The organism is Kineobactrum sediminis (assembly GCF_002868715.1).
In the GTDB taxonomy this organism is placed as follows: Bacteria; Pseudomonadota; Gammaproteobacteria; order Pseudomonadales; family Halieaceae; genus Kineobactrum; species Kineobactrum sediminis.
In genome coordinates this window covers 1-49730 of sequence record NZ_PKLZ01000018.1, presented here as the reverse complement: position 1 = coordinate 49730, position 49730 = coordinate 1, and the positions used below count along the sequence as shown (strand labels likewise).

48 protein-coding genes, 5 tRNA genes and 1 pseudogene are annotated in these 49730 nt (G+C 59.6%); 30 read left to right on the top strand and 24 right to left on the bottom strand.

Features of this window, described 5'->3' with window-relative positions:
* Positions 1 to 150: 150 nt before the first annotated feature.
* The 5 genes from CWI75_RS17880 to CWI75_RS17860 all read right to left on the bottom strand — a co-directional run bounded on the left by CWI75_RS17880 (position 151) and on the right by CWI75_RS17860 (position 1585).
* Positions 151 to 226, bottom strand: a tRNA-Thr gene (locus CWI75_RS17880).
* Positions 227 to 242: 16 nt separating this feature from the next.
* Positions 243 to 316: transfer RNA gene (locus tag CWI75_RS17875), tRNA-Gly, on the bottom strand.
* Between the two features lie 62 nt (positions 317 to 378).
* A tRNA-Tyr gene (locus tag CWI75_RS17870) sits at positions 379 to 462 on the bottom strand.
* A 164-nt stretch (positions 463 to 626) separates the two neighbouring features.
* Complete coding sequence (locus CWI75_RS17865) at positions 627 to 1040, bottom strand: hotdog family protein (protein WP_101522896.1); 414 nt, start codon at positions 1038 to 1040, stop codon at positions 627 to 629.
* On the bottom strand, positions 1037 to 1585 hold the full coding sequence (locus tag CWI75_RS17860; protein ID WP_162300126.1) for an FAS1-like dehydratase domain-containing protein: 549 nt from the start codon (positions 1583 to 1585) through the stop codon (positions 1037 to 1039). Before CWI75_RS17860 ends, CWI75_RS17865 begins: the two co-directional genes overlap by 4 nt.
* Before the next feature lie 192 nt (positions 1586 to 1777).
* On the opposite strand from CWI75_RS17860, the gene CWI75_RS17855 reads away from it, so the two are divergent.
* Together CWI75_RS17855 and CWI75_RS17850 are read left to right on the top strand one after the other, a co-directional pair.
* Complete coding sequence (locus CWI75_RS17855) at positions 1778 to 2194, top strand: Zn-ribbon domain-containing OB-fold protein (RefSeq protein ID WP_101522894.1); 417 nt, start codon at positions 1778 to 1780, stop codon at positions 2192 to 2194.
* Positions 2191 to 3360 (top strand): lipid-transfer protein, encoded by a 1170-nt coding sequence (locus tag CWI75_RS17850; RefSeq protein WP_101522893.1) that lies wholly within the window; start codon positions 2191 to 2193, stop codon positions 3358 to 3360. Before CWI75_RS17855 ends, CWI75_RS17850 begins: the two co-directional genes overlap by 4 nt.
* A gap of 4 nt (positions 3361 to 3364) precedes the next feature.
* Here CWI75_RS17850 and CWI75_RS17845 read toward each other — a convergent pair whose 3' ends face one another.
* The 4 genes from CWI75_RS17845 to CWI75_RS17830 form a co-directional block, all read right to left on the bottom strand.
* Complete coding sequence (locus CWI75_RS17845; RefSeq protein WP_101522892.1) at positions 3365 to 4018, bottom strand: HvfX family Cu-binding RiPP maturation protein; 654 nt, start codon at positions 4016 to 4018, stop codon at positions 3365 to 3367.
* A gap of 29 nt (positions 4019 to 4047) precedes the next feature.
* Positions 4048 to 4383, bottom strand: coding sequence for an HvfA family oxazolone/thioamide-modified RiPP metallophore (locus tag CWI75_RS17840; protein ID WP_101522891.1), 336 nt, complete (start codon positions 4381 to 4383; stop codon positions 4048 to 4050).
* A 234-nt stretch (positions 4384 to 4617) separates the two neighbouring features.
* Positions 4618 to 4863: an anti-sigma factor family protein gene (locus CWI75_RS17835; RefSeq protein ID WP_101522890.1), complete on the bottom strand. Its 246-nt coding sequence runs from the start codon at positions 4861 to 4863 to the stop codon at positions 4618 to 4620.
* On the bottom strand, positions 4857 to 5459 hold the full coding sequence (locus CWI75_RS17830; RefSeq protein ID WP_206604787.1) for an RNA polymerase sigma factor: 603 nt from the start codon (positions 5457 to 5459) through the stop codon (positions 4857 to 4859). Before CWI75_RS17830 ends, CWI75_RS17835 begins: the two co-directional genes overlap by 7 nt.
* Positions 5460 to 5765: 306 nt before the next feature.
* Between CWI75_RS17830 and CWI75_RS17825 the strand changes: the two genes are divergently transcribed.
* A complete protein-coding gene (locus tag CWI75_RS17825; protein ID WP_101522888.1) occupies positions 5766 to 6632 on the top strand; it encodes a MipA/OmpV family protein in 867 nt (288 codons plus the stop codon).
* 36 nt (positions 6633 to 6668) lie between these two features.
* Here the strand turns inward: CWI75_RS17825 and mgtE are convergent, their stop codons facing one another.
* Positions 6669 to 8024 (bottom strand): magnesium transporter, encoded by a 1356-nt coding sequence (gene mgtE, locus CWI75_RS17820; protein WP_101522887.1) that lies wholly within the window; start codon positions 8022 to 8024, stop codon positions 6669 to 6671.
* Positions 8025 to 8176: 152 nt separating this feature from the next.
* Here mgtE and CWI75_RS17815 point away from each other — a divergent pair, with 152 nt between their 5' ends.
* The gene (locus tag CWI75_RS17815) at positions 8177 to 8962 is read left to right on the top strand and encodes a glycerophosphodiester phosphodiesterase (RefSeq protein WP_101522886.1); all 786 of its coding nucleotides are present in this window, start codon (positions 8177 to 8179) and stop codon (positions 8960 to 8962) included.
* 59 nt (positions 8963 to 9021) lie between these two features.
* On the opposite strand, the gene CWI75_RS17810 is transcribed toward CWI75_RS17815, so the two are convergent.
* From CWI75_RS17810 to gcvT, 3 genes are all read right to left on the bottom strand, one after another.
* A tRNA-Gly gene (locus tag CWI75_RS17810) sits at positions 9022 to 9095 on the bottom strand.
* Positions 9096 to 9246: 151 nt separating this feature from the next.
* Positions 9247 to 10185: a 23S rRNA pseudouridine(2604) synthase RluF gene (gene rluF, locus CWI75_RS17805; protein ID WP_101522885.1), complete on the bottom strand. Its 939-nt coding sequence runs from the start codon at positions 10183 to 10185 to the stop codon at positions 9247 to 9249.
* A gap of 41 nt (positions 10186 to 10226) precedes the next feature.
* Positions 10227 to 11357, bottom strand: coding sequence for a glycine cleavage system aminomethyltransferase GcvT (gene gcvT / locus CWI75_RS17800; protein ID WP_101522884.1), 1131 nt, complete (start codon positions 11355 to 11357; stop codon positions 10227 to 10229).
* Positions 11358 to 11591: 234 nt separating this feature from the next.
* On the opposite strand from gcvT, the gene CWI75_RS17795 reads away from it, so the two are divergent.
* Positions 11592 to 12059, top strand: coding sequence for a hypothetical protein (locus CWI75_RS17795; protein ID WP_101522883.1), 468 nt, complete (start codon positions 11592 to 11594; stop codon positions 12057 to 12059).
* On the opposite strand, the gene CWI75_RS17790 is transcribed toward CWI75_RS17795, so the two are convergent.
* A complete protein-coding gene (locus CWI75_RS17790) occupies positions 12056 to 12553 on the bottom strand; it encodes a response regulator (protein ID WP_101522882.1) in 498 nt (165 codons plus the stop codon). The two genes, CWI75_RS17795 and CWI75_RS17790, sit on opposite strands and share 4 nt — an antisense overlap.
* A 196-nt stretch (positions 12554 to 12749) precedes the next feature.
* Here CWI75_RS17790 and CWI75_RS17785 point away from each other — a divergent pair, with 196 nt between their 5' ends.
* The 4 genes from CWI75_RS17785 (at position 12750) to CWI75_RS17770 (ending at position 20002) form a co-directional block, all read left to right on the top strand.
* Entirely contained in the window at positions 12750 to 16130 is a 3381-nt protein-coding gene (locus CWI75_RS17785) for a hybrid sensor histidine kinase/response regulator (protein WP_101522881.1), read from the top strand.
* 182 nt (positions 16131 to 16312) lie between these two features.
* Complete coding sequence (locus tag CWI75_RS17780) at positions 16313 to 16828, top strand: (2Fe-2S)-binding protein (protein ID WP_101522880.1); 516 nt, start codon at positions 16313 to 16315, stop codon at positions 16826 to 16828.
* On the top strand, positions 16821 to 19043 hold the full coding sequence (locus CWI75_RS17775) for a xanthine dehydrogenase family protein molybdopterin-binding subunit (RefSeq protein WP_101522879.1): 2223 nt from the start codon (positions 16821 to 16823) through the stop codon (positions 19041 to 19043). The genes CWI75_RS17780 and CWI75_RS17775 overlap by 8 nt, the downstream gene beginning before the upstream one ends.
* A complete protein-coding gene (locus tag CWI75_RS17770) occupies positions 19040 to 20002 on the top strand; it encodes an FAD binding domain-containing protein (protein WP_101522878.1) in 963 nt (320 codons plus the stop codon). Before CWI75_RS17775 ends, CWI75_RS17770 begins: the two co-directional genes overlap by 4 nt.
* A gap of 44 nt (positions 20003 to 20046) precedes the next feature.
* Here CWI75_RS17770 and CWI75_RS17765 read toward each other — a convergent pair whose 3' ends face one another.
* Together CWI75_RS17765 and katG are read right to left on the bottom strand one after the other, a co-directional pair.
* Entirely contained in the window at positions 20047 to 21222 is a 1176-nt protein-coding gene (locus CWI75_RS17765; protein ID WP_101522877.1) for an NnrS family protein, read from the bottom strand.
* 142 nt (positions 21223 to 21364) lie between these two features.
* On the bottom strand, positions 21365 to 23563 hold the full coding sequence (gene katG / locus CWI75_RS17760; RefSeq protein WP_101522876.1) for a catalase/peroxidase HPI: 2199 nt from the start codon (positions 23561 to 23563) through the stop codon (positions 21365 to 21367).
* Between the two features lie 144 nt (positions 23564 to 23707).
* Here katG and CWI75_RS17755 point away from each other — a divergent pair, with 144 nt between their 5' ends.
* The 3 genes from CWI75_RS17755 to CWI75_RS17745 all read left to right on the top strand — a co-directional run bounded on the left by CWI75_RS17755 (position 23708) and on the right by CWI75_RS17745 (position 24925).
* Positions 23708 to 23908: a hypothetical protein gene (locus CWI75_RS17755; protein ID WP_101522875.1), complete on the top strand. Its 201-nt coding sequence runs from the start codon at positions 23708 to 23710 to the stop codon at positions 23906 to 23908.
* A 145-nt stretch (positions 23909 to 24053) separates the two neighbouring features.
* Complete coding sequence (locus tag CWI75_RS17750) at positions 24054 to 24383, top strand: winged helix-turn-helix domain-containing protein (RefSeq protein ID WP_241521294.1); 330 nt, start codon at positions 24054 to 24056, stop codon at positions 24381 to 24383.
* Positions 24380 to 24925, top strand: a complete 546-nt coding sequence (locus CWI75_RS17745; protein WP_101522874.1) for a hypothetical protein — start codon at positions 24380 to 24382, stop codon at positions 24923 to 24925. The genes CWI75_RS17750 and CWI75_RS17745 overlap by 4 nt, the downstream gene beginning before the upstream one ends.
* Before the next feature lie 233 nt (positions 24926 to 25158).
* On the opposite strand, the gene CWI75_RS17740 is transcribed toward CWI75_RS17745, so the two are convergent.
* Positions 25159 to 25234, bottom strand: a tRNA-Thr gene (locus tag CWI75_RS17740).
* Positions 25235 to 25464: 230 nt separating this feature from the next.
* On the opposite strand from CWI75_RS17740, the gene CWI75_RS17735 reads away from it, so the two are divergent.
* On the top strand, positions 25465 to 25986 hold the full coding sequence (locus tag CWI75_RS17735; RefSeq protein WP_146003629.1) for a hypothetical protein: 522 nt from the start codon (positions 25465 to 25467) through the stop codon (positions 25984 to 25986).
* Positions 25987 to 26002: 16 nt separating this feature from the next.
* Here the strand turns inward: CWI75_RS17735 and CWI75_RS17730 are convergent, their stop codons facing one another.
* The gene (locus tag CWI75_RS17730; protein ID WP_101522872.1) at positions 26003 to 26737 is read right to left on the bottom strand and encodes a type III pantothenate kinase; all 735 of its coding nucleotides are present in this window, start codon (positions 26735 to 26737) and stop codon (positions 26003 to 26005) included.
* Positions 26734 to 27711, bottom strand: a complete 978-nt coding sequence (gene birA, locus CWI75_RS17725) for a bifunctional biotin--[acetyl-CoA-carboxylase] ligase/biotin operon repressor BirA (RefSeq protein ID WP_101522871.1) — start codon at positions 27709 to 27711, stop codon at positions 26734 to 26736. Before birA ends, CWI75_RS17730 begins: the two co-directional genes overlap by 4 nt.
* A gap of 180 nt (positions 27712 to 27891) precedes the next feature.
* Here birA and CWI75_RS17720 point away from each other — a divergent pair, with 180 nt between their 5' ends.
* The 8 genes from CWI75_RS17720 (at position 27892) to CWI75_RS17685 (ending at position 36328) form a co-directional block, all read left to right on the top strand.
* Positions 27892 to 28344 (top strand): MerR family transcriptional regulator, encoded by a 453-nt coding sequence (locus CWI75_RS17720; RefSeq protein ID WP_101522870.1) that lies wholly within the window; start codon positions 27892 to 27894, stop codon positions 28342 to 28344.
* A 25-nt stretch (positions 28345 to 28369) separates the two neighbouring features.
* Complete coding sequence (locus tag CWI75_RS17715; protein WP_101522869.1) at positions 28370 to 29539, top strand: isovaleryl-CoA dehydrogenase; 1170 nt, start codon at positions 28370 to 28372, stop codon at positions 29537 to 29539.
* A 13-nt stretch (positions 29540 to 29552) separates the two neighbouring features.
* A complete protein-coding gene (locus CWI75_RS17710; protein ID WP_101522868.1) occupies positions 29553 to 31160 on the top strand; it encodes a carboxyl transferase domain-containing protein in 1608 nt (535 codons plus the stop codon).
* Between the two features lie 491 nt (positions 31161 to 31651).
* Complete coding sequence (locus CWI75_RS17705; RefSeq protein WP_101522867.1) at positions 31652 to 32443, top strand: enoyl-CoA hydratase/isomerase family protein; 792 nt, start codon at positions 31652 to 31654, stop codon at positions 32441 to 32443.
* Between the two features lie 2 nt (positions 32444 to 32445).
* On the top strand, positions 32446 to 34449 hold the full coding sequence (locus CWI75_RS17700; protein WP_101522866.1) for an acetyl/propionyl/methylcrotonyl-CoA carboxylase subunit alpha: 2004 nt from the start codon (positions 32446 to 32448) through the stop codon (positions 34447 to 34449).
* On the top strand, positions 34450 to 35364 hold the full coding sequence (locus CWI75_RS17695) for a hydroxymethylglutaryl-CoA lyase (RefSeq protein WP_101522865.1): 915 nt from the start codon (positions 34450 to 34452) through the stop codon (positions 35362 to 35364).
* Between the two features lie 4 nt (positions 35365 to 35368).
* The gene (locus CWI75_RS17690; RefSeq protein ID WP_101522864.1) at positions 35369 to 35719 is read left to right on the top strand and encodes a hypothetical protein; all 351 of its coding nucleotides are present in this window, start codon (positions 35369 to 35371) and stop codon (positions 35717 to 35719) included.
* A gap of 120 nt (positions 35720 to 35839) precedes the next feature.
* Positions 35840 to 36328, top strand: a complete 489-nt coding sequence (locus CWI75_RS17685; protein WP_146003628.1) for a hypothetical protein — start codon at positions 35840 to 35842, stop codon at positions 36326 to 36328.
* A 38-nt stretch (positions 36329 to 36366) separates the two neighbouring features.
* On the opposite strand, the gene CWI75_RS17680 is transcribed toward CWI75_RS17685, so the two are convergent.
* Positions 36367 to 37605, bottom strand: a complete 1239-nt coding sequence (locus CWI75_RS17680) for a sterol desaturase family protein (RefSeq protein WP_101522862.1) — start codon at positions 37603 to 37605, stop codon at positions 36367 to 36369.
* A 137-nt stretch (positions 37606 to 37742) separates the two neighbouring features.
* Between CWI75_RS17680 and CWI75_RS17675 the strand changes: the two genes are divergently transcribed.
* Positions 37743 to 38207, top strand: coding sequence for a methylated-DNA--[protein]-cysteine S-methyltransferase (locus CWI75_RS17675; RefSeq protein ID WP_101522861.1), 465 nt, complete (start codon positions 37743 to 37745; stop codon positions 38205 to 38207).
* 62 nt (positions 38208 to 38269) lie between these two features.
* Here the strand turns inward: CWI75_RS17675 and CWI75_RS17670 are convergent, their stop codons facing one another.
* The 3 genes from CWI75_RS17670 to cysQ form a co-directional block, all read right to left on the bottom strand.
* The gene (locus CWI75_RS17670; RefSeq protein WP_101522860.1) at positions 38270 to 39163 is read right to left on the bottom strand and encodes an MBL fold metallo-hydrolase; all 894 of its coding nucleotides are present in this window, start codon (positions 39161 to 39163) and stop codon (positions 38270 to 38272) included.
* A 75-nt stretch (positions 39164 to 39238) separates the two neighbouring features.
* Positions 39239 to 39487, bottom strand: a complete 249-nt coding sequence (locus CWI75_RS17665; RefSeq protein WP_241521293.1) for a YdcH family protein — start codon at positions 39485 to 39487, stop codon at positions 39239 to 39241.
* 80 nt (positions 39488 to 39567) lie between these two features.
* Positions 39568 to 40437, bottom strand: coding sequence for a 3'(2'),5'-bisphosphate nucleotidase CysQ (gene cysQ / locus CWI75_RS17660; RefSeq protein ID WP_241521292.1), 870 nt, complete (start codon positions 40435 to 40437; stop codon positions 39568 to 39570).
* A gap of 105 nt (positions 40438 to 40542) precedes the next feature.
* On the opposite strand from cysQ, the gene yrfG reads away from it, so the two are divergent.
* From yrfG to CWI75_RS17620, 8 genes are all read left to right on the top strand, one after another.
* Positions 40543 to 41232: a GMP/IMP nucleotidase gene (yrfG, locus tag CWI75_RS17655; RefSeq protein WP_101522858.1), complete on the top strand. Its 690-nt coding sequence runs from the start codon at positions 40543 to 40545 to the stop codon at positions 41230 to 41232.
* A gap of 5 nt (positions 41233 to 41237) precedes the next feature.
* Positions 41238 to 41624, top strand: coding sequence for an RNA-binding S4 domain-containing protein (locus CWI75_RS17650; RefSeq protein WP_206604788.1), 387 nt, complete (start codon positions 41238 to 41240; stop codon positions 41622 to 41624).
* 53 nt (positions 41625 to 41677) lie between these two features.
* A complete protein-coding gene (gene dxs, locus CWI75_RS17645) occupies positions 41678 to 43618 on the top strand; it encodes a 1-deoxy-D-xylulose-5-phosphate synthase (RefSeq protein WP_101522856.1) in 1941 nt (646 codons plus the stop codon).
* A gap of 38 nt (positions 43619 to 43656) precedes the next feature.
* Entirely contained in the window at positions 43657 to 44772 is a 1116-nt protein-coding gene (locus tag CWI75_RS17640) for a glycosyltransferase family 4 protein (RefSeq protein ID WP_101522855.1), read from the top strand.
* Positions 44765 to 45691, top strand: a complete 927-nt coding sequence (locus CWI75_RS17635) for an NAD-dependent epimerase/dehydratase family protein (RefSeq protein ID WP_101522854.1) — start codon at positions 44765 to 44767, stop codon at positions 45689 to 45691. The genes CWI75_RS17640 and CWI75_RS17635 overlap by 8 nt, the downstream gene beginning before the upstream one ends.
* A complete protein-coding gene (locus tag CWI75_RS17630; RefSeq protein WP_101522853.1) occupies positions 45661 to 46725 on the top strand; it encodes a glycosyltransferase family 2 protein in 1065 nt (354 codons plus the stop codon). Before CWI75_RS17635 ends, CWI75_RS17630 begins: the two co-directional genes overlap by 31 nt.
* Positions 46725 to 47669 (top strand): glycosyltransferase family 2 protein, encoded by a 945-nt coding sequence (locus tag CWI75_RS17625; RefSeq protein WP_101522852.1) that lies wholly within the window; start codon positions 46725 to 46727, stop codon positions 47667 to 47669. The genes CWI75_RS17630 and CWI75_RS17625 overlap by 1 nt, the downstream gene beginning before the upstream one ends.
* Before the next feature lie 142 nt (positions 47670 to 47811).
* Complete coding sequence (locus CWI75_RS17620) at positions 47812 to 48840, top strand: hypothetical protein (RefSeq protein WP_101522851.1); 1029 nt, start codon at positions 47812 to 47814, stop codon at positions 48838 to 48840.
* A 135-nt stretch (positions 48841 to 48975) separates the two neighbouring features.
* Here the strand turns inward: CWI75_RS17620 and CWI75_RS17615 are convergent.
* A pseudogene (locus CWI75_RS17615) lies at positions 48976 to 49730 on the bottom strand (IS3 family transposase); the annotation flags it as partial.

Sequence of the window (49730 nt, the reverse complement as noted above, 5' to 3'; positions counted from 1 at the left end):
CCACATTGACGTGGGGCTTATTACGTTCAAACTTTTCCTTTGCCATTACCACGGTCTCCTGTACACCGGCACACCGGCTTTATCTAGCAGCAACACTGCGTCTGTCTGACTGTTTCCGACCGATGCCTAAACGCACCTGCCGGGCTTGGGTGGAGCTCATAATCGGATTTGAACCGATGACCTCTTCCTTACCAAGGAAGTGCTCTACCGACTGAGCTATATGAGCCTTGTACTTACCCAACTGGAGCGGGTAGCGGGAATCGAACCCGCATCATCAGCTTGGAAGGCTGAGGTTCTACCTTTGAACTATACCCGCCGAACCCGCTACTCTTGGGCCAGAACGCCGCAGGTATGCGGTTTTTCCGGCCTTCCTACATTTGGTGGAGGGGGGTGGATTCGAACCACCGAAGCTTTCGCGTCAGATTTACAGTCTGATCCCTTTGGCCACTCGGGAACCCCTCCGAAAGGCGGCACATTGTCCAGATGAGGCGAGCTCTTGTCAACCGAATACTCAAACAATATTATTGACTTAAGGCCGCTCAGTTAAAGGCCCGCCCGAGCACTGGTGACTTTGCCACCAGCACCGGGACCAGCGGCTGTTTTCCTCGCCGGGACGAAGTTGGCGGTCAAACCACCAGTGCGATCGTTGCGAGGGCGGTGACGTGGGTTCCCCACTGGCTATTTTCACCCCGAACCTCAACCTCGACAGTGCCGTCCGCGCAGGATTTGACGGTGCCGCTGAAGGTCATGGTGGTGCCGGGGATATTGGGGGCACCGAGACGAATAGACAGCTTTCGAAATACCGCATCGGGACCACACCAGTCGCGCAGGTATGCCTCGGTGAGCCCCTGGGTCGTCAGAATATTCATGTAGACATCCGGCATGCCGCTGGCCTGTGCAAACACCTTGTCGTGATGGACCTTTTCAAAATCCCGGGTGGCAAGGGCACCGCAGGTGACGAGGGAAGTGGTAACCGGGATTTCCGAAACGGGCAGAAGCGCACCCACGCGCAACTCTGCAGTGGCCAGATTCGTGGTCATTGGGTGCCCTCCCCGGCGCCGGCTTTGGGTTTGAATTTCAGTACTTTAAAGGTTTGGCGGCCAACAAGATTGCCGTCCTGGTCGCTAAAATCCGTTATTGTCTCGTAAAAGTAGCCTTCTCCGAGACCAGTCGATTTCCGCGGAGAGATATTATCAATCACCGTACGGGCGGTTATCGTGTCCCCCAAACGGAGCTCGCGGTAGTACTCCTGGGTGGTATCCGTTGCCACCACGCCCAGGTAACCATGCGCGTTGAACAGGTCAATAAGCTCCACCTGGGGATCCTTGGGCCGGCCCTTGCTGGCCACGGAATAACCCGCCTGGTTCCATACGAACAACATGGTCGCCGGCGCCACCAGCTCCCCCCGATTACCGGAGGCCGCGCGGTCTTCATCAAGATGGTCGGGGTTGGTGTTACCCATTACCTCGCACCACTGCCTGATCATCGGCTTGTTGACTGCGTCGGCAGCGGTCGAACAGCCACATTCGCGCCCTTTATAGGCATACACCCGGGCCTCAAGGGCGGCGATGTCTTCGGTACTCATTACAGATTCTCCTGCTTGGGCCAGCGGATTACTGGTTGACCACCAGCGGCCACCGCTGCCAGAAATTGTGACCAGGGTTAAAGTTTTCAGTAACATAATTGAATTTATATTCAAATTCAATTATGTTCTGCGACAAATCACCAATATCCGGGCAGCCACAATACCGGCAAGGCCCGGCCAGACGAGGATTCCATGGCACCGTCTTTCCGTATGAAACCTCCCATGGGAGAGGATAATGGCTGGTGGTGGCAGGCTGCCGCCGAAGGCAAGCTCGCCATCCAGCGCTGCACAGGTTGCAACACGCTACGTCACCCACCGCGCCCCATGTGCGGTGAGTGCCACTCAATGGAGTGGGACTCGGTGGTATCTTCCGGACGGGGAACCCTGTCGAGCTTCACGGTACTGCATCACCCACAGTTTCCCGGCTTTGACTACCCGCTGATCATCATCCTGGTGGAACTTGAGGAGGGTACCCGCTTTACCTCACAGCTGGTGAACTGCGCACCGGAACAGGTGGCTTTTGACATGCCGGTGGAAATGCTCATCCAGGAGGACCCCGATGGCTTCCGCCTGCCCGTATTCCAGCCTGCGGAGGGCTCCCACCAATGACTTCACCACTGCATAACAAGGCCGCTATTGCCGGTATCGGCCTGACCGGATTTTCCAAGAAATCCGGGGTGTCTGAACTGGCCCTGGCCGCACAATGCGTCAAGGCTGCCTGTGATGACGCGGGACTCGATCCCGGCAAAATCGACGGCCTGGTCAGCTACACGCTGGATTCGAGTGATGAAATAGAAGTCGCGCGCGCCGTGGGCGCCGGTGACCTCAAACTGTTCAGCAAGATCAATTATGGCGGAGGCGCCGCAGTCGGCACCATTCTCCAGGCAGTCATGGCCGTCGCCACCGGCGTGGCCGAAAACGTGGTCTGCTACCGCGCAATGAACGGTCGCTCTGGCCAGCGCATGGGCCAGGGCGTATCCGGCAATATCATCAGCTCCGACCTGATCCACTGGTCCTGGTACATGCCCTACGGCATGCTGACGCCGGGCTCGTGGATTGCCATGATCGCCAACAAGTACATGCATCGCTATGGTGTTACCGCGGAGGACCTGGGCCGGGTGGCCATCTCCCAGCGCCACTATGCCCAGAGCAACCCGCGCTCGTTTTTCCATGGCAAACCTCTCACCATGGAGGACTACCTGGCCTCGAAGATGATCGCCGAGCCTCTGCGTTTGTATGATTTTTGCCAGGAAACCGACGGCGGTTGCGCCATCCTGATCACCAGCACCGAGCACGCCCGCGACCTGAAACAGAAACCTGCGGTCATTCGCGGCGTCGTGCAGGCCTCGACCCGCGGCCAGGAACAGATGACCAGTTATTACCGCGACGAGCTGGACTCGCTACCGGAAATGGAACTGGCGGCCAGGCTGGTGTACGAACAAAGCGGACTCGGTCCCGACGATATCCAGGCAGCGTGCCTTTACGACGCGTTTACTTCCGAGGTAATCATGCAGCTTGAGAGCTTTGGCTTTTGCGGCCCTGGCGAGGGCAAGGACCTGGTCCGTGAGGGTGCCCTGGACATTAACGGCCGACTGCCCAATAACACCCACGGCGGGCTGCTGTCAGAGGCCTACATTCATGGCATGAACAACATCGCCGAAGGTGCGCGACTGGTACGCGGCACCTCCACCAGCCAACCGTCGAATGTCGAACATGTGCTGGTCAGTAGCGGTGTCGGTGTGCCTACCGGGGCACTGATCCTCGGACCGGACTAACGGCTCAGGGCTGCGGCATCAGCCGGCGCCGCAGCCAGTAATCTATGCTCAAAAACCTGCCCGGGCCGGTAAAAAACAGTGACAGCAACATCAGCAGATAGGTGGCAGCAAATTCGATGCCGTTGTTCAGCACGACGAACGTACCGGTTTGGGTCAGCCAGCTGTAATTACCGTGCTCCCTCAGGATTTCACGCGCAGCCGTCAAGCGCTTGCCAACTTCCTCGCTATTGGCCAGGCTTTCCTCGGCCGCCGGGATACCCAGTGCCGCCAGCGGTTGCGCCATGCTGGTTGCGGGATCAGAGGGTGCGATGGCAAACCAGCCATGCTCCCAATGTACGGTCATGATTGCCACAATCATGGTAAACATCAGCGGCATCGCAATTAAACGTGTCGCAAAGCCAAAGAAGAGCAGAAAACCGCCGATCAGTTCCGTATAGGTTGCCAGCGCTGCCAGCAACCAGGGAAAAGGCAGGCCCAGGCCCCAGTCGGGATTTCCAAACCACGCTACCGTACTCTCGAAGGCCAGTAACTTGGTAAGGCCGGCACTGATAAATACCGGGGCCAGGAACAAGCGGAAGAACAGCGGCGCAAGAAAATCTGCGCCGCGGGTTTTGTCCAGGGCCAGTACCGCGCGCCGGGCAAGGGGAAGAGCATTCATTACGATCTCCTTATCAGAACCTGCGTGAATTACTGGCCACCGCACTTGCCTTCAGCCGCCTTGGCTTCTTCGGCACCACCGCATTTGCCTTCCCCACACTTGCCTTCGGCTGCCTTGGTTTCTTCGGCACCGCCGCACTTGCCTTCACCACATTTGCCTTCGGCTGTCTTGGTCTCTTCGGCACCGCCACACTTGCCTTCACCGCACTTGCCCTCAGCATCCTTGCTGGCTACCTGGTAGCCGTTACCCAGGTCAATTGCGCTGAAAGGGTTTTCCGCGGCGGCGCTGAGCGGAAAGGCCAGTGAGCCTGCCAGAAAGCTGATGCCGGCGATGGTCTGGGTAATTTTTGAGGTCTTCCGGTTCATGATGTCTCTCCTGTCATATTGACGTTGGGTTTTAAAAGTTTCGCGAAGCGCAGCCGGTATGGCTGTTTATCGCTGCGCACCCCCCTCTGATGCGACGGTCGGGCGAGTTGTTACAGGAGTTACTGATTTTTTATTGCTGCCTTGCACGAGCGACGTAAAGCCACGCCAACAAGTGGGGACTATTAACGGGAAAGCGGTTCGGAGAGGGGGATGGCTTTTCAGGAACGGTAACCGCTAAGCGGGTTCGTCCTGCTTATCGGCGTGCTGCTGCAGGTGCTCCATAACAGCGCACACTTCCTCATCACTGGCGCTGTCATGCCGGTGCGGAAAAGCCCGCAGCAAAGCGCCCATCTGACGCAGATAGCGACGGCAGTGATGGCACATCAGAATATGCACGCGAATGGCAAGACGTTCCCGCAGCAACAGCTCGCCATCAAGATACTGGTCGGCCTTGCCCACAAGCTCGCGACACTTCAACACTCACCCGTCTCCTGATAATGGTTCACCAACTTGAACACCTGGGCCCTGGCCCGGTGCAGAAGTACTCTCGCGTTGGATGCCGACAAGGTCAGGGTGTTACAGATTTCATCAAAAGGGAGTTCGCTGGTATCGCGCATCTCCAGCATACTGCGTTGGTTGGCCGGCATCCGGGCCAACAAATCGTCAAGGCACCCGGAAAGATCAACGCCCATCAACAGGGCTTCAGGGGAGTCGTAAGACCAGCTCACGGGTGGGCTGCGCCAGCGTCCATCCTCATTGAACCAGTCCCCCAGTGGGTCCTGGCCTTCGGAGCTTACCTGGTCTTCCAGGAACACCTCGCGCTTGCGGGAGCGCAACTGCATACGCGCTTCATTGATGACGATACGGCTCAGCCAGGTACGAATTGCGGAGCGCCCTTCAAACCCGGCGATTGCACCGTGTGCCTTCAACCAGGCATTTTGCACCACTTCCTCTGCTTCGCTGACGCCAACCACTGTGGCGGCAAGCGCTGTCAATGCCCGGTGATGCTCCCTGACCAGTTCGGAAAAAACGCCATCTTCACCTGAACGCAAGCGCGATAATGTCTCTGCTTCCACATTAATATCCCTGTTACACACTGGTAAAGTACCACAGGCCATCCTGTAGCATCTACCCGATGACACCCGGTGCACGGAGCTTGACCCGGTGAGTCGCTACCCGGCGGCACAGGTTATGGCGGTCGGGAAATCGCACGCTTGCGCAGTGGTGCTATCACCCTGGAATTCCTCGACTATAATTGGCGTCTGAATGACTACAATTGACAGCGCCGGCGACGAAGGCAGCCTGAAGCCAACCGGATAAGCGCCTTTCGTCTGCGCCCCGCGAACTCACTGTTCACGGGAAACAGCGATTACGGAGACGTTATGCGCAGTGCGGTATCTGTTGCCGGCCTTTTCCTGTTACTGCCGTTGGCTGCGCAATGCGCGGATGAAAGCCCGGCCGGCCAGGAACTGCCACTCTGGGAGCTGGGAGTCGGCGCCGGCGCCTTGCATACGCCGGACTACCCCTCATCATCCGAAAGCCGGGTACGCGCTATTGCCCTGCCCACCGTTGTCTATCGAGGCGATATATGGCGCCTGGGAGATGGCCAGATTGCCAAGGCAGTTGCAGCCGAGAATCCCCGTTTCGAATTGTCGCTGTCATTTGATGCAGCCTTTGATGCCAGCAGTGACCGCAACGAACTGCGCCGCGGCATGCCGGATCTTGATTTCCTGTTCGAGGCTGGCCCGCAGTTGATATGGAAGGCCGGCGATTACGAGTTCGAGGCCGGCGGCCGCGGCGAGCTTGAGCTGGCGCTACAGGGCCGCGCGGTATTTTCGACCGACTTCAAGGGTGTGGACCACCAGGGTTATGTGATCGAGCCCATGCTGCACTACCGGCAACGGGGACTGTTCTCGCCACAGCTTGAAAACCGGTTCACCCTGCGCCCGGTATGGGCCGACACGGACCTGCACAGCTATTTTTACGCGGTTGAACCGGTGTTTGTTACCGCGCAACGGCCATTATACGAAGCGTCGGCAGGCTATTTTGGCACCCATTTCAACTGGACCGCCAGTTGGCACGCCAATGACAACCTTGTTATCTTTGGTGGTATTCACATTCTGAGCCAGCACGGCAGCGCCAACCGTAACAGCCCCCTGTTTGAGGACAACATATCGGTCAACTACGGTATTGGTTTTAACTGGTCCATAGTGCAAAGCCGCAAAACAGTCGTACGAAACAACCGATAACGCCGGCAATCCGGTTTATCCTTCTATTATTGCCACTCAAAGCCCCAACACCGCCGTTGCAATGGAAAAATACACCACGACACCGCCGACATCGGCCACGGTAGTAATGAGCGGGACACTGGATGTGGCCGGGTCTATATCCAGTTTGTCGAGTATGAATGGCAGGGTCAGGCCCACCAGGCTACCCATCAGCACCACGATTACCATGGTCATTGCGACCACCATCGCGATATCAAAGCCCGTTCGGGCCACGCCTATCACCATGACGGCGACCGCCATGGTGATACCCAGGGCGCCCGCCACAAGGATTTCCTTGCCCAGCAAGCGCAGCCAGTCCCGTCCCACCACCTCCCCCGTGGCCATACCCCTGACCATCAGAGTGGATGCCTGGGCCCCGGCGTTGCCTGCGCTTGCGATCAGTAGTGGCATGAAAAACAGCAACGACAAATGCGCGGCAATCGTCTCTTCAAAATGGGTAATACCGGCGCCGGTGAGAATATTGGCAAAGACCAGCATGACCAGCCAGGAGATTCGCGAGCGGTACAACACCCCTAGTCCGGCCTGGCCTATCGGCCGCCGCAGCTTGCCCACCGTTGCACTCTTGTGGATATCCTCGGTGGCCTCCGCTTCCGCGACGTCCATCGCATCGTCATAAGTGACAATGCCCACCAGCCGACCCCCATCATCGGTAATGGGTAATGCCAGGAGATCGTAGCGGGCAATTTTCCGGGTGACCGCCTCCTGGGAGGTGTCGACAGTGGCAGTCACCATATCCCGCACCATGAGATCGTCGATGCTTGAACTCGCGGGCGCCAGGATAAGATCCCTGAGCGACAGGGTCCCGAGCAGATAATGATTACCATTAACCACATAACACTGGTAGATGGTCTCCTTGTCCGGCGCAGTATTACGTAGCACCCCGATGGCCTCTGCCACGGTAATACTGGCAGGCAATGACGCGTAGTCAGAGGTCATGATGGCACCGGCAGTACCTTCTTTATAGCTCGCCAGGTGCCGCAGGTCTTCCCGCTCGGTATGCGCCAGCCGCTTGAGCACATCGTGGCGCGCGCTTTCGTCCAGTACGTTGAAAAGATCCGCCCGCTCATCGTGGGGCATGGCTGCGACCAGCTCGGCGAGGGTTTCCGGTGGCAGCTGCGAGGCCAGGCTACGCTGGGCAGGCTCGGACAGACGCCCAAATATTTCAGCACGCCGTGTCACCGACATTGACAGTATCAGCCGAACAGCAAGATCGCCCTGCCCGATCGCCTCCTGTTCACAGAGAAAATCGGCGATATCCACCGGGTTCAACCTGGCGCAGGCTTCCTGGATAGCGTCCTCATCGCGCCTGGCCAGTGCTGTTTGCAGATCATCCAGCAATCCTTCATGACTCATTGGCTTACCTCCCGGCATGCATTTTTGTCGCGCGGAAACACTATAAAGAACCCAGTGGCCGGCAGACTCCTAATCATAGAAGCTTTTCCCGCTGGAGAATCAACGTTGTACACTGTAAAAGTCGGGAGGACTGCTACCCAAGGCAAGATGTTATGGCGCAATTTGCAGGGATTCTCAACAGCCTGGCCAACAGGGCGTGGGCGCTGGCACCTGGCGCCCACACCTCTTTACAGGGTCGAGCCGTAAAACTGGTCGCTCATCGCGGCGCCCACAGTGCCGGTGGTGCGGTGGAAAATACCCTGGCCGCGTTCGAACTGTGCCAGGAACTGGGCGTATGGGGAATTGAACTGGACATCCGCCTGACCAGCGATGGCGAGCCGGTCATCCACCACGACCCACACTGCGGACGCCTGTTCGGGGCCGCCGACCGGGTAATCGCCGAGCACTCCTTTGCCAGCCTGCGCACGGCAATCCCCGAAATACCGCACCTGGACGAAGTGCTGAACCGCTTCGGCGGACAGTTACACCTGATGCTCGAAATCAAGGAGTCGTGGCGGCAGCGACCGGAGTTTCCCGCTTGCGTCATGCGCTACCTCGCGGAGCTGGAACCGGAACGGGATTACCACCTGCTATCCCTGGTGCCCGATGACCTCGAGGGCTTCCGTGACGTGCCTCGCCCAGCCTTTGTGGATGTCGCCTGGATGAATGCCGGGGCGATCATCCGGCGCAACCTGGAGCTGGGGCACGGCGCTGTTGCCGGCTCCTTTGCCCTGCTGAATACAAGCCGAATCCGGCAGCTACAGGAGGCCGGCAAGCGGGTGGGTACCGGCTTTGTCGAAACAGGCGGTGCCTTGCGCAGGGAGGTATACCGCGGCGCAGACTGGATATTCACTGATTATGCTGCCCGGCTGCAGCCTTTGCTGGCAGTGCAGGGCTAGTATCCGGAAACGGGCCTGCTAAAGACGCCGTCCCGCGCATTGCTCGCGACCGGAAAATATGGAGCGGGTAAGGGGAATCGAACCCCTCTCTCAAGCTTGGGAAGCTTGGGTAATGCCACTATACGATACCCGCGAGGTGACCAGGGTTCACTGTGAGCGCGCGCCCCTCGTGTTAATCCCTCTGCGCCTTATGATACGCCTGATTCGCAAAAATAGTGACGCTAGCGGCAAATTAATTGGGGCGTATACTCAAAAAAACACAGGCCCGGGCGATCTCACCGGCACTATTTGCGGGGGCCACCCGGCTTGCGCGATTTGCCCGTGCCGGCAGGCTTGTTCGAGCGCACTGATTTCTTGCGGGGCGGTTTCCCCAATGCCTGTTTCCCGGGCACCTGTTTTCTGCCGTTCTGTTTCCCTGCCTTATGTTTCCCCGCCTTCTGTTTGACGGGCACCTGTTTGACGGGCACCTGTTTGACGGACAAAGCACTGGCCTCCTCGGTTTTACTGGATTCGCCCAGCATACCGTCGATCACCTGCATTTCTTCGGCGGTAAGCTCACGCCATTGCCCGGACTGCAAACCGTCCAGGCGAATATTCATCACCCGCACCCGCTTCAGCCGCACCACGGTGTAGCCCAGGTACTCTGTCATCCGCCGGATCTGCCGGTTCATGCCCTGGGTCAGGATGATATTGAATGATTTCGCCGACAATTGCCGGATCTTGCAGGGCTGGGTTACGGTATCCAGAATCGGTACCCCACCGGCCATCCTGGCCAGGAATTCAGGATTGATGGGTTTATCGACGCTGACTACATATTCCTTTTCGTGGGCGTTACCGGCGCGCAGGATCTTGTTGACGATATTGCCGTCATTGGTGAGCAGGATCAGCCCCTCCGATGGCTTGTCCAGCCGGCCGATGGGAAAGATCCGGCCCTTGCGATAGTTCACCGCATCGACAATATTGCCCGCCACAGCCTGGTCAGTAGTGGAAGTGATGCCGGCCGGTTTGTTGTAGGCCAGGTACACGGCCTTCGGGTTCGCCTTCAGCAACTTGCCGCGCACAGTCACGCTGTCGCCCGCGACCACCCTCACGCCGATTTCCGCTATGCGCCCGTTTATCCGCACCAGGCCTTCATCAATCAAGCGGTCCGCCTCGCGTCGGGAACAGGCGCCGGTATCGCTGATGAACTTGTTTAAACGGATGCCTTCAGGTGCTGCAGTCATAGGAGACTATTTCGTTCTGGTGAACTCATCTGGTTACGCGATCAACCGCGGTAATACCCCGGCTCCACAAAAGGCATCCGGCTCACCGTCATCGGCAGGCGCTTGCCCCGCACCTCGGCGTACACCGGGGTATCCAGCGCGCTGAATGGCGTTGCCACATAACCCATGGCGACCGATGCCGCCACGCTGGGGCCGTAGGTGCCACTGGTGACTGTGCCGATGTGCTCCCCGGACTCACTGAACAGCAGCGTGCCCTCGCGCACCGGTGCACGCCCCTCGCCTTTCAGCCCTACCCGCTTGCGCTGCCAGTTCTTGTTGGCCAGTTGCTCGAGTATCACCGGCGCACCGATGAACCCTCCGGCACGCTCACCCTCCGGGCGGCGTGGTTTGGAAATGGCCCATATCAGGCTGGCTTCCAGTGGCGTCGTGGTGGTGTCGATATCGTGCCCGTACAGGCACAGGCCGGCTTCCAGGCGCAGGGAGTCGCGAGCGCCGAGGCCGATGGGTTCCACTTCCGGCTCGGCCAGCAGTGTGCGTACCAGCGCCTCGGCCTTGTCACCGGGAATTGAAATCTCATAGCCGTCCTCGCCGGTGTAACCGCTGCGCGACACAAAGCACTCCACGCCGGCCACAGTGAGCATACGGCTGTCCATGAAGACCATATTGAGGACTTCCGGCTGCAGCCTGCCCAGTACCTCGGCCGCCTTCGGCCCCTGCAGCGCCACCAGGGCCCGGTCGTCCAGTGTTTCAATAGCCACATCGGCCGGGAGGTGTGCCTGCAGGTGCGCCAGGTCACCGGCCTTGCAGGCCGCATTGACTACCAGGTACAGCACATCGCCACCCTGGTTCGACACCATCAGGTCATCAATAATGCCGCCCAGCTCATTGGTGAACAGCGCGTAACGCTGCTTGCCCGCGGGCAGGTCGATAATATCCACCGGTACCAGTGTCTCCAGTGCGGTCGCCGCGTTCGCGCCGCGCAACAGCAACTGGCCCATGTGCGACACATCAAACAGGCCTGCCTGCGCCCGGGTATGCAGGTGTTCCTGTTTAACACCCGGCGGAAACTGCACCGGCATGGAGTAGCCGGCAAACGGCACCATGCGTGCGCCACATTCGATATGCAGGTTAGTCAGGGGAGTGGTTTTCAGGGACTGCGGCTGGTCTGGCATCGGGCGGCTCTTTGGGTTGGGTGCGTGGTGGCAAGAGTGGGTTGGACCCCATGATACGCCACCCGCTCTCCCGCAACCAACTCCACGGGGAAGAGCGAAGCTCGCAACCCCGCCGTGGACACAGTTAAACCCGGCAATACTTCCGTGAATGTTTTCGCCTATACTCCCACCCCAAAGAGTTTTGCACCAACAGCATTTTTACAATAACAGGCAACTCTGCAAAGGACGCTAAACGTGACGAATATCAACTGGGATGCGCTGGGGGCCATTGGCGAAATCCTCGGTTCCGTCGGCGTGCTTGTCTCGCTGATCTACCTCGCTTCCCAAATGCGCCACAGCGCCGCCGAGACCCGGGATGCCAGCATACACTCGGTAATGCAGCTGGCGATCCAGTTCCGTACCGAGTCCTACAAGGGGGAGTTGGCCGATATACGACTGAAAGTTGCACTGAACGAACCCCTGTCGCAGCTGGAGTCAATGAAGTTTGAGGGCTACCTGTCGGCGCTGTTCGAGCTCAATGAACTGGTCTTTGTGCAGTTCCAGAAGGAAAAACTGGATCCGGAGTATTTCGAAGCCTGGGAGCGGCGCACCCGCGCGGCGATGGCCGTGCCACGGGTCAATCAGTTCTGGTCGAAGACCAAAACAGGGTATCGCGGGAGTTTTGTGGAGTATATTGAGAGGCTGATGAACGCTGGCGGCTAAACGAAAACCAGCAGTGATTCTGCCTCTTTCTTGCAATCGTCCAGGGTGGCGTCCTTATCGGACAGCAGCTTCTCCAGAAAGCGCCTGCTGAGATAGTTCTGCAGGTGAATTCTCACCCGGGCCTTGACGATGGGAGGGCTGATGGGTTTGCTGATGTAATCCACGGCTCCGGCGTCCAGGCCGCGCTCCTCGTTGGAGATATCGCCCATGCTGGTAACGAAGATGACCGGAATTGCCCTGGTTTGCTCGTCAGCCTTCAAAGCTTCGCACACTTCGATGCCGTCCATTCCCGGCATCACCATGTCCAGCAGCACGATATCGGGCAATTGCACCTGGGCGATCTGCAGCGCCTGCGCGCCACTGGTGGCAACACTCAGTGCATAGTCCCCGGCCAGCAGGCTGGACAGTATCTTGATGTTGCCGGGTTCATCGTCCACGATCAGGATGCGGCTTTTGACGTTTGCAGTGGGGATAATCACAGCACGGGCGCTCATAATAATATGTCGGCATAGTGCGACATTTCTGCAACAATGTCACAAGTTTAATCGCAAACGTCGGGTAGTGCGCGGCTGCACATCAGGATCCGGGTGAATGCGCGTCGGTGCTGTCGGTACTATTCGTGATGTTCAGGGTTGATTTGCGAAGCGGCCTCCAGCTTATAACAAGAAAAAAGTAGCGAGGCATTTCAACGTGAGCACCCAGCCAGATTCCGAGTCGCAGCAATTCTCAACGATCACCATGGTAACATGCCTTCTTTTCTTCGCCGTGGCGATGACCGCGATAGGACTTACGCTCTTTTTCTCGAGCCCTGTTGCCGGGGGGCTCGCTGTCATCATTTTGGCCTTGCTTCTTCCCCTGTCTTTCATGGCTCACCAGCAGACGCGCAAAGGCAATATCGATCGGGCTGTCGCCCTTATCGCCACAGTCTGGTACCTGATTTCAGTTGCGGTGATTGTTATCGGTGAACGCCTTTATGGCACTCTGATCGTGACTGCCATCCTGCCGGTATTGATGGTCTTGCCCTTTGTTTCGCAGTCGATGTTTCGCTGGGTTATCGTCGGCTCTGTTGCGCTCATCGTTATTGGCAGTATCACCAAGCTCCTTCCCGCCCTTTATACATCTGCCGTCCCCGACCACATCATGGCCGATGTCGAGTCCTTCGTTGTTGTATTGCTTACATGCGTGGTAATGCTGTCGCTTTGGCAATCCGGCGGCAAACTTAAAGCCGCAGCCAGCGGCATGCGCCAGGCCATCGCATCCCTGCAGGAATCGGAGCGCTCACTTGAACACAAGGTAGAGGAGCGCACCGAGGAGCTGGAAAAGGCCCTCAGTGAAATGTCCGACCTCAACCAGATTGCGACCATCGTCAATTCCACACTCGACGTCGACATGGTGAAGAATACGATCTATACCGGCCTGCAGCGCTTGTTCGCCTTTGACCAGATGGGCGTATTCCTGCTGGACGCCCATGACGAGCGCCTACACCTGGCACTGCAGGCCGGGGTTCCGTTTGCCGAGGATCTCGGTGAAATGCTTACCGAGCGCGGCTTGCCCCTGGACGCTACCGACAGCTTTATCGCCCGGTCAGTCGTCGAGCAGAACAACATCTATATCCACCATGTCACCGATGAAGGAGTAGCCAGCTCCGGTGCGAGTGACAAAATCCTGTACAACAGCAGCCCCATGAAATCGTTTTTGTTGTGTCCCCTGCTAATCCAGAACAAGGCGGTGGGCACCATCTTCTTTGTGGGCACCCGGGAACCGTTCGAGCTGCATGATGACGATATTGAATCCATTGGCCGCTACGTAACGCAGCTGGGTACCGCCATACGCAATGCCCAGTTACTGCAGTCCGCCACTGAGGCGCGCTCCGAAGCGGAGGCCGCGAACGCGACCAAGGGTACATTCCTGGCCAATATGAGCCATGAGATCCGCACTCCGATGAATGCCATTATCGGCCTTACCGGCTTGTGCCTGGAGACCGAGCTCAACCCGAAGCAGGAAGACTACCTGACCAAGGTCGACGGTGCCGCCAACGCACTGCGTACCATCATTGACGACATTCTCGATTTCTCCAAGCTGGAGGCCGGCAAATTCGAGTTCGAGAATATTCCCTTCTCGCTCAACGAGGTCCTGGATAACCTGGCCACCATCTGCATGGTGCGTTGCCAGGACAAGCACCTGGAGCTGGTATTCCAGCGCGACCCCGGCGTACCGGATACGCTGGTCGGTGACCCCACCCGGCTCGGCCAGATCCTCATCAACCTCGCGGGTAATGCCATCAAGTTTACCCAGGAGGGACAGATTGTCGTTGAGGTGCGGGAACTGGTGCGCTCGAACGATCGCGTGACGATCAATTTTGACGTGCGCGACAGCGGCATTGGCATGAACGAGGAGCAGTTGGGGCGCCTGTTCCAGTCGTTTTCCCAGGCCGACAGCACGATTAGCCGCCAGTACGGTGGCACCGGCCTCGGCCTGGCCATTTCCCAGCAACTGACCGAGATGATGGGTGGCCTGATTGAAGTCAGCAGCGAACCCGGAGCGGGCAGCAGCTTTCATTTTGCACTGGAGTTCGACATAGCCGATGTTGTTGCCCAGGCGACGGCGCTGGAAGATGCGCCCCAGGGCCTCAGCGTGCTGGTGGTAGATGATAACGAGGCATCACGGGACATATTGCAGGAGTACCTGGTGTCATTCGGGTATACCGCATCGCTTGCCGAAAGCGGCGAACAGGCCCTGGAGATAATGCGCTCCGACAAGCAGTTTGACCTGGTGCTGCTGGATTGGATGATGCCCGGGATGACTGGCCTGGATGTTGCGCTGGCCCTGCGAGACCTGAAGGCACCGCCGAAAACCATACTGATGTCCTCGTGGAACATGCCGAGTAGCGAGCATCAGTCCATGGTCGATGCATTCCTGGCCAAGCCAATCAAGCCCTCGGCGCTACTCGATACCATTATGATCGCCTACGGCAAGCAGGTGGTGAAACGCAAGCGCACCCTGGGACGCTCCACCGCGCCCCAGGATCTGGCGGCGATTCGTGGCGCGCGTGTGCTGATTGTCGACGACTCCGATATCAACCTGCAGATTGCCTGCGAATTGCTGGACAAGGTCCCACTGGTGCACGACACCGCGAGCGATGGCCAGGAAGCGGTGGCAAAAATCATGGCGAATCAGTACGACTGCGTGCTGATGGATATACAGATGCCGGTGATGGACGGCTATACCGCCACCGGCCTGGTTCGGCAGAACCCCGCTTATGATGGCCTGCCGATACTGGCGATGACGGCCAACGTGATGGCTGAAGACCGCACGCGGACCAGCGAGGCGGGCATGAACGGCCATATCGGAAAACCGGTGGACCCTGCGGACCTTTACCTGGCACTGCTCGGTGCCATACCGGAGCAGGATTACAGCGACAACCTGCCGGCATCAGCTGCAGTGGACACAACAGAAGAAGAGGTCACGAGAGCGCCATTGCCCGCCGAGCTTCCCGGCCTGGCGATCCAGCAGGGCCTCACTCGCCTGGGCAATAACGAGAAACTGTTCCTGCAGTTGCTGGGCGACCTGCTTAAAGAGTATGCAGGGGCTGCAACCATTCTGGAGCAGCTTGTTGCTGAAGATAAACAGGACGAGTTACGCGCTGCCGCCCACAAGATCCGCGGTATCGCCAACAATCTCGGCGCCGTGGATATCGGCAATTGTGCAGAGGCCATTGAGCGGACAGTGATCGCGGGCGATACCGTGACACCACAACACATCGAAAGCCTGGCAGCAGCGCTAACGGTCGCGGCAGAGTCCCACGCACAATTGCTCAGGGATCGCGCGCCTGAGGCCAAGGGTGCGGCAGCGATTGCTATCGACGCGCAACAGGTGTTCTCGGACCTGAAAGCCGCCATGGCGTCTTTCGACCCCGGTGCCATTGACCTTGTCGACCTGCTATTGGGCGCGGCACCAGAAGGTGGAAACCTGTCCCAGTCCCTTACCCAGGCACGCGAACACCTCGATAACTTCAGTTTTGGAGAGGCGGAAGCGCTGCTGGATGAGATTGCAGGCGTTCATTATTCGTAGGGTCTTGTAGTGGCTGGTAGGGGTGATCGGTCGATGACAGGATGATATTTGTTAAGCCCGGACGTAACTCTTTCACCTTTTATAACACCGAATATATCGGGCCTGCTGATGGTGGCGCTGTAGCGGGTGCGCAGCCAGGGCAGACGCCTTGACTTGACGGCAATAAGGTCTAGCCTCTGTTTATGGCGACCACCGATGCCCAGCCCCGACATACGCCTCTCTCCCTGTGGGTCAATGGCGAGTACCGTCCACTCAGTGTGCAACCGCGGCGCACCCTGCTGGATGCGTTGCGCAACGACTGTGGGCTTACCGGCGCCAAGAAAGTGTGTGAGATGGGCAACTGTGGCGCCTGCACCGTCCTGCTGGATGGTGCAGCCGTTTATTCGTGCCTGGTATTGGCAGTGGAGTGCGAACAACGGTCCGTGACCACGATAGAGGGCGGCGCCGCCGGCAATACGGTCGGCGCATTGCAGCAGGCTTTCATTGAACACGATGCGCTGCAGTGCGGCTATTGTACGCCCGGACAGATCATGAGTCTCGCGGCCCTGTTTGAACGCGAGCCAGCGCCGACTGAGGCATCGATCACCGAGGCCGTGGCGGGGAACCTTTGTCGCTGTGGAGCGTACCGGCATATCCTGGAGGCCGCACGCTCGCTCGCGGCTAGCGGTACAGAGCGTCGCGGAGCCGGGGATGGCTGACCCGGCAGCGCCACACAGCCAGGCGCCTGTCTTGCGGCGGGAGGCCCGGCAGAAAGTGACAGGCCGTGCGCATTTCACCAGCGACATCGAACTGCCGGGCCAACTGTATGCCGGCATATTGCGCAGTCCCCATGCGCGGGCGCGGGTGCGCCGAATTGATGCCTCCATGGTGCGCGAGGTGGCGGGTGTCAGGGACGTGATCACGCACGGTGATGACCCGGGGATTCGCTGGTATGGGGAGGAAGTACCCACTTTCGGCGAGGAATTGCGCTTCGTCGGGGATGAGGTTGCCGCTGTCACCGCCGACAGCGAGGAATCGGTATGGGATGGCCTGCGCGCATTCACCATCGCCTACGAGGTGCTGGAGCCGGTCATTGGCCTTGCCCAAGCCGCGTGTGCCAACGCGCCGCTGGTCTACCGGGACAAGCCAGGCAACCTCGCCGCGGAGCCACAGGTCTACTGCCGCGGCGACGTCGAAGCCGGTTTCGCTGCCGCTGACGTCGTCGTGACAGGGGCCTGGACCACCCAGACCGCGCTGCACAATGCGTTGGAGCCCCATGGCTGCAATGCCTGGTGGGACGGCGAGCTGCTCAACCTGTGGGTGTCAACCCAGTCCATATTCACGGTGCGGAACAACGTGGCGCGCAAGCTGGGCTTGCCGCTAAACAGGGTGCGGGTCCACTCCCAGCACATCGGCGGCGGTTTTGGCGCCAAGCAGGTGGACTGGAAGCCGACGGTGATCGCTGCCATCCTGGCCAGGCGCAGCAATCGGCCAGTGAAACTGATGCTTGACCGCGAGGCGGAAAGTCTGGCCGCCGGAAATCGCAATGCCACCCGCCAACAGCTCAAGTTGGGCGCGACCCGGGACGGTCGTCTGTGCGCGATTTCGGCGACCATAGCCATCGACGGCGGCGCCCATACCCTGGGCGGCGAGAACAGCATGGTCGCGGGCTGCTATCAGCAGCTGTACGCCTGCGACAACGTCTATACGGAGCAGCGCCAGTACTACAGCAATACCGGTCCGGCCGTCGCTTTCCGCGCCCCCGGCTACGTTGAGGGCACTGCCGCGCTGGAACAGGCGATGGATGAACTGGCCACTGAACTGCAGCTTGACCCATTCGTTCTGCGCGAGCGCAATTACACCGCCCGCGACCAGCTGCGCGACAAGGCTTACTCCTCCCCCGATGCGTTGCGGCGCTGCTATAGTGCGGCGCGCGAGGCATTCAACTGGCCGCTGCGGCCCACACCACAGGTAGCGCGCAAGTGCCGCGGAATCGGGATGGCGGCCAGCGTCTGGCCCGGGGGGAACAGCCACCCGCCGGCATACACCACGCTGGTGGTCCAGGGCGATGGCTCCGTGAGCCTGCTTACCGGTGCCCAGGATATCGGGACCGGTACCCGCACCGTGCTGGCGCAGGTCGCCGCCCAGGTCCTGGAACTTGCACCCGGGCGGGTGGAGGTGGTTATCGGGGACACTGCGACCGAACTGCACGCGCCACCCAGCGCCGGCAGCGCGACCCTGGCGACCCTGGGACCGGCGGTACATACAGCGGCCACCGAGCTTCGGGGGCAGGTACTGGCACTCGCCGCGCGGGAACTGCATGCCGATGTGGAGACACTGCGCATGGACAACGGGTACGTGCGCGAAGCGGCCGGCAGCCGCGCTGTCTCGCTCGCCGATCTGGCCGCGGCGGCGGCACCGGGCTCGCTGCGAAGCAGCGGTGCCGTCCTGGCCAAACCCGGCGCAAGTTCTCCCTGCACCTTTGCCGTGCAATGCGCGGAAGTGGAGGTGGATCTCGATACTGCGGAGATCACGCTGCTGCGGCTGGTGTGTGCGCCGGACTGTGGCGCGATCGTCAATCGCCTGCTGGCCGACAGCCAGGTTATCGGCGGTGTCACCCAGGGACTGGGATTTGCACTGACCGAGGAGCGGCTGGTCGACGAGGCCTCCGGCCTGGTGCTCAATGCCAACCTGGAGGATTATCTCGTTCCCACAGTGGCCGATGTACCCCCGATTACTCACGCGATCGTTGATCTGCCGGATTATTCGGAGAACCCGCTGGGAGTCAAGGGACTCGGAGAGCCACCAATCATTGCAACCGCGCCGGCGATAGTCAATGCGGTCTGTGACGCGCTGGGCGTGCGCTTGCGGGACCTGCCATTGAACCGCCAGCGGATGCTGGCAGCGCTGACACAAACGGCCAGGCCCTCATGAGACCCCTGCGCTACGTCAGCAGCAGCACGCTTGATGCCGTCGTCGCTGGATTGACCGCGGGAGATCGGCTGCTGGCCGGGGGAACAGACCTGCTCCCGCTGCTCAAGGCCGACCTTGTACATACAACCCAGCTGGTCGACATCAAGCGGGCACCGCTGTCCGGCGCCATTCAGCGCACTCCGGGCGGTCTTCGCATCGGCGCACTCGCGACCCTCGCTGCGATTGCCGACAGCCCCCTGCTTGACGGTCCCTGCTCCCTGCTACGCCAGGCGGCCCGACAGACGGCCACCGTGCAGATCCGCAACCGCGCGACGCTCGGCGGCAACCTGCTGCAAAGGCCTCGCTGCTGGTACTACCGCAATTCCCGCAGCGATTGCTGGCTCAAGGGAGGGCAGGGCTGCCCGGCAGTCGAGGGGCATCATGAACACCATGCGATATTCGACGACAGCCCCTGCCGCGCAGCGCATCCCTCGGACCTTGCGGGGTGCCTGCTGGCGCTGGACGCCGCGGTTGTCCTGTATGGCCTGGCCGGTGAACGTAGCGTATCCCTGCACGACTTTTTCAGGGCGCCGGATAGTGAGCGGCGCCGGGAAACAATATTGGGTAACGACGAGATCATCACCGCCGTCGACATTCCCGCTCTACCCGCCGGAACGGTCAGCATTTATCTCAAGGCAATGGACCGAAAAGCCTGGGCATTTGCCCTGGTGGGCATGGGAATTGTTCTGCATCGCACAGGAACAACTCTTGACACAGTTCACATCGCTGCCACTGGCCTGGCGCAGGTGCCGCGCCGGCTGGCGTACTGCGAACAGGCACTCGCCGGCACCACCGCCGCTGATGTCCACATTGACGCGGCGCTGCAGGTGCTTGGCCGCGGTGCCAGCCCCCTGCCCGGCAATGCCTACAAGCTTGATCTCGCCCGGGGTCTGCTTGAGCGGGGCTTGCGTAGCCTGTAAAGCAGAGAGTCAGCACTTCAGACCACCCTCTCCGGTCCGCCGCATCAGCCGGGTTTTCCGTCGACGCGCGGGCTGGCAAGCGGGTATGTATAGCGCAGCAGAAAGAGCGCGAAGGCCAGCACCCAGAAAACTGCGGAGGTAGTCACGCCCGGGTTCCAGGGCAGCAATTCAAGGCCCGTGGCGACCCGCAACAGGGCCGCCAGCTGGATCAGCCAGAATGCCGTGACCATGCCCCGGGGCAGCTGCAGCCGCCGCCCGGTATGACCCAGCGCGACGCGGCTGATCACGCCCAGCATCAGGCCACCGATGGCCCCCACCCCGACGGCATGGGTCCAGACCGTTCGCGGCCACGCACCCAGCGCGCTGCCGGCCAGCAGCCAGAGGGCGATGGGAATCCACAACAGCGACAGGTGAAGGATCCACAGCAGCGGCTCCTGCCGCACTCGCCAGCCCTGCCATAGCAGCAGCCGCAACAGGACGATGATACCGGCCACAACCCCCGCGACCGCGATAGCCTCGCTGTGGCGACTCAGCACCGCCAGCAGGGTCAACACCATGCTTGCCAGCAGGGCTTTTTCCACGGCCGGCAAGGTAGTGATTCTATCGGGGGAACGTCCCTGCTGGCGCAGCCAGGCCAGGGAGAAACTGGGCGTGATGCGCCCTCCCACCACCAGCATCAGGGTCATGGCCACGACCAGCGCGCCTGGAACGAAAGGCCCGGTGGGCCGGAACAGGAAACCGAGCTGCATCAGCCACAGCAAACCCAGCACCACCAGTATCACCAGCTGGCGCCACTGTCGCGCCGTGCAGATGCGCCGGCCCGCGTCCAGCATGACCAGGGGCAGAAACGCCAGATTGACCCCGGCCACCAGCCAGAACGGCAGCTCGGCACCGCCCATCATCAGCACCCGTCCGAGCAGCCACACCAGCCACAATGCCAGCAGCCATGGACCGTGCAGACGCTCGGTTCCGGTCCAGACGCAGACTGCGGTCAGCAGAAAGCCCGCGATGCCCGCCTGCAGGAAGGCGAAGATCAGCTCATGCTGATGCCAGTACAACCCCGGCATGGCCAGGGGCAGACTGATCCGGCCGGTAATCAGCGCCACCCACAGGGGCACCACCAGCACCGCCAGCACTGCCAGGGAAAAAAAGAAGATCCGGAACGGATAAGCGAACAGCTGCCGGGCACTGGCCCGGGAAGAAGGCGGGGATTCAGGCATCGGGACAACTCCACAGCCAGAGGGCGACACACAACAGCAACGGCGGCAAGAGCCACTGCAGCCAGGGCGATACCGGCGCCAGCATAATCGTCAGCCCACTACTCAACAGAAGCGCCGACGCCGCTGCCGTCTCGGATGGATCTCAACGGTACAGGTCGAAACGGTCGTTCTCCATGACCTTGACCCAGCCACTGACGAAGCGGTCGATCATTCTCTGCTCGCCGCCATCCGCGGCGTATTCCTCGGCGATGGCGCGCAGCTGAGAGTTCGATCCATAGACGAGGTCGACGCGTGTCGCGGTCCATTTGGTCTCGCCCGTCGCGCGGTCCCGGCCCTCGAAGCGATCCTCGGCTTCGTCGACAGGTTCCCACACGGTTCCCATGTCCACGAGATTGACGAAGAAGTCGTTGCTCAGCTGGCCGGGACGGCCCGTCAGTATGCCATCATTGTCCTCACCGACATTTACGCCAATGGCTCGCATGCCGCCGAGAAGCGCCGCCATCTGCGGCACGCTGAGGTCCAGCATGAACGCGCGGTCGACCATCAGGTGCTCGGCCGGGATGGATGTCGCCTGCGTCTGCCTGTAGTTGCGGAACGCGTCGTGCCGCGGCTCCAGATGGGCATGCGTGTCGACTTCGATCATCTCCTGGGTCGCGTCGGTGCGGCCCGGGGTGAACGGCACAGTGATGTCGTGCCCGGCCGCCTTCGCCGCCATTTCGACGCCGACACTGCCGCCGAGGACGATCATGTCCGCGAGCGAGATATTCGCATCGGAGGCGTCCCTGAGCTGCTCGAGCCGGTCGATCACCGCGGCAACGCCGGAGCGTACGTTAACGTCCCAACCGGCCTGCGGCTCGAGGCGGATGCGCGCACCGTTGGCGCCACCGCGGTGGTCGGTCTGGCGGTAGGTGCACGCCGAGGCCCAGGCCGCACTCACCAGCTCCCTGGAAGTGAGCCCGGACTCGGCGATCTGCCGCCGGAGCGTGGCGATCTGGTCATCGCTGACGAGCGGCCCTTCGTGCTCGGGAACCGGATCCTGCCAGATCAGAACCTCGTCGGGCACCTGCGGGCCGAGATAGCGGGCGCGCGGACCCATGTCGCGATGCAGCAGCTTGTACCAGGCACACGCGAACTCGTCGACAAGCACATTCGGCTTCTCGTGATACTCCCTGGCGATCGCGAGGTAGTCGGGATCGGTGATCATCGCCATGTCGGCGGTACTCATCACCGGCGGGTTCTTCTTGCCCTCGACGTGGGCATCGGGAACCCAGTATCCCTCCCTGACCTCGACCGGCTCCCATTGGCTCGCGCCGGCCGGCGACTTCGTGACCTTCCACTGGTGGGCGAATATGGTGTCGAGGTAGGAGTGGTCCCATTTCGTCGGCGTCGGCGTCCAGGCGCCCTCAAGCCCCGAGGTGACCGCGTATTCACCGAGGCCGGTCTCATGCTTGTTCGCCCAGCCGAAACCCTGCTCGTGGATCTTCGCGGCCTCGGGCGCCTCGCCGACGGCCTCGGCGGGACCGTTGCCGTGCATCTTGCCGAAGGTGTGGCCACCGACAGTCAGCGCAACGGTCTCGCGGTCGTTCATACCCATACGCGCGAAGGTCTCGCGCACGTCCTGCGCGGATTTCAACGCATCCGGGACGCCGTTGGGACCCTCGGGATTGACGTAGATGAGTCCCATCTGAACCGCGGCAAGCGGATTGTCCAGGACACGGTTGCCGTCCTCGAAGCTACCGGTATAACGTTCGTCGCCGGTCGCGAGCCATTCGGTCTCGGGACCCCAGTAGATGTCATCCTCGGGAGCCCAGATGTCAGCGCGGCCGAAGCCGAAACCGAAAGTGCGAAAGCCCATCGTCTCGAGTGCGCGGTTGCCGGCGAAGACCAGCAGGTCGGCCCAGGAGATCTTCTCGCCGTACTTCTTCTTGATCGGCCACAGCAGCCGGCGCGCCTTGTCGAGGTTGCCGTTGTCGGGCCAGCTGTTGAGCGGCGCGAAGCGTTGCGCGCCGGTGCCGCCACCCCCGCGGCCGTCGACCGCCCGGTAGGTCCCCGCCGCGTGCCACGACATACGGATGAAGAATGGCCCGTAGTGACCCCAGTCGGCGGGCCACCAATCCTGTGAGTCGGTCATCAGCGCATCGACATCGGCGGACAGTTCATCGACATCGAGCTGCGCGAATGACTCGGCGTAGCTGAAGTCCTTGCCGAACGGGCTTGCGTCGGGGTGCTTCTGGTGCAGCACATTGAGAGCGAGCTGGTCGGGCCACCAGTGTTCATTTCCCTGTAGACGGGGCGTGGTACGAGCGCCCCATTCCCGGTGCGTGGGCTTCTGGTCGGACACGTCATCCTCCTGTGTGAATCGTTGCCACTGGTCCAGCGAACGGCTTCGTTATCGCCTCGACCTCTGCACGTGCGATCTGACTGCGATGAGCAGAGGTGAACGCTGCTTCAACCTGCGCCTGAAGTATAGGAGTTATAACCGAAAGTGGTGTTTGAGGATTTGAAAAAGGCGGCGTATCTGGTTCGCCTGGCTTCTTATGACCTTGTCGACCTGTTATTGGACGCGGCACCAGAAGGCGGAGACCTGTCTCAGTCGCTTACCCAGGCACGCGAACACCTCGACTACTTCAGCTTTGGAGAGGCGGAGGCGCTGCTGGACGAGATTGCAGGCGCTCATTATTCGTAGGGTCTTGTAGGGGCTGGTATGGGTGATCGGTCGATGACCAACCCCCGGGATGATATTTGTTAAGCCCAGACGTAACTCTTTCACCTTTTATAACACCGAATATATCGGTAATATAACCGATATATTCGGTAATACGGCGATAGCCATGATTGAAGCCATAGTAGGAAGCGAAGGCGCCGAGCGCGTATTGCTGTTTCTAGCCGCGAGAAATGAGGGCTACGCCAGCGAAATCGCCAACCAGTGGAACATGGATGTCAGTACTGTCCAGAGTCAACTGAAGCGTATGGAACGAGATGGATTACTGATATCCAGCACGCGAGGTCGTACTCGAATATACAGATTCAATCCTCGCTATATATTCAAGGAAGAGACTCAGGCATTACTAAACAAGGCCCTACTCCACCTACCCGATTCGCTACAGGCGACACTGCTTCTGGACCGCCGCCGCCCCCGGCGTACCGGTAAGCCGCTGTGAAAGGCCTCGAAAAATTGGGGCGAGCAGAAATGGCTGCTCTGATAGTAAACACACTGGCTGATGCTGGCATTGATGTCGTACTGGTCGGGGGCTCGTGCGTTTGTATATGGACTAACGAACGCTTTGCCTCATTCGATCTGGACTTTATCGATCTGACTTACAAACGGCGAAAAGAAATCGCTGCAGCATTAGCTGGGATCGGTTTCGTGCCCAAGGGTCAAACCAGATACTTCGAGCACCCCGATAGTCAATGGTCTGTTGAGTTCCCCTCAGCACCACTCGCTGTCGGTCATGAAGAAATTGGCAACGACCGAGTAGCAGAGTTACAGACACCCATGGGCATCATCAGGCTGCTCAACCCCACGGACTGCATCAAGGATCGACTGTTGTGGTATTACCTCGAAAATGATTTGCAGTGCTGGGAACAAGCACTGGATATTGCTCACGGCCATAAAGTAATCTGGGGCGACTTGAAGACGTGGCACGACAACGAGGGTTTTCCGGATGAGTTCAGGACCTTCAAGGATGCCGTCAGCAGCTGAATCTAATCCCTGGCCAGACCGATGCGCTCGTCACCCGTGACAAGGTGCTTTCGATGTTGCAGGTGGACTTTGAAAATTACCGCTTGAGGGTCTTAACCCACTGCGGCTGGGCGGTGCGGCGTTCCGATGGCATTCATTATCAATCGGGTTTAGTGAAAACCGGATCATTCCCCGTTAATTGGGTAGAACCTATAATCTGTAAAGGATGTCTCCGGTACAGACCCTTGTGAATATGGAGCTGGCGAGAGGAATCGAACCCCCGACCGGCTGATTACAAATCAGCTGCTCTACCTACTGAGCTACGCCAGCCAAAAACGCGGATAAACCCAGGCAAAGGTGCCCCTGCCTGAAGGGACGCAAGTTTAGACAAAGACCCGAAACGATGCAATAACAGTTACACCTCATTACGGCGGGAAGAGCACATTCGTCAACTGGCGGACGTCGCGATTGAAGCTACACTGAAAAAGCACTGCATAACCGCACATACAGGCTTTATTACAATGCAGCTTACCCGGACGGATCACATTGAGGAGTCGACTATGAACAGGAATATTCTGCCGACGGTATGCGCGGCTGTTTTTGCATTAAGCATGGCAACTTTCGCTGTGGCAGCGGGCCCGGGCGGCGGTGCCGGAAGCGGCGGTAGCAGCGGCAGCAGCGGCAGCCCCGGCATGAGTGGTTCAGGAGGCTCAATGTCGCAATCCGAGCCGCAAACACAGAAGAATCACGTCAGGGAGATTAGGTCGCAAGTGCGGGATCAGGAACAGCGCGTGAGCCAGACCCGGAAACAGCTGAAAAGACAGGACCGGATGCTGGAGCAAACCCGTGAAATGATAAAGGTCCAGGACAGATTGCAGACCCAGACCCAGGAGCGACTGAGAACCATGGAGCAGCCCAATTCAGCAATGGGCAACCAGCTGCGGGAACAGGAAAGCATCCAGCGCCAGGCCATGGACCAGCTGCGGGCACAGGAGCAGGCACAGTTACTCACACAGCAAAGGCTGAAGGCCCAGATGCAGGTCCAGGCAGAAACCCGCGATAGATTGAAGGACGATAGCTAGGGCTTAAAGCCGGATTTTACTGCCCGGCCATGATTTGCAGGCCTTCAAACACCAGGTCGGGCAGCCATTCCCCGCGACCGTTCAGCAACTGCTGCATGGTAGGTGCCGCGCCGCCGCAGAGGACAAGTCGTGGTGCTGGCTCGCCGGCCTGTTCCATGGCGAGATTCACCGCCCCGGCCTCGGCCAGGGCGACACCGTGGCGCACTGCTTCCGCGGTGGATCGGCCCGGCGGCAAGTCGTACTCTACCGCCTCGGCAAAACGCACCCGATCGGTATCCAGCAACAAGGCACGCTCCATCAGGGTGGGACCGGGAATAATGTAGCCGCCCTCGTGGCGGCCGTCCTCTGCCACCAGGTCGATAGTCACTGCCGAACCCGCATCCACCACGCACAGGCGCTCGCGGTAACGGTGCCGCGCACCCAGCATTGCCAGCCAGCGGTCTACCCCCATCCGGCCGGGGTCGCTGTAACTGTTAACGAGGTCACCCGTATTTGCCTGGGTGCGGGCAAACCAGGGACTAACACCCCAGCGCTGCTCCAGTACGGTAGCAAGCTCACCCTCGCGCTGGTCACCCGCCACACTGGCAATCCAGACCTGCTGGACCTGTTCCGCGCAGCCGAGCATCGCCTCAAGGGACGACGTATCGTCGGGCACATAAACTCCGCGGGCAAGCACCTCGGCGTTGTTCACCAGGCGCCACTTGGCGCTGCTGTTACCCACATCCAGCTGCAGGCAATAGTGCCCGGTCACGAGGCAACCCGCAGGGAAATCTCGCCACCATAAATGGACGTTACTCCAAGGGAAGTCTCCAGTTGCAGCGCGCCGCGGCTATCGATGCCACGGGCGATACCCGCCTGGCGCTGCTCGCCGCTGTGCAGGATAACGGCGGTGTCGGCGTAGGCATCTAGCGTCATCCAGGGTGCCTGCCAGGGAGTAAAACCGGTGGCGCTGAAGCCCGCAGCCAGTGGCAACAGCTCATTGAGCAGGCTGGCGAGCAGGGCATTACGGCTGACCGGCGTGCTGCCGGCGATGCTGGCAAGGTCTGTCCAGGCCTGGTCGATCGTCGTGGCTGCTGCGGCCGGCATCGACACATTAATGCCCACCCCCAGCACCACCTGGCAGCGGCCAGTGGCATCGCCCGCCATTTCCAGCAACACCCCGCCCACCTTGGCGCCGTTGAACAGCAGGTCATTGGGCCACTTGAGTTGCAGCGCAGGCAGGCCAAGACGGTCGAGCGCGCGGACCACCGCAACACCCACCGCCAGGCTAAGGCCCTCGAGTGCCGCGGCACCTTCGTGATATTCCCATACGAGTGAGAGATACATATTGCGTGCATACGGGCTTATCCAGGTGCGCCCACGGCGCCCGCGACCGGCGGTCTGCAGTTCCGCGCAGCAGACCAGGCCCGCGCCGGCTCCCCCGGCGATACGACGCAGGGCCTCGGCGTTAGTGGAATCTATCGTTTCCAGTAAATGCAGTTCATGCAACAGCCCGAGAGCCGGCGTATCGAGGCCGGCGCGAACCGTGCTGTCATCCAGCAGCTCAACACCACCGGGAATACGGTAACCAAGTCCCTTTGCCGACTCCACCTGCAGCCCCAATTCTTCCAGCCGCCGGAGTTGTTTCCATACGGCGGTGCGGCTCACCCCCAGGGCATCAGCCAGCGCCTGGCCGGAATGAAACTCCCCATCGGCCAGCATAGGAACCAGTGTTGTCTTGAACATGAGTGCGGGATTACCTGCGCGTGAAATACCAGCGGCAGATAATAGCAAATTCAGGCCCCGCGTGGCGCGGCCCAGTATCCGGCTGCGGCGGGAATTTTCCAATCTTGTAAATACGTTTACGTTAACGTCAACTTGAACTATAGTCACTGCAACAACCCGTAGCAAAGGCCTCGCGTTACAGTGCCCAACACCACCTACACCATTTCACAGCTGGCAGAAGAGTTCGGGGTAACTACCCGGACCATCCGCTTCTATGAGGAAAAAGGCCTGGTACATCCCCGGCGTGAAGGCCAGAAGCGGCTTTACAGCCCCGCTGACAGGGTGCGCATCAAACTGATCCTGCGCGGCAAGCGCATCGGCATGAGCCTGGAAGAGAGTGTCGAGGTTATCGACATGTATGACCCCGAGCACAACAATCGCGAGCAGCTGCAGTCCCTGGTGTGTACCGTCGAGGACAAGCGTGCGCGCCTGCTGCAGCAGAAAAAGGATATCGAGGACATGCTCGCCGGCCTGGATGAAGTACAGGCCCTGTGTGAACAGAACCTGGCGGAACAGGGCCTGGTTGAAAAAAGCCTGGCAGAAAAAAGCCGGGCCGAAAAGAGCGTGGCCGAACGCGTCCGCAAGCAAAGCTAACCATTACCGGCAACAGGGAATAATCATGACTACGAGCTACCCCACCCTCAATTTCGGCCTCGGCGAAGAACTGGAGATGCTGCGCGATGCGGTGTACCAGATGTGCCAGAAAGAGATCCTCCCGCGCGCGGCCCGGATTGACCGCGACAACGAATTCCCCCGTGACCTGTGGCGCACCTTCGGCAGCATGGGCCTGCTGGGCATTACCGTGGCTGAGGAGTACGGCGGCGCCGGCATGGGTTACCTGGCCCACAGTATCGTGATGGAGGAGATCAGCCGGGCCTCGGCCTCGGTGGGCCTGTCCTATGGGGCGATGTCCAATCTCTGCCTCAACCAGATCAACAAGAATGGCACCGAGGCGCAGAAGCAGAAATACCTGCCCAGGCTATGCAGTGGCGAACACGTAGGCGCTCTCGCCATGTCCGAGCCCAACGCCGGTTCCGATGTGGTGAGCATGAAACTGCAGGCGCGCCGCGACGGCGACACCTATTACCTTACCGGCACCAAAATGTGGATCACCAATGGCCCCGATGCGGATGTCTACGTGATTTACGCCAAGACCGACCCCGAGGGCGGCTCCAAAGGCATCACCGCCTTCCTGGTGGAGCGCGATTTTCCCGGGTTCTCGCGCTCGCCCAAACTCGACAAGCTGGGCATGCGCGGCTCCAATACCTGCGAACTGGTATTCGACAACACCCCGGTGCCGGCGGAGAACATTCTGCGGGGCGAGGGCCAGGGCGTGAAAGTACTGATGTCCGGCCTGGACTATGAGCGCACCGTACTCTCAGGTGGCCCGGTGGGCATCATGCAGGCCTGCCTGGACGAAGTGGTGCCCTACCTTCACGACCGCAAGCAGTTCGGCCAGAGCATCGGCGAGTTCCAGCTGATGCAGGGCAAGCTGGCGGATATGTACACAGACCTGAGCGCCAGCCGCGCCTACCTGTATGCCGTGGCCGCCGCCTGCGATCGCGGCGAGGAAAGCCGCAAGGACTGCGCCGCGGTGATTCTCTACACTGCGGAAAAAGCCACCCAGATGGCACTACAGGCGATCCAGGCCCTGGGCGGCTATGGCTACACCAACGATGCCAATGCCGGACGCCTGCTGCGCGATGCCAAACTGTATGAGATCGGTGCCGGCACCTCGGAAATCCGCCGCATGCTCATCGGCCGCGAATTGTTTAACGAAACCGCCTGAACGGAGCGCTCACATGACCGTGCTGCAGTCTAACCTCAACCCCCGGGACGAGGCTTTCCAGAACAACAGCGACCACATGCAGGCCCAGGTTGATGACCTCGGCCGGCTGGTGGCAAAAATACGCGAGGGTGGCGGCGAAAAGGCCCAGCAACGCCACCTGTCCCGCGGCAAATTACTGCCCAGGGATCGCCTGCAGGCGGTCCTGGACCCGGGCTCGCCGTTCCTGGAATTGTCGCAACTGGCCGCCTACAAGGTCTATGACGACGACGTGCCCGGGGCCGGCATCATCACCGGCATCGGCCGGGTCGCGGGCCAGGAATGCATGATCTTTGTGAACGATGCCACGGTAAAGGGCGGTACTTATTACCCGCTCACGGTGAAAAAGCAGGGCCGCGCCCAGACCATTGCCGAGGAGAATCACCTGCCCTGCATCTACCTGGTAGACTCGGGCGGCGCCTTCCTGCCGCTGCAGGACGAGGTGTTCCCGGACCGGGAACATTTCGGCCACGCCTTCTATAACCAGGCGCGCATGTCCGCCAAGGGCATCCCGCAGATCGCCGCGGTACTGGGTTCCTGCACCGCCGGTGGCGCCTACCTGCCGGCAATGGCGGACGAATCCATCATCGTCAAGAACCAGGGCACGATCTTCCTCGGCGGGCCGCCACTGGTGAAAGCCGCCACCGGCGAGATTGTCAGTGCCGAGGAGCTGGGCGGCGCCGATGTGCACTGTCGCACCTCAGGCCTCACTGACCACTACGCCAACAACGATCACCACGCCCTGGAGCTGGTGCGCCGCGCCATGGACAGGCTCAACCGCGTCAAGCCGATCAACATGGACCTGCGCGAACCGGTGCCGCCGCTCTATGATGCCACTGAGTTATACGGGGTCATCCCCGCCGACACGCGCCAGCCCTATGATGTACGCGAAGTGATCATGCGTGTTGTCGACGGCTCCGAGTTCGATGAATTCAAGGCGCTCTACGGCGAAAGCCTGGTCTGCGGTTTTGCCCGCATCCACGGTTACCCGGTGGGTATTATCGCCAACAATGGAATCCTGTTCGGGGAATCCGCACTCAAGGGTGCGCATTTCGTCGAGCTGTGCGCCCAGCGCAAGATCCCGTTGGTATTCCTGCAGAACATCACCGGTTTCATGGTCGGCAAGCAGTACGAGGCCGGCGGTATCGCCAAGCACGGCGCCAAGATGGTTCACGCGGTGGCCTGCGCCAATGTGCCCAAGTTCACGGTGATGATCGGCGGCTCTTTCGGCGCCGGCAATTACGCCATGTGCGGCCGCGCCTATGACCCGCGCTTTCTGTTCATGTGGCCGAATGCGCGCATCTCGGTGATGGGTGGCGAACAGGCCGCGGGAGTTCTCGCCACGGTGAAGCAGGATCAGCTGGCCCGGGAGGGCAAGGCGATGTCAGCAGAAGAAGAAGCCGCGTTCAAGCAGCCAGTGCTGGATTTGTATGAGGAGCAGGGGCATCCGTATTTTGCGTCCGCGCGGTTGTGGGATGACGGGGTGATTGACCCGGCCGACACGCGGATGGTGTTGGGGCTGTCGTTATCGGCGGCGTTGAATGCGCCGGTGGAGGAGTCGCGGTTTGGGGTGTTGCGGATGTGACGCTCTGCCCGGGGTTTGTGAGGTTGCGGGGGATCTGGGAATGGAGCGTTGTAGGGCGGGCCCGGGGGTTGTACAGCCTGTCCGGGAACCGCTACGAGCACATCCATGTGCGCTTGACTTCGGCCTTCCATGGCCGAAGACATTCCCGGACAGGCTGTACAACCCCCGGACCCTGAATCCCGCGCGGAATTCTGTTTCTGGGGACCTGAACCTCGCGCGAGATTGTGGTTCGGAGGATCTGGACGTAGCGCGGGATTCTGATTCGGGAAAATTATCGAAATGCTTATCGAAGTACGGAATTCGAGGCAATGGGAGGATGCGCGGGGGTAGACGGGACCGTCGGCGGCCATGGAGGGCCGCCGCCGAGCCTACAGGGACGTACTTGTGGCGTGTCCCGTCTGCCCCCGCGCATTCTTCCAGTGCCAGCGCCCAAAGGCGTTAAGAACAATATCGAACTCGTTAAAAACATTATCAACCAGGGGCCACACACTATGAACACCGACACAGTCATCACCCACACCGATCCCCGCGGCATCACCACGGTGACACTCAACAATCCCGACAAGCACAATGCCTTCGACGACACCATCATCGCCGAACTCCGTCGCGTGTTTGACGCACTGGCCGAACGCGACGATGTGCGCGTGGTGGTGCTCGCCTCCAATGGCAAGAACTTCTCCGCCGGTGCGGACCTCGACTACATGAAACGCATGGCCGGCTACGATTACGGCCACAACCTGCGCGACGCCGAGGGACTGGCGGGCATGCTGAAAGCCCTGTTCGAGCTGCCCCAGCCCACCATTGCCCGGGTGCAGGGTGCCGCATTCGGGGGCGCGGTGGGGCTGGTGAGCTGCTGCGATATGGCGGTGGCAACCCGGGGCGCCAGCTTCTCGCTGTCAGAGGTGAAGATCGGCCTGATACCCGCCACCATCAGCCCCTATGTGATCAGGGCGATTGGAGAACGCGCCGCGCGCCGGTACTTCCTCACCGGCGAGCGTTTTGATGCACATCGAGCGCTGCAAATGGAACTGATTACCGAGATAGCCGATGAGGAGGCGCTGGACAGCGAAGTCAACGCACTGGTGGACGCGTTACTGGCGAACGGCCCGAAGGCCGTGCGTGCCGCCAAGGACCTGATCAGGGATGTGGCCGGGCAGGAACTCAACGGCAGCCTGATAGAAGATACCTGCGCCCGTATTGCCCACATCCGCGTATCCCACGAAGGCCAGGAGGGGCTTGCCGCCTTCCTGGAAAAACGTAAACCCAACTGGCTCGGGAACTGAACATGTTTAACAAATTGTTGATAGCCAACCGTGGCGAGATCGCCTGCCGCATTATCAAGACCGCGCGTCGCCTGGGCATTGCCACTGTTGCGGTGTACTCCGATGCGGACCGCGATGCACTGCATGTCCAGCTGGCGGACGAGGCCGTGCATATCGGCCCGGCTCCGGCGCGGGAGAGCTACCTGGTGATTGAAAAGATTATCGAGGCCGCACGCAGCACCGGCGCCGGGGCCATTCACCCGGGATACGGCTTTCTGTCGGAAAACGCGGGTTTTGCCCGGGCCTGTGCGGATAACGATATTTGTTTTGTCGGTCCGCCCACTGCCGCCATTGAAGCCATGGGTTCCAAATCCGCCGCCAAGCACATCATGGGCGCCGCCGGCGTGCCCCTGGTACCGGGTTACCACGATGCGGACCAGAGCCCGGAACTGCTGCGCGCAGAGGCCGAAAAAATGGGTTACCCGGTGCTGCTCAAGGCCACCGCCGGCGGTGGCGGCAAGGGCATGCGCCAGGTCTGGTCGGGGGCCGAATTCGACGAGGCGCTCGCCGCCGCCCAGCGTGAATCCAGTGCCAGTTTTGGCGATGCCACCATGCTGGTGGAGAAATACCTGACCAAACCCCGCCACGTGGAAGTGCAGGTGTTCTGCGACAACCATGGCAACGGCATTTACCTGGCGGAGCGGGATTGCTCGGTGCAACGCCGACATCAAAAGGTGATTGAAGAGGCGCCGGCCCCGGGCATGACCGCCGCCCTGCGCGAAGCCATGGGCAATACCGCGGTGCAGGCCGCCCAGGCCATTGACTACCGCGGCGCGGGCACGGTGGAGTTTCTGCTGGATGAAGACGGCAGCTTCTATTTCATGGAGATGAATACCCGCCTGCAGGTGGAACACCCCGTTACCGAAATGGTGACCGGGCAGGACCTGGTGGAATGGCAATTGCGCGTGGCCGCCGGTGAACCGCTGCCGTTGGCGCAGGCCCAAGTGACCGTGCACGGCCACGCCTTTGAGGCCCGCATTTACGCGGAAGACCCGGATAACGATTTTCTGCCGGTGACCGGCAACCTGGCCTATCTGCAACCACCGGCAGAGTCACTGCATGTGCGGGTGGATACCGGCGTGCAGCAGGGTGACGAAATCAGCGTTTATTACGATCCGATGATTGCCAAACTCATTGTCTGGGATGAATCCCGCGAGCGCGCCCTGCAACGGCTCACCACCGCGCTGGCGGAGTACCGCATTGGCGGCACCATCACCAATCTGGATTTCCTCTACAACCTGGCAAGCTCGGGGCCCTTCCAGCGTGCCGAGCTGGATACCGGTTTTATCGAGCGCCACAACGACCTTGTGTTCCGCAAACGGCCCCAGGACCTGGAGCGGGAACTGCCGCTGGCGGCACTGGCGCTGCTGCTGCACCAGCAACAGCAGACTGAACGACGCTCCTGCACCGATCCCTGGTCGCCCTGGCACAGCGGTAACGGCTGGCGCCTGAACGAACCCCATGCCCATCATTTTGTGCTGCAACTGCACCAGCAGACCTTCCCGGTAACAGTGGAGCAACTCCGGGACGGCAGCTATCGGGTCAACGGCAATGGCCGCAGCGCACTCCTGCGGGGCTGCCTGGAGGCAGACCAGCTGCACCTGGAGCTCGCCGGTCACCGCCAGCGCGGTACCCTTGCGCAAACGGAAGATGGCTATACCCTGTACCTGGCGGACGGCGCCTGTCACTTCCGCCACATAAAGCCCGACACCGGTGAGGCCGATGAAAGCACAGCAAAAGGCGGCCTTGCAGCGCCGATGAACGGTACCGTGGTGACCCTGCTGGTTGAGGCCGGCAGCCTGGTTGACGCAAAGACTCCCCTGCTGGTCATGGAGGCAATGAAGATGGAGCACACAATACGCGCGCCCAGCGCCGGTGTGGTTGAGCAGTTCTATTTCAAGGCGGGCGACCTGGTGGCCGGCGGTGCCGAGTTGCTGGCCTTCACCCCTACCGAGGAGGGTGCGTAAATGGCCCTGCCCACACGCGTCACCCTGGTGGAGGTCGGCCCGCGGGACGGCCTGCAGAATGAACCGGGCACCATACCCCTGGCGGCCAAGCTGCAGCTGCTGGACGATCTTGCCGACGCTGGCCTGCGCGTCATTGAGGCAGGCAGTTTCGTGAACCCGAAATGGATTCCGCAGATGGCGGACAGCGATGCGGTCTTTGCCGGCCTCAACAGACGCCCCGGAGTGCGCTATAGCGCCCTGACCCCGAACCTACGGGGCTTTGAACGGGCGCTGGCGGCCGGCGCGGATGAAGTGGCGGTATTTGGCGCAGCCTCGGAGTCTTTCTCCCAAAGAAATATCAATTGCAGCATCAGCGACAGCCTGCAGCGCTTTGAGCCGGTGATGGCCGCCGCGAAGTCCGCGGGCCTGCCGGTGCGCGGCTATGTGTCGTGCGTTTTAGGATGCCCCTATGAGGGGGAGATTGCACCCGGGGCGGTGGCACAGGTCACCCGCGCCCTGCTGGGAATGGGCTGTTATGAAGTGTCACTGGGCGATACCATTGGCACCGGCACCCCAGGCAGCATGCGGAAACTGCTGGAGGTCATACTGGCGGATACGGCGCCCGCGCAGCTGGCGATTCACTGCCACGATACCTACGGCCAGGCGCTGGCCAATATACTGGTAGCGCTACAGCACGGCATCGGCACCATTGATGCCTCTGTCGCGGGCCTCGGCGGTTGTCCCTATGCCCGGGGTGCCTCGGGTAATGTCGCCACCGAGGATGTAGTTTATATGCTCAATGGGCTGGATATCGGCACCGGCATCAACCTGCCGGCGCTGGTTGCCGCCGGCAACAGGATATCCGCTGCACTCGGGCGTACCAGCGGCTCAAAGGTTGCCAGGGCCCTTGCCAGCGGGAGCCACAGCGGGGAATAAACAGATGCTTGAGCGGCCAGTAAAAATCCAGCGTTACAGCGCCGCGGCAATCGTGACCGTCAGCGGCGTATGGCAGATCAGCGGCTTGTGGCGCTTCCGGCTCACCGACGAGATCCTGCTCATGGCCCTGAGTGGCAGCATTTATCTGTTGCTCGCCATCGGCCTGTTCGGGCGCTCACGCTTCACCCTGTTCATGACTATCGGTATCTGCGGCACCTTCGCCATACTGCCGGTGGTACAGGGACTGCCCTGGCCATGGACACCACTGCAGTTATTGCGCACCGCTTCTGACCTGCTGGTGGTGATTCTCTGCGCACGCGCCCTGTGGGCGGTGCGTTACCATCCCAGCATCTGAATTACTCCTACAACTATCTCCCGGCAAAAGCGGTCTGCTGAAAAGAGACTATGCTTGTTGCTTACGCACGGTCATTCAGGTGCGCAATCGATTAGCAATCTTCGCTATGAGGGCCCCACCATGAAAGCATCTTTACCTTACCTGTTTCTCGCCGGCGCCATGATTTGCCTGCAGCCGGCAATGAGCCAGGCCCAGGAGCAGGACCAAAGCCGGGCAGAGCCACGGAGTGATGAACGCGAGCAGGATTACGGCTCGAAAATGATGACAGCGGAAGAGCGCCGGGAGCACCGCGAAGCGATGCAATCCATGAAGAGCGAGGAAGAACGCCGGGAGTACATGAAAAAGCATCATGAAAAAATGAAGGAACGCGCCAAGGAGCGAGGGCAGACTTACGGGTCGGAAATGATGACAGAGAAAGAGCGTCGGGAGCACCGCGAAGCGATGCAGTCCATGAAGAGCGAAGAAGAGCGCATGGAATACCGGAAACAACACCACGAAAAAATGAAGGAGCGCGCCAAGGAACAGGGCCGCTCAATGCCCGACGAAATGCCCGGGGAGCGCGGCGGCATGCACCAGGGCAACGGCAAGGGTAAAGGCAGACAGTATTAGTATCGAGCTCCTTACGCCGGAGGAAATACCTGGCGCCGCTACACCGGCTGGGTGGCGGCGCGGCGCAGCAACGGCTTCATAAATACCGGCAGCCACAGCAGGTTAAGCAGCAGGTAGCCTGCTATTACCGGCATTATCGGTTCAGCGGAGCCCAGCAACCAGCCGCTCGCCAGTAACCCGGCAATGCCCGCCAGCCGCAAAACGTCCCAGCGCAATACTCGCGATGGCTCGCCTCCGTCCAGCCACAGGGCAGTGGTCACTGTTGTCGCCAGCAAGCCCGCTATCACCAGCGCCGCTATCGAATAGGCGACTTCGCCCAGCTGCAGGGTGTTGAGCACCACCACCACGGCCATCAACTGGAAGAAGGCATACCAGGCCACGGACGCGGGTATTGCGGGGTCGTATTTCTCAAAATCCGCCAGCTCGCTCTTGGGCCGCGGGAACCGTTGGGCCACGTCCTCCGGACGCCAGCCATTGCGGGCCACCCAGACCTTGAGCTTGTCCTGCCAGCGGCGCGCATGCCAGCTGTCCCTGGCCATATCGACGTAAATGTGGGTAAGCGCCTTCACCGGGCTGAAGGACCGGAGCGGCCCGCGAATACCATAAATACAGGGTTCCTCGTCCAGCTCCTCCTGAAAGGTGCCGAATATCCGGTCCCAGAGAATAAATACGCCCCCGTAATTGCGGTCCAGGTAAATGTCATTCTGCGCGTGATGAACCCGGTGGTTGGAGGGGGTGACAAAAACCCACTCATACCAGCCCAGCTTGGGCACGTGCCGGGTGTGCACCCAGAACTGGTAGATGAGATTCAGGGCGCCCACCGTGACCACCACTTCCGCCGGAATCCCCAGCAGGAACATGGGGATATAGAACAGCCAGCCCAACAGGAAGCCGGTGCTGGTCTGGCGCAGCGCGGTACTCAGGTTGTACTCCTCGCTCTGGTGATGGGCCACGTGGGCTGCCCAGAGGATAGTGCGTTCGTGGCCCATGCGGTGCAGCCAGTAATAGCAGAAATCATAGAGCACGAAGGCCAGCAGCCAGGTAAGCCAGTGGCCGGCATCCATCAGCGGCAGTGAAAAGTACTCGGTAATCAGGTAGTACACGTAGCCGCCGGCCCCCAGGGTCAGGAACCGCTGGGCCTCACTGAGGGTACCCAGAAACAGGCTGCCGACACTGTCGTTAAGGCGATAGGTGTTGCGTTGCTTGCGCCAGCCATACGCCAGCTCCACCAGCATGGCGAGCACAAAGAAGGGCACTGCGTAAACCAATAAATCCATGAGCAAGTTCCTGCGCAATTGACTCCCGGGCACAGCCGGGATTATTGTCACACGTTAATGGCGCCAGTATAGCCCACCCGGGATCGCCAGGGTATCAACCGGTTACTGCCCGCTAACTCGCCCACGGAGGCGTTATTATGCCCGCAATCATCATGGACAGCCCATTGGGGCCGCTGCAGCTGGTAAGCGAAGGCGAACACCTGGTGGCGATCCACTTCCCCGATCACCACAGCGGTGAAGCCAATAGCTCGCAACCGGAGCCGGTACTGAAGGCGGCAAAAAAACAGCTACAGGAATATTTTAATGGGCAGCGCCGGGACTTCAGCCTGCCGCTGGCGGGCAAGGGTACGCCCTTCCAGCAAAGCGTCTGGCAGGCCCTGCGGCAAATTCCCTTTGGTGAAGTGCGCAGTTACCGGGATATCGCCCTGGCGATCAATAATCCCAAAGCGGTGCGTGCCGTGGGTGGTGCAAATGGCCGCAATCCGCTGCCTATCGTGGTGCCCTGCCACCGGGTGATCGGCGCCGATGGCTCCCTCACCGGCTTTGGCGGCGGGCTGCCGCTAAAGCGGCAACTGCTGGCGATTGAAGGGCGTGCTTGTTAAGGGGCCCGGCAATTACTTAAGAGCCCCCACGCAGCACACCGGGCTGATTTTGGCCTGTGCGATCAGGGGCTGTTGGCAATAAACCCGATCCAGGTTGCCTCATCGATAAAGCCGCTACCCCAGCCTTCCCACTCGTCGCCCAGGCCCTCCTCAATGATACTCTCCACCGACTCCCCGGCGGCCAGCTTGTCGCGTACCAGGGCGGTAGTGGTATTGAGCATATTGAGATAGCTCAGCAGGTCCGCCTTGTTGGCCAGGGCGCCGTGGCCGGGCACGATCACGGTCGCGTTATCCACCCGGGTGAGTATGTCGGTTACCGCGGCCTTATAACCGGGCACCGTGCCCCCGGAGCCAATATCCACAAAGGGAAAACGACCGTTGAAGAACAGGTCGCCCATGTGCAACACGTTCTGGCCGGTGAAATATACCACGCTGTCGCCGTCGGTATGGCCGGCGGCGTAGTGTTGTACCTCAAGGTCATCACCATTGAAATGGACCGCCAGGGAATCATCGAAGGTGACGACCGGCAGCGCACTGGCAGGGCTGGCCTCAATCACCCGGTTCATGGCCTTCATTTCCTGCCGGCTCCCCATGCGCTTGCGCACATTGGTGTGGGCCACAATGACAGCCCCGCGCTCGCCCCATAAGCGGTTACCACCTGTGTGATCCAGGTGCCAGTGGGTATTCAGTACAAAGGCTGGGCTGGCCCCCTCCCCTGCGAGGGATTCCAGCGCGTCCACATAGGCGGGCGCCATTTCGCGGTAGTCGTCATCAATCATCAGCACACCATCGTCCCCAACCGAGGCAACCACATTGCCCCCGCGGCCCTGCAGCAGGTAAAGCGGGCCCTCCAGGGCGGTGACCTTTACCGAGGGCGACTCATCATGATTGTCCGCAATCGCGGGCAGCGCCAGCATGCAGCAGGCGACAAGAGTAAGCAGGCCAGGTTTGCGCATAATACGTGCTCCTGTGTCGTTCTTGTGGATGCGCCGACCGGTTTGCGGCCAACACACAGGTGAGCCGGTCGGGCTTCAGGCGTTGAGATCCGGTATCAGCTCGTCCTTGAGGTATTCAATCGCGTCCTTCAACTGTAGCTTCTCCTTCTTCAGGCGCTGCAGCAGAATCTGGTTTTTGTAGGGAAACTCGTACAGCTCGGCGATTTTTTCGTCCAGTGCCCGATGCCGCGCCATCAACTGGAGCAGGCGCATCGCCGGGGAGATGTCCTCGTTGGCGGCGTCTTCCCGGTGGTTACCGGGCGGGTTCCGGGGTGGCTGATTCATCTTGGCACTGGCTCCAGCGCTGCGCTGACAGGATAACGGGTAACTTTATACCCTCATGGATTACCGACACAAGCTCTGCCTCAGGAAGCGGGCGCCGCGCCTTCAAATTCCGGGGTGCTGGCCAGCAAATCGCGCCACAGGGGGTGGCCGGCATCGCCGATGGCATAAAAATGCGGGCTTAACAGTGTCTTGCGGCAATTATAGCGCAAGGGCTTGCCATCCATGCCCAGCACACTGCCGCCGGCCGCTTCCACCACCGCCTGGCCCGCCGCCACATCCCATTCACTGCAGGGCGAAAAGCGGGGATAAAAGTCACCCCGGCCCTCCGCCAGGTGGCAGAACTTGAGCGCACTGCCGCTGTTATCCCGCTCGAGGGGCCCGCGGCGAGCCTCCAGCCAGTCCAGAACCGTGTGCAATCGCGGGCTGCGGTGCCGCCGGCTGGCCAGTACCGTCAACGGCACATTATCGTCAAGGCGGCGTATTGCCAGCGTGTGCTGCTGCCAGGTCTCACCTTCCGCATGGGTATAACGCGCCGCCAACTGGCCGGGAATGCCGACATAGGCGGTTTTTTGCAGGGGCACATACAACACCCCCAACACCGGACGGTGATCATCAATAAGGGCGATATTGATGGTGAACTCACCGGTACCGTCAACAAACTCCTTGGTGCCGTCCAGCGGGTCCACCAGCCAGAAGCGCTGCCAGCCGTGGCGTTGCGCCTTCTCGGCAGGAGAGGATTCCTCGGATAACAGCGGCCAGCCCGGCGTCAGCGCCGCCAGCTGCTCGCGCAGGTGGATGTGGGAGTCGAGATCGGCGTGGGTAAGGGGGGACTCGTCAGCCTTGGCCTGCAACCCGGAGTCACCGGGCGCGTGATAATGCGCACAAATCAGCTCCCCCGCGTCGTAACACAGGCGCAGCAGGGGCTTGATGAGGTAGCTTAAGTCTTGCACGCGCCGTTCCCGCCGTCCAAAAGCAGTATTGTAGCACCCTCCAAATCGCAAACCGCGGCAAAAAGGCGCATAATACGCCGCCCACAGCCACGGTGACTCCTGACTATGATCAACTGGGACAACATCGACACGGTTTTGCTGGACATGGACGGTACCCTGCTGGACCTGCACTTCGACAACCATTTCTGGATGGACCATCTGCCGCGCCTGTATGCCGAGAAAAACGGCATCCCCGAGGCCAGTGCCAGCACCACCCTGCACGGTCGTTTCGGCAGCTTGCAGGGTACCCTGGACTGGTATTCGCTGGATTACTGGAGCAGCCAGCTGGAGATGGATATTCCCGCGCTCAAACAGGAGTTGCGGCACATGATCCGCCTGCGCCCCTTTGCGCTGGAGGTTTTACAGCAGCTGCACGCCGGCCCCTGCGAAGTGGTTATGGTTACCAACGCGCACCGCAAGACCCTGGATATCAAGATGGCGCAGGTGGATATCACCCCCTGGTTTGACCACATGGTGGTATCCCACGAATTGAACGCCCCCAAAGAAGACCAGGCCTTCTGGCATAACCTGCAGGCCCTGCACCCCTTCGACCCGGCGCGCACCCTGCTGATTGATGACACCGAGAGTGTGCTGGACTCGGCCCACCGCTACGGCATCGCCCACCTGCTCACCCTGCTGCAGCCCGACAGCCGCCACCAGCTGCGCATCGACACCCGTTTCCCCGGCATTCACCACTTTGACGAAATCATGCCCGGCGCACTCGGCCTGGCGCAAGCGGAGCCCACCCCGGTATGAATGAGATCAGCAAGGTCCGGGTGGACAAATGGCTCTGGGCCGCGCGGTTTTTCAAAACCCGCAGCCTGGCCAAGGCCGCCATCGAGGGCGGCAAGGTGCAGCTGGATGGCCAGCGGGTGAAGGTGTCCAAGGAAATCACCGTGGGCGACCGCCTGGAAGTGCGCCAGGGCTACGACCAGCGCGAAATTGTAGTCGCCGCCCTCTCCGACCAGCGCCGTGGCGCACCCGAGGCGCAGCTGCTGTACCAGGAGACCGAAGCCAGCCTGAAACGGCGCGAAAGCGAGGCCGCCGCGCGCAAAGCCGCCGGGGGCATGGTCGACCGGCCGGCACACAAGCCGGACAAGAAGCAGCGCCGGCAAATTCACCGGTTCAAGACATCGACGGGGGATTGAGGTTGGTACACACAAAACGTCACATTCCCGTCAGAATGCGCTAGAATTCCGCGATGTTACGCGACATACCCACCACACTGCCGGACACGCCCCTGCTGAACGCGGTTGATCAGGGCCAGCCCCTGCGCGAACTGAACCAGGAGCAGCTGCTGCAGCTGGCGGAAGAGCTACGCGCCTTCCTGCTTTACACCACCGGCCAGACCGGCGGCCATTTTGGCGCGGGGTTGGGTGTGGTCGAACTCACCATCGCCCTGCACACGGTGTATAACACCCCCCATGACCGTATTGTCTGGGACGTGGGCCACCAGACCTATCCCCACAAGATACTTACCGGGCGGATGCAGGAGATGCACAGCATGCGCCAGGCGGGTGGACTGTCCGGCTTTCCCAAGCGTAGCGAGAGCGACTACGACACTTTTGGCGTGGGCCACTCCTCCACCAGTATCTCCGCGGCAATGGGCATGGCGCTGGCCGCCCAGCAACAGGGGATTGCCCGCAAGGTGATTGCCGTGATCGGTGACGGCGCCATCACCGGCGGCATGGCCATTGAAGCCCTGGCCCATGCCGGCCACGTGCGACCCAACATGCTGGTCGTGCTCAATGACAACCAGATGTCCATCGGCCACAACACCGGCGGCCTTGCCACCTACTTCGCCAAGATCTGGGCCAGCAAAACCTACATCGCCCTGCGCGAGGGCTCCAAGAAAGTGCTCAGCCGCCTGAAACCCGCCTGGGAACTGGCCAAACGCACCGAAGAACACATGAAGGGCATGGTCGCCCCCGGCACCCTGTTCGAAGAGTTGGGCTGGCACTACATCGGCCCGCTGGATGGCCACGACCTGCCCCAGCTGCTGCAGACCATGGAAAACATGAAAGACCTGGAAGGTCCCCAGTTCCTGCACATCCGCACCATGAAGGGCAAGGGCTTCGCCCCGGCGGAAGCAGACCCGGTGGGCTACCACGCCGTGAACAAGATAGAAGCCGTGCCCAGGGGGCCGCAACAGGCCCTGCCCTCACCCGGCCCCAAAAGGCTCAAATACCAGGATGTATTCGGCCGCTGGCTGTGCGATACCGCCAACACCGACCAGCGCCTGATCGGCATCACCCCCGCCATGTGCGAAGGCTCCGGCATGGTGGAATTCTCCCAGCGCTTCCCCGGTCGCTACTACGACGTGGCCATTGCCGAACAACACGCCATCACCCTGGCCGCCGGTATGGCCTGCGATGGCCTGAAACCGGTAGTGGCCATTTACTCCACCTTCCTGCAGCGCGGCTACGACCAGCTCATTCACGACGTGGCCCTGCAAAACCTGGACGTGACCTTCGCCATTGACCGCGCCGGCCTGGTCGGCCAGGACGGCCCCACCCATCACGGCGCCTTTGACCTGAGCTACCTGCGCTGCATCCCCAACATGGTGATCGGCGCGCCCTCAGACGAAAACGAATGCCGGCAAATGCTCTACACCGCCTACGACCACTCCGGCCCCGCCGCCATAAGATACCCCCGCGGCCAGGGCCCCGGCGCCATCATCGCCAATGAAATGACCGCGCTGGAAATCGGCAAAGCAGAGCAGGTGCGAAAAGGCGACCGCGTGGCGATCCTGAGCTTTGGCACCCTGTTGCCCGAAGCACTGAAGGCCGCGGATGCGCTGAATGCCACCGTAGTGGATATGCGCTGGGTGAAGCCGCTGGACGAGGCAATGGTGTTGAAGCTGGCGGCGGAGAACCAACTGCTGGTGACGCTGGAGGAGAATGCGGTGGCGGGCGGGGCTGGCGCGGGTGTAAACGAACTGCTGGTAGCGCATGGCCTCACCACTTCGATCATGAACCTCGGGCTGCCCGACCGGTTCCAGGATCACGGAAGCCAGGCCGAGCAACACCGGGAAGCGGGCCTGGATGCCGATGGTATCCTTGATGCAGTCAATGCACGACTTCACGCAATTGGTCTCTCCACCACCGCGGTCAAGCGCAATGCCGTGCCGGTAACCGGATAGTGGCTTTCCCGAATGCCTGAAACCCCCCTTCCTACCTGATGAATATTCTTTGCGTCGCCACATCCTACCCGGCAGACACGGCGGACTGGCGTGGAGTGTTCATTCATCACCTCGTGCACGCCCTGGATAGAAAAAAAGAAATTGACCTGTCTGTCTGGGCGCCTCCCGGCATGCTTCCCTCCACCACGCGCTATGCGGCCACTGATCCGGAGCGCGATACACTCGGCGAGCTGATGGCGGATGGCGGCATCGCCCACGTGATGCGAAGCGGAGGCCTTGATGCAGTGCGCAAGCCGTTACAACTGTTGCGGATGTTGCGAGCCCTGTACCACAGGGAAGACAACATCGACGTGTATCACCTGAACTGGCTGCAAACAGCACTACCCCTGCCCGCAAATGGCAAGCCGGCCCTGATAACAGTGTTGGGCACTGACCTGAAGCTCCTGAAGCTTCCTCTGGTAAAGCCTCTGTTACGACGGATTATGCGGAAGCGCACGGTTACCATCTGCCCCAATGCGGAATGGATGCAGGCGCCACTGGAAGCCGCCTTCGGAGATATTGCCCACATCCAGCCGGTCGTGTTCGGGATAGATCCCATCTGGTACGCGATCAAGCGAAAGCCCAGCACAGAGGCGCCGTCCTGGCTTGCCGTAACACGGTTAACCCGGGACAAGCTGGGGCCACTTCTGGAGTGGTCCGAGCCATTATTCAAAGGGCAGGCCCGCCAATTGCACCTACTGGGCCCCATGCAGGAACAGATAAGCCTGCCCGACTGGGTGCATTACCACGGCCCCGCGACACCAGAGCAGCTCGCCACGCACTGGTTCCCGCAGGCGCATGGCCTTATAACGTTAAGCCGCCACGCCGAAGGACGGCCACAGGTGATGCTGGAGGCAATGGCGGCAGGACTGCCGATCATCGCCTCCGACATGCCGGCCCATGCCAGCCTGGTGCAACAGGGCAGCAGTGGTGAGCTGTGCGATGATGAGGCCAGTTACAGCGCCAGCTTACAAAAGCTGGATAACATCGAGGTCAACCGGGACTATGGCAACCAGGCACGGAGCTGGGTTCTGGACCAGGTAGGCACCTGGGATGATTGCGCGCAACGCTACCTGACGCTCTACACTGAGATGGCAAATACCACGAATGGTTGAACGTGTACTGATAATTGGCGCAACGGGCTTCATAGGCCAGGCGCTCTGCCAGGCTTTTACCCAAGGAGGTAGCCGGGTAAGAGCCGTGTCACGCAGCGGATATTCCAGCACCCTGGATGTGGAAGAGCATGTCGCCTGCGATTGCACAGACCCTGCAGAGCTGGCGGGACTGCTGCAAGACATGGACGCCGTTATCTACCTGGCCGCTACCAGCACCCCCGGCAGCAGCGCAGGACGCCCCGTCGACGAGGTGACTGACAACCTCACACCGCTGACAGCACTGCTGGAAGCACTGCAGGCTAACCCCACCTTACCGCTGATATACTTTTCATCCGCCGGCGCGCTTTATGGCGAACACCCCCAACTGGCCGCCACCGAGGACACCCCACCCCAGCCCAGGTCCTATCATGGTGCTGCCAAGGTCGCCGCAGAACAGTTCATTCATGCCTGGTCACAACAATTCAACGGCACTGCGACTATCCTGCGCCCCTCCAATGTATACGGGCCGGGCCAGCAAGAGCGCGACGGTTTCGGCATAATACCCAAGGCCTTTGGGTGCATCCTGCGCGGCGACCCCATCACGATATGGGGCGATGGGTCCGCAGTGCGCGACTACCTGTACATCGACGATCTGGTAGCACTTGCGCTTATGGCACTGGAACAACCACTGCCCGGTACAGTTCGCACCCTGAATGCCGCAAGCGGGGAAGCGGTGGACCTGAACGAACTCTTTGCAATAGCCGAGTGGGCAAGCGGAGGCACCCTTGAGCGACGCTACACCAATACCCGAATGGTGGATGCCAGCACAGTTCTGATAAGCGCAACAAAGGCATACCAGACTCTTGGCTGGAAACCCCATGTACCGTTAAAGGAAGGGTTGAAAAGGACATGGCTATGGTTCGAGTCCACCCAGCACTAGGCCGACCAGAGGCGCCCCTGTGCTCGGTGTGCATAGCACACTATCAGGGCCCGGAGTTGATCGCCGCCTGCATAGACTCCGTACTGCAACAGGATTGTGAGTTTACGGTAGAGATCATAGTGCACGACGATGCCTCCCCCGACGAATCAGTAGACTTCCTGCGAGCCAATTACCCGCAGGTAGAACTGCTTGCCAGCAAAGAAAATGTTGGTTTTTGTGTGAGCAACAAGCGTATGGTCGCTCACGCAAGGGGCAAATATATCCTCTTGTTGAACAACGACGCCGCGCTATTTTCAGATGCGTTAACCACCCTGGCACGCGAAGCAGAGCAGCAAAATCCCCCCGGAATTCTCACCCTGCCCCAGTACGATTGGGAGAGTGGTGACCTGGTGGACAGGGGCTGCCTGCTGGACCCGTTTTATAACCCCGTGCCCAACCTTGACCCCGAGCGAAGAGACGTGGCAATGGTGATCGGGGCGTGCTTGTGGATTGAACGTGAGACGTGGGACAGGTTGGGAGGATTTCCGGAGTGGTTTGGGTCTGTCGGGGAGGATCTTTATTTGTGTTGTGCTGCCAGGCTTTGGGCGTTACCGGTAGAAGCCATTCCAGAGAGTGGGTATCGGCACAGGCAGGGGCATAGCTTTGGTGGGAATAAACCCAAAGATGGTCGCCTTTCCAGTAGCTATAATAGAAGAATAATGAGTGAAAGAAACAAGACATTTACATTGTATGTAATGACACCCACCGCATTGGTTTGGCCGCTTTTAATTATCCACTTGCTGCTCCTCACTGTTGAAGGGCTAGCACTCAGCGTGCTTCGTTTAAACTTCAGCGTAGCATCGAGAATTTACTTCAATGTATATCGAGAGTTGTTCGGGAACTTAAATCAACTTCGTCATAAGCGACAGATCTTTCAGAATAATAAAAATGGATTACTCCGGGACTACTTCGGCACCTCAACCGTTATTCCACACAAGCTTTCCATGCTTCGTCGCTACGGTGTACCCAAGATCAACGTAGGCGCCAAAAGCTGATGTCCGAACAAATAACCCATGCGCCCACAGTGACGAGTATAGTAGTTACGTACTATCCCGAGGCCAGTGAACTAACTCCATTACTTGAACGCTTATTACAACAAACTGATCGAGTGATTTTAGTTGACAACACTCCTGGCAGCCACAATCCAATACTCGATTCAATCTGCGCGGAATCAATAGCTCGTGAGCGGTGTATTATTATTCGCCTTCAGGAAAATCTGGGCATCGCCGAGGCATTGAACACAGGCTGTGAACGCGCGAGAGAGCTCGGCACTGATTTTTTTTTATTGAGCGATCAGGACAGCCTTCCAGATAATGACATGGTCGCCCACCTTCTAGAGTGCTATCGCATTTCCAGACAGCGATATGGAAAGGTTGCCGCTGTTGGGCCAACTTACACAGACCTGCATACTGGATTGACATATCCTTTTCAAACCCAAATTGCTGGTCGTTTTTTTTACTCGCATACACTACCAACAGATGAGCACCCTTACATTGACGCATTGTCTCTCATTACATCCGGGACATTAATTCCTGTTGAAGCTCTTTCGGAAGTTGGGCCAATGCGACAAGATTTATTCATGGACTACGTAGATATAGAATGGTGCATGAGGGCGAAGCATTTAGGATTCAAGCTGATCGGTTGCGGCTCCGCCAGAATGTCTCAGCGACTAGGTGAAAGCTCAGTTCGCGTTTGGTATTTTGGCTGGAGAAATGAGAGCCTCTACGGCCCGTTACGACTTTACTATCGGTTAAGAAACTTTGTAGCGCTGACCAAAGATCCAAAAATTAATTGGCGCTGGAAGATTCGTAGTAGTTGGTATTCGCTGGGGTTGATATATACTCATTTAATATATTCCAACCAACGCCGCGCAATTGCCACCTACTCGGTCAAGGGCATCACCGCCGGCTTCAAGCATAAAATGGGTAAATATTCTTGAACACTGAAGCGGTCGAATTTCGTGTGGTTGACTGACAGCGGCGCCCGAGCAGGAGATGTCAATATTGAAAGGTATAGCGCACTTCTCTATGACATGCGTCCTTATAAAAAGCATATCGGCTAGCGTTTCTTGAGTGCAGAAAATGATTATTGACACCAGAAAAAATTTAAATACGCCACACGCCTTAAACTCGGGCGTAGATATCTTTTTGACCCTGACCCCACTACATCAAATATTTGTAACTTCGCTCCTATCGAGCAACCATTTCACGAACTCCGCGCAAATTGTAATCAACATGGCAAAGAAATCCTTCGAAGCCGATAATGTCGACGTGATTAACTGCGACTTTCAAAAAAGAAGGCTCGTAGATAGAATTTCCCTCTACCGCCGGCTAGCACGCTTCATAAAAAACTTACTGAGAGATGACCTTATAAATTCGATCACAGCTCCACACCCAAACTGTATTATATGCAATAGCTTGATGTTCGCGAACGGCAACCATCGTGTAAACATCTTAGAAGATGGTCTTGGCAGCTATTATAATTCCAAGAATATCGGCTTTATAAAGCGGAAATCGCGAATGCACGTCTGGCAGGCACCCATTCTGGGATTCAGTTACTCTGATTATGATGGACATTTCAGTGGAATTAACGTACGCAGGATGGACTCTGGTTTCTTTTTAGATCCAAGTTTAGTCTATATGCCAGAACGCTTTAACAAGCTATGCAAATTAAACCTCAATATATCTAGTTCCCCCCCAAGGCTAGATAAGGGTCATCGATTGCTGGTTCTTGATCAGAATATAGAGAGTGTTCTTAGACCTGAACACTGCAAAGAAATGCGAAAAAAAATGTATGATTACGTAAATAGTTATCGTTCGGAGAGAATCATATTAAAACGTCACCCCGCAATTCACTCCGGCTTGAATGTGAATGCATTTAAACAGCGCCTCGAAGAGGTTGATCCCTCAGATGCTGCCGAACTCACCGCCATGGTATATTCACCAACTATTGTCCTAAGCTTTTTCAGCAGCGCACTCGCGAACATTAAGAGAATGATGCCACACGTTGAATGCATTGCGATCATGCCGGAAAAATACAATAAAGACGAGACCGCGCTTTGCCAAATAAAAAGCTGCTTTGACAATATGGGGGTAGAGATTTTGAGGTGACGACTTGCAAGCACACTATTCGCGCTAGCTTTATTTTGACTTACACCAACTGTTGCTTTTCTGAAAAATTCGACCTTCATTTGCTCTAATAAGATTGTAATCTCCCCATTTTTAATCGCCCGCTTGAGTAGAGGGTTATACTGGTTGCTGCGGCTGAGTTGGAGGTGTCCCTCTGATCGCCGTGTTTGGTCGTTCGTTATTGTATTGCCAAAGCCACTGAGTGGCTAAGAGCTGGGCGTGGGCGACGCGTTGAACTCATGCAGATCCAGCCATTCATGCCGTGCGGTACGATTGAAACGTTCAATATAAGCATTCTGAGTTAGCGTGCCAGGCTGGATGTAGATCAGAGTAATCATATTCTTGCTGACCCAGTCCACAGGGACTGCGAAATATACTCCGGGCCGCTTTCACAGCGAATTGCCGCTGGTTTTCTCCGCCATTCGATCATTTGGTCCAGCGCGCGAATCAGGCGCAGTGAAGGCAAGGACAAGTCCACTTCAATAGCGAGGGCTTCTCGGTTGTAGTCGTCAATCACGTTAAATGTTCGGAAGGTCTTGCCACTGGCGAGCTGATCACTCATGAAGTCCATGGACCAGACCTGGCGCAGTCGGCACATCCAATGCCCCAGGATAGTCGCGCTTGATTCAGCGTCTGGGCTTGATACGCAGGATCAATTCTAACTCCCGGTAGATGCGGTACACAAGCTTGTGGTTCCAGGCGTAGCCCTTCACATTGCGCAGATACAGAAAACATACCAAAGCCCCAGCGTTTGTGCGTCTGCGTGAGCTTTAGTAACCAGTCAGCAACCAGGGCGTTTTCACCATCAAGTGTTGCGTGATAGCGATAGTGTAATCCCCCCATTTTTAATCGCCCTTTTGAGTAGAGGGTTA

Excerpts from the sequence above, each read along its gene's own strand:
- CWI75_RS17710 (WP_101522868.1), top strand. The coding sequence starts at position 29,553 with ATGACCGTGCTGCAGTCTAACCTCAACCCCCGGGACGAGGCTTTCCAG.
- CWI75_RS17850 (WP_101522893.1), top strand. The coding sequence starts at position 2,191 with ATGACTTCACCACTGCATAACAAGGCCGCTATTGCCGGTATCGGCCTG.
- CWI75_RS17665 (WP_241521293.1), bottom strand. The coding sequence starts at position 39,487 with ATGAATCAGCCACCCCGGAACCCGCCCGGTAACCACCGGGAAGACGCC.
- CWI75_RS17715 (WP_101522869.1), top strand. The coding sequence starts at position 28,370 with ATGACTACGAGCTACCCCACCCTCAATTTCGGCCTCGGCGAAGAACTG.
- CWI75_RS17685 (WP_146003628.1), top strand. The coding sequence starts at position 35,840 with ATGAAAGCATCTTTACCTTACCTGTTTCTCGCCGGCGCCATGATTTGC.
- CWI75_RS17825 (WP_101522888.1), top strand. The coding sequence starts at position 5,766 with ATGCGCAGTGCGGTATCTGTTGCCGGCCTTTTCCTGTTACTGCCGTTG.
- mgtE (WP_101522887.1), bottom strand. The coding sequence starts at position 8,024 with ATGAGTCATGAAGGATTGCTGGATGATCTGCAAACAGCACTGGCCAGG.
- CWI75_RS17790 (WP_101522882.1), bottom strand. The coding sequence starts at position 12,553 with ATGAGCGCCCGTGCTGTGATTATCCCCACTGCAAACGTCAAAAGCCGC.
- birA (WP_101522871.1), bottom strand. The coding sequence starts at position 27,711 with ATGTTCAAGACAACACTGGTTCCTATGCTGGCCGATGGGGAGTTTCAT.
- CWI75_RS17750 (WP_241521294.1), top strand. The coding sequence starts at position 24,054 with ATGATTGAAGCCATAGTAGGAAGCGAAGGCGCCGAGCGCGTATTGCTG.
- CWI75_RS17635 (WP_101522854.1), top strand. The coding sequence starts at position 44,765 with ATGGTTGAACGTGTACTGATAATTGGCGCAACGGGCTTCATAGGCCAG.
- CWI75_RS17770 (WP_101522878.1), top strand. The coding sequence starts at position 19,040 with ATGAGACCCCTGCGCTACGTCAGCAGCAGCACGCTTGATGCCGTCGTC.
- CWI75_RS17845 (WP_101522892.1), bottom strand. The coding sequence starts at position 4,018 with ATGAATGCTCTTCCCCTTGCCCGGCGCGCGGTACTGGCCCTGGACAAA.
- CWI75_RS17690 (WP_101522864.1), top strand. The coding sequence starts at position 35,369 with ATGCTTGAGCGGCCAGTAAAAATCCAGCGTTACAGCGCCGCGGCAATC.
- gcvT (WP_101522884.1), bottom strand. The coding sequence starts at position 11,357 with ATGCCAGACCAGCCGCAGTCCCTGAAAACCACTCCCCTGACTAACCTG.
- rluF (WP_101522885.1), bottom strand. The coding sequence starts at position 10,185 with ATGACTGCAGCACCTGAAGGCATCCGTTTAAACAAGTTCATCAGCGAT.
- CWI75_RS17860 (WP_162300126.1), bottom strand. The coding sequence starts at position 1,585 with ATGAGTACCGAAGACATCGCCGCCCTTGAGGCCCGGGTGTATGCCTAT.
- CWI75_RS17735 (WP_146003629.1), top strand. The coding sequence starts at position 25,465 with ATGAACAGGAATATTCTGCCGACGGTATGCGCGGCTGTTTTTGCATTA.
- yrfG (WP_101522858.1), top strand. The coding sequence starts at position 40,543 with ATGATCAACTGGGACAACATCGACACGGTTTTGCTGGACATGGACGGT.
- CWI75_RS17815 (WP_101522886.1), top strand. The coding sequence starts at position 8,177 with ATGGCGCAATTTGCAGGGATTCTCAACAGCCTGGCCAACAGGGCGTGG.
- CWI75_RS17625 (WP_101522852.1), top strand. The coding sequence starts at position 46,725 with ATGTCCGAACAAATAACCCATGCGCCCACAGTGACGAGTATAGTAGTT.
- CWI75_RS17675 (WP_101522861.1), top strand. The coding sequence starts at position 37,743 with ATGCCCGCAATCATCATGGACAGCCCATTGGGGCCGCTGCAGCTGGTA.
- CWI75_RS17700 (WP_101522866.1), top strand. The coding sequence starts at position 32,446 with ATGTTTAACAAATTGTTGATAGCCAACCGTGGCGAGATCGCCTGCCGC.
- CWI75_RS17630 (WP_101522853.1), top strand. The coding sequence starts at position 45,661 with ATGGCTATGGTTCGAGTCCACCCAGCACTAGGCCGACCAGAGGCGCCC.
- CWI75_RS17780 (WP_101522880.1), top strand. The coding sequence starts at position 16,313 with ATGGCGACCACCGATGCCCAGCCCCGACATACGCCTCTCTCCCTGTGG.
- CWI75_RS17695 (WP_101522865.1), top strand. The coding sequence starts at position 34,450 with ATGGCCCTGCCCACACGCGTCACCCTGGTGGAGGTCGGCCCGCGGGAC.
- CWI75_RS17775 (WP_101522879.1), top strand. The coding sequence starts at position 16,821 with ATGGCTGACCCGGCAGCGCCACACAGCCAGGCGCCTGTCTTGCGGCGG.
- CWI75_RS17640 (WP_101522855.1), top strand. The coding sequence starts at position 43,657 with ATGAATATTCTTTGCGTCGCCACATCCTACCCGGCAGACACGGCGGAC.
- CWI75_RS17670 (WP_101522860.1), bottom strand. The coding sequence starts at position 39,163 with ATGCGCAAACCTGGCCTGCTTACTCTTGTCGCCTGCTGCATGCTGGCG.
- CWI75_RS17620 (WP_101522851.1), top strand. The coding sequence starts at position 47,812 with ATGATTATTGACACCAGAAAAAATTTAAATACGCCACACGCCTTAAAC.
- CWI75_RS17855 (WP_101522894.1), top strand. The coding sequence starts at position 1,778 with ATGGCACCGTCTTTCCGTATGAAACCTCCCATGGGAGAGGATAATGGC.
- CWI75_RS17840 (WP_101522891.1), bottom strand. The coding sequence starts at position 4,383 with ATGAACCGGAAGACCTCAAAAATTACCCAGACCATCGCCGGCATCAGC.
- CWI75_RS17865 (WP_101522896.1), bottom strand. The coding sequence starts at position 1,040 with ATGACCACGAATCTGGCCACTGCAGAGTTGCGCGTGGGTGCGCTTCTG.
- CWI75_RS17765 (WP_101522877.1), bottom strand. The coding sequence starts at position 21,222 with ATGCCTGAATCCCCGCCTTCTTCCCGGGCCAGTGCCCGGCAGCTGTTC.
- CWI75_RS17680 (WP_101522862.1), bottom strand. The coding sequence starts at position 37,605 with ATGGATTTATTGGTTTACGCAGTGCCCTTCTTTGTGCTCGCCATGCTG.
- dxs (WP_101522856.1), top strand. The coding sequence starts at position 41,678 with ATGTTACGCGACATACCCACCACACTGCCGGACACGCCCCTGCTGAAC.
- CWI75_RS17705 (WP_101522867.1), top strand. The coding sequence starts at position 31,652 with ATGAACACCGACACAGTCATCACCCACACCGATCCCCGCGGCATCACC.